This is a genomic window from Aliiroseovarius sediminis, from assembly GCF_022678485.1.
Classification (GTDB): Bacteria; Pseudomonadota; Alphaproteobacteria; order Rhodobacterales; family Rhodobacteraceae; genus Aliiroseovarius; species Aliiroseovarius sediminis.
The window spans coordinates 111,701-152,929 of the sequence record NZ_JALBYP010000039.1 but is presented as its reverse complement, the minus strand read 5'-3'; the positions used below and the strand labels follow the sequence as shown (position 1 = coordinate 152,929).

Annotated in this window: 43 protein-coding genes and 3 pseudogenes; 29 read left to right on the top strand and 17 right to left on the bottom strand. The window is 59.6% G+C overall.

The features are described from left to right. A partial coding sequence (locus MN186_RS16395; protein WP_242113914.1) for a tyrosine-type recombinase/integrase occupies positions 1–743 on the top strand: 743 nt, incomplete at its 5' end. Between the two features lie 5 nt (positions 744–748). On the opposite strand, the gene MN186_RS16390 is transcribed toward MN186_RS16395, so the two are convergent. Together MN186_RS16390 and MN186_RS16385 are read right to left on the bottom strand one after the other, a co-directional pair. After that, positions 749–1,084, bottom strand: a complete 336-nt coding sequence (locus tag MN186_RS16390) for a type II toxin-antitoxin system RelE/ParE family toxin (RefSeq protein ID WP_242115801.1) — start codon at positions 1,082–1,084, stop codon at positions 749–751. Then, on the bottom strand, positions 1,081–1,338 hold the full coding sequence (locus MN186_RS16385; protein WP_242115799.1) for a type II toxin-antitoxin system ParD family antitoxin: 258 nt from the start codon (positions 1,336–1,338) through the stop codon (positions 1,081–1,083). The genes MN186_RS16390 and MN186_RS16385 overlap by 4 nt, the downstream gene beginning before the upstream one ends. 353 nt (positions 1,339–1,691) lie before the next feature. On the opposite strand from MN186_RS16385, the gene repA reads away from it, so the two are divergent. The 4 genes from repA to cas3 all read left to right on the top strand — a co-directional run bounded on the left by repA (position 1,692) and on the right by cas3 (position 7,607). Further along, the gene (repA, locus tag MN186_RS16380) at positions 1,692–2,876 is read left to right on the top strand and encodes a plasmid partitioning protein RepA (RefSeq protein ID WP_242115798.1); all 1,185 of its coding nucleotides are present in this window, start codon (positions 1,692–1,694) and stop codon (positions 2,874–2,876) included. Then, positions 2,866–3,783 (top strand): plasmid partitioning protein RepB, encoded by a 918-nt coding sequence (gene repB / locus MN186_RS16375; protein ID WP_242115796.1) that lies wholly within the window; start codon positions 2,866–2,868, stop codon positions 3,781–3,783. Before repA ends, repB begins: the two co-directional genes overlap by 11 nt. A 165-nt stretch (positions 3,784–3,948) precedes the next feature. Continuing rightward, positions 3,949–5,139: a plasmid replication protein RepC gene (gene repC / locus MN186_RS16370; protein ID WP_242115794.1), complete on the top strand. Its 1,191-nt coding sequence runs from the start codon at positions 3,949–3,951 to the stop codon at positions 5,137–5,139. An 11-nt stretch (positions 5,140–5,150) separates the two neighbouring features. After that, positions 5,151–7,607, top strand: coding sequence for a CRISPR-associated helicase Cas3' (cas3, locus tag MN186_RS16365; protein WP_242115793.1), 2,457 nt, complete (start codon positions 5,151–5,153; stop codon positions 7,605–7,607). Positions 7,608–8,294: 687 nt separating this feature from the next. Here cas3 and MN186_RS16505 read toward each other — a convergent pair. Beyond that, on the bottom strand, positions 8,295–8,417 hold the full coding sequence (locus MN186_RS16505; protein ID WP_255744437.1) for a hypothetical protein: 123 nt from the start codon (positions 8,415–8,417) through the stop codon (positions 8,295–8,297). On the opposite strand from MN186_RS16505, the gene MN186_RS16360 reads away from it, so the two are divergent. The 16 genes from MN186_RS16360 (at position 8,416) to MN186_RS16285 (ending at position 22,966) form a co-directional block, all read left to right on the top strand. Further along, entirely contained in the window at positions 8,416–8,559 is a 144-nt protein-coding gene (locus MN186_RS16360; protein WP_242115791.1) for a hypothetical protein, read from the top strand. The two genes, MN186_RS16505 and MN186_RS16360, sit on opposite strands and share 2 nt — an antisense overlap. A 78-nt stretch (positions 8,560–8,637) precedes the next feature. Further along, positions 8,638–9,225, top strand: coding sequence for a hypothetical protein (locus MN186_RS16355; RefSeq protein WP_242115790.1), 588 nt, complete (start codon positions 8,638–8,640; stop codon positions 9,223–9,225). Between the two features lie 58 nt (positions 9,226–9,283). Next, positions 9,284–9,460 (top strand): hypothetical protein, encoded by a 177-nt coding sequence (locus tag MN186_RS16350; protein WP_242115789.1) that lies wholly within the window; start codon positions 9,284–9,286, stop codon positions 9,458–9,460. A 260-nt stretch (positions 9,461–9,720) separates the two neighbouring features. Next, complete coding sequence (locus MN186_RS16345; RefSeq protein ID WP_242115788.1) at positions 9,721–9,864, top strand: hypothetical protein; 144 nt, start codon at positions 9,721–9,723, stop codon at positions 9,862–9,864. A 448-nt stretch (positions 9,865–10,312) separates the two neighbouring features. Continuing rightward, positions 10,313–11,065: a GntR family transcriptional regulator gene (locus MN186_RS16340; protein ID WP_242115787.1), complete on the top strand. Its 753-nt coding sequence runs from the start codon at positions 10,313–10,315 to the stop codon at positions 11,063–11,065. Between the two features lie 40 nt (positions 11,066–11,105). Continuing rightward, positions 11,106–12,350, top strand: coding sequence for a metal-dependent hydrolase family protein (locus MN186_RS16335; protein WP_242115786.1), 1,245 nt, complete (start codon positions 11,106–11,108; stop codon positions 12,348–12,350). Next, entirely contained in the window at positions 12,347–12,889 is a 543-nt protein-coding gene (locus MN186_RS16330; protein ID WP_242115785.1) for a hypothetical protein, read from the top strand. Before MN186_RS16335 ends, MN186_RS16330 begins: the two co-directional genes overlap by 4 nt. Positions 12,890–12,931: 42 nt before the next feature. After that, the gene (locus MN186_RS16325) at positions 12,932–13,924 is read left to right on the top strand and encodes a sugar ABC transporter substrate-binding protein (protein WP_242115784.1); all 993 of its coding nucleotides are present in this window, start codon (positions 12,932–12,934) and stop codon (positions 13,922–13,924) included. Positions 13,925–13,985: 61 nt separating this feature from the next. Continuing rightward, positions 13,986–15,521, top strand: a complete 1,536-nt coding sequence (locus MN186_RS16320; RefSeq protein ID WP_242115783.1) for a sugar ABC transporter ATP-binding protein — start codon at positions 13,986–13,988, stop codon at positions 15,519–15,521. Beyond that, on the top strand, positions 15,518–16,495 hold the full coding sequence (locus tag MN186_RS16315) for an ABC transporter permease (RefSeq protein WP_242115782.1): 978 nt from the start codon (positions 15,518–15,520) through the stop codon (positions 16,493–16,495). Before MN186_RS16320 ends, MN186_RS16315 begins: the two co-directional genes overlap by 4 nt. A 76-nt stretch (positions 16,496–16,571) precedes the next feature. Then, positions 16,572–18,641, top strand: a complete 2,070-nt coding sequence (locus MN186_RS16310; RefSeq protein ID WP_242115781.1) for a hydantoinase/oxoprolinase family protein — start codon at positions 16,572–16,574, stop codon at positions 18,639–18,641. A 3-nt stretch (positions 18,642–18,644) separates the two neighbouring features. Next, positions 18,645–20,312, top strand: a complete 1,668-nt coding sequence (locus MN186_RS16305; RefSeq protein WP_242115780.1) for a hydantoinase B/oxoprolinase family protein — start codon at positions 18,645–18,647, stop codon at positions 20,310–20,312. Between the two features lie 138 nt (positions 20,313–20,450). Further along, positions 20,451–20,624 (top strand): ABC transporter substrate-binding protein, encoded by a 174-nt coding sequence (locus MN186_RS16300; protein ID WP_242115779.1) that lies wholly within the window; start codon positions 20,451–20,453, stop codon positions 20,622–20,624. A 390-nt stretch (positions 20,625–21,014) separates the two neighbouring features. Then, complete coding sequence (locus MN186_RS16295) at positions 21,015–21,350, top strand: TraR/DksA family transcriptional regulator (protein WP_242115778.1); 336 nt, start codon at positions 21,015–21,017, stop codon at positions 21,348–21,350. A 60-nt stretch (positions 21,351–21,410) separates the two neighbouring features. Next, a complete protein-coding gene (locus tag MN186_RS16290; protein ID WP_242115777.1) occupies positions 21,411–22,577 on the top strand; it encodes a polysaccharide deacetylase family protein in 1,167 nt (388 codons plus the stop codon). 128 nt (positions 22,578–22,705) lie between these two features. Then, complete coding sequence (locus MN186_RS16285) at positions 22,706–22,966, top strand: ABC transporter permease (RefSeq protein ID WP_242115776.1); 261 nt, start codon at positions 22,706–22,708, stop codon at positions 22,964–22,966. A gap of 102 nt (positions 22,967–23,068) precedes the next feature. On the opposite strand, the gene MN186_RS16280 is transcribed toward MN186_RS16285, so the two are convergent. From MN186_RS16280 to MN186_RS16260, 5 genes are all read right to left on the bottom strand, one after another. Then, the gene (locus MN186_RS16280) at positions 23,069–23,413 is read right to left on the bottom strand and encodes a hypothetical protein (RefSeq protein WP_242115775.1); all 345 of its coding nucleotides are present in this window, start codon (positions 23,411–23,413) and stop codon (positions 23,069–23,071) included. Between the two features lie 209 nt (positions 23,414–23,622). Next, a complete protein-coding gene (gene arcC / locus MN186_RS16275; RefSeq protein ID WP_242115774.1) occupies positions 23,623–24,561 on the bottom strand; it encodes a carbamate kinase in 939 nt (312 codons plus the stop codon). 4 nt (positions 24,562–24,565) lie between these two features. Beyond that, complete coding sequence (gene argF / locus MN186_RS16270) at positions 24,566–25,567, bottom strand: ornithine carbamoyltransferase (protein WP_242115772.1); 1,002 nt, start codon at positions 25,565–25,567, stop codon at positions 24,566–24,568. A gap of 13 nt (positions 25,568–25,580) precedes the next feature. Further along, on the bottom strand, positions 25,581–26,810 hold the full coding sequence (locus MN186_RS16265; protein WP_242115771.1) for an arginine deiminase: 1,230 nt from the start codon (positions 26,808–26,810) through the stop codon (positions 25,581–25,583). 15 nt (positions 26,811–26,825) lie between these two features. Then, positions 26,826–28,274, bottom strand: coding sequence for a YfcC family protein (locus tag MN186_RS16260; RefSeq protein ID WP_242115770.1), 1,449 nt, complete (start codon positions 28,272–28,274; stop codon positions 26,826–26,828). A gap of 183 nt (positions 28,275–28,457) precedes the next feature. Between MN186_RS16260 and MN186_RS16680 the strand changes: the two genes are divergently transcribed. The 3 genes and pseudogenes from MN186_RS16680 to MN186_RS16250 all read left to right on the top strand — a co-directional run bounded on the left by MN186_RS16680 (position 28,458) and on the right by MN186_RS16250 (position 30,291). Beyond that, positions 28,458–28,766 (top strand): CBS domain-containing protein, encoded by a 309-nt coding sequence (locus MN186_RS16680; RefSeq protein WP_353890315.1) that lies wholly within the window; start codon positions 28,458–28,460, stop codon positions 28,764–28,766. Positions 28,767–29,063: 297 nt separating this feature from the next. Then, positions 29,064–30,029, top strand: a pseudogene (locus MN186_RS16255) (arsenic resistance protein). A gap of 31 nt (positions 30,030–30,060) precedes the next feature. Further along, positions 30,061–30,291, top strand: coding sequence for a hypothetical protein (locus MN186_RS16250; protein WP_242115769.1), 231 nt, complete (start codon positions 30,061–30,063; stop codon positions 30,289–30,291). Positions 30,292–30,620: 329 nt separating this feature from the next. Here the strand turns inward: MN186_RS16250 and MN186_RS16245 are convergent, their stop codons facing one another. The 5 genes from MN186_RS16245 to MN186_RS16225 form a co-directional block, all read right to left on the bottom strand. Continuing rightward, entirely contained in the window at positions 30,621–33,314 is a 2,694-nt protein-coding gene (locus MN186_RS16245) for a cation-translocating P-type ATPase (protein WP_242115768.1), read from the bottom strand. Between the two features lie 83 nt (positions 33,315–33,397). Beyond that, entirely contained in the window at positions 33,398–34,726 is a 1,329-nt protein-coding gene (locus MN186_RS16240) for a poly-beta-hydroxybutyrate polymerase N-terminal domain-containing protein (protein WP_242115767.1), read from the bottom strand. A 48-nt stretch (positions 34,727–34,774) separates the two neighbouring features. Further along, a complete protein-coding gene (locus MN186_RS16235; RefSeq protein WP_242115766.1) occupies positions 34,775–35,356 on the bottom strand; it encodes a hypothetical protein in 582 nt (193 codons plus the stop codon). A 55-nt stretch (positions 35,357–35,411) separates the two neighbouring features. Continuing rightward, entirely contained in the window at positions 35,412–35,579 is a 168-nt protein-coding gene (locus MN186_RS16230; RefSeq protein ID WP_242115764.1) for a hypothetical protein, read from the bottom strand. 51 nt (positions 35,580–35,630) lie between these two features. Beyond that, a complete protein-coding gene (locus MN186_RS16225; protein WP_242115763.1) occupies positions 35,631–36,374 on the bottom strand; it encodes a 2-oxo acid dehydrogenase subunit E2 in 744 nt (247 codons plus the stop codon). Positions 36,375–36,556: 182 nt separating this feature from the next. On the opposite strand from MN186_RS16225, the gene MN186_RS16220 reads away from it, so the two are divergent. Together MN186_RS16220 and MN186_RS16215 are read left to right on the top strand one after the other, a co-directional pair. Further along, positions 36,557–36,775: a hypothetical protein gene (locus MN186_RS16220; protein WP_242115762.1), complete on the top strand. Its 219-nt coding sequence runs from the start codon at positions 36,557–36,559 to the stop codon at positions 36,773–36,775. After that, on the top strand, positions 36,768–37,085 hold the full coding sequence (locus tag MN186_RS16215; RefSeq protein WP_242115761.1) for a hypothetical protein: 318 nt from the start codon (positions 36,768–36,770) through the stop codon (positions 37,083–37,085). Before MN186_RS16220 ends, MN186_RS16215 begins: the two co-directional genes overlap by 8 nt. Before the next feature lie 151 nt (positions 37,086–37,236). Here MN186_RS16215 and MN186_RS16675 read toward each other — a convergent pair. Continuing rightward, a pseudogene (locus tag MN186_RS16675) lies at positions 37,237–37,380 on the bottom strand (CBS domain-containing protein); the annotation flags it as partial. Positions 37,381–37,664: 284 nt separating this feature from the next. Here MN186_RS16675 and MN186_RS16210 point away from each other — a divergent pair. After that, positions 37,665–38,411: a 2-oxo acid dehydrogenase subunit E2 gene (locus MN186_RS16210; protein WP_242115760.1), complete on the top strand. Its 747-nt coding sequence runs from the start codon at positions 37,665–37,667 to the stop codon at positions 38,409–38,411. Here the strand turns inward: MN186_RS16210 and MN186_RS16205 are convergent. Together MN186_RS16205 and MN186_RS16200 are read right to left on the bottom strand one after the other, a co-directional pair. Continuing rightward, positions 38,411–38,662: pseudogene (locus tag MN186_RS16205) on the bottom strand (AAA family ATPase); the annotation flags it as partial. The gene MN186_RS16210 and the pseudogene MN186_RS16205 sit on opposite strands and share 1 nt — an antisense overlap. Positions 38,663–38,858: 196 nt before the next feature. Next, positions 38,859–39,470 carry a carboxymuconolactone decarboxylase family protein gene (locus tag MN186_RS16200; protein ID WP_242115759.1) on the bottom strand — a complete coding sequence of 204 codons (612 nt, stop codon included), beginning with the start codon at positions 39,468–39,470 and terminating at the stop codon, positions 38,859–38,861. 331 nt (positions 39,471–39,801) lie between these two features. On the opposite strand from MN186_RS16200, the gene MN186_RS16195 reads away from it, so the two are divergent. Both MN186_RS16195 and MN186_RS16190 read left to right on the top strand, forming a co-directional pair. Continuing rightward, on the top strand, positions 39,802–40,029 hold the full coding sequence (locus MN186_RS16195) for a hypothetical protein (RefSeq protein WP_242115758.1): 228 nt from the start codon (positions 39,802–39,804) through the stop codon (positions 40,027–40,029). Between the two features lie 41 nt (positions 40,030–40,070). Continuing rightward, positions 40,071–40,268, top strand: a complete 198-nt coding sequence (locus tag MN186_RS16190; RefSeq protein WP_242115757.1) for a hypothetical protein — start codon at positions 40,071–40,073, stop codon at positions 40,266–40,268. 432 nt (positions 40,269–40,700) lie between these two features. Here MN186_RS16190 and MN186_RS16185 read toward each other — a convergent pair whose 3' ends face one another. Next, on the bottom strand, positions 40,701–41,051 hold the full coding sequence (locus tag MN186_RS16185; RefSeq protein ID WP_242115756.1) for a VOC family protein: 351 nt from the start codon (positions 41,049–41,051) through the stop codon (positions 40,701–40,703). Positions 41,052–41,229 lie beyond the last annotated feature (178 nt).

The following is a 41,229-nucleotide window of genomic DNA, read 5'->3' as shown; positions in this document are numbered from 1 at the left end:
TGTCCGGCCTTGTCTGGAACTGCGCGCAGCGCGGCCAGCCGCTGGACCGCACGGATCGTCACATCGCCAGCGTGCTGGCCGGCATAAGGCGCAAACACGCCCGCCCCCCGGTGCAGAAGGACGCCATCCTGCCCGACGATATTCTGGCGATGATCGCCACGCTGGGTTTCGACCTGCGCGGGCTGCGTGACCGGGCGATCTTGCTTTTGGGTTACGCGGGCGCGCTCAGGCGCAGTGAAATTGTAAGCCTGGATGTGCACAAGGACGACACGCCCGACGCGGGCGGCTGGGTCGAAATCTTTGATGACGGCGCCGTTCTGACCCTGAACGCCAAGACCGGCTGGCGCGAGGTCGAAGTGGGCCGCGGATCGTCGGACCGGACCTGCCCGGTTCATGCGCTGGAACATTGGCTGGACTTCGCCAAGATCGACTTCGGCCCCATCTTCACCCGCACCTCGCGCGACGGGAAACGCGCGCTGGATGCGCGGCTGAGTGACAAGCACGTGGCGCGGTTGATCAAGCGCTGCGTGCTGGACGCCGGGCTGCGCGCGGACCTGCCTGAAAAGGAACGTCTGGCGCTCTACTCCGGTCATTCTCTGCGCGCGGGCCTTGCCAGCAGTGCCGAGGTCGACGAACGCCACGTCCAGAAACACTTGGGGCACAGCTCGGCCGAAATGACCCGCCAATACCAACGCAGGCGCGACCGCTTCCGCGTTAACCTGACAAAAGCTGCGGGGTTGTAGACGGGTCAGACGTTATAGCCCTTCGGTGCCTTCAGGGCAGCAACATGGTGCGGAAGATCGCTGCGGGAATGCAGGATGTCGACGATGATGACCTCGTCCGGTTGATCAAGAAACACCAGAAAATGTTCCCCTGACCTGACGAACCGCAGATCTTCGGCCTCGTCGACAAGAATGGCACAACTCCGGCTGTGCGCTTGATCGTTCAGAATTGCATTGCAACGCTCAAGCAGCTCGGCTTCGTAGCGTTCAGCCTGCTCCTGTCCGAATGTGTCGATCGTCCACCGGGCGATTTTGACCAGACTGGCTTCGGCACGGCGCGTCAGCCGGAAGGATCGGCTCATGACGATGCGCGCGCTTTCGCAAATGCGCGACGCACTGCATCGCTGCCGCTTCCATCGGCCAGATCGCCCGCGCGAGCCTGCGCCAGACCTTCTTTCAGTCCGGACCGGATTGCTTCAAGCTGAGCTTCTTCCTGCTCAAGCAAGCGCAGCCCCGCGCGCATTGCTTCGCTTGCATTCTGATAGCGTCCCGCCGCGACCAGCGCCTGAACCAATTGGTCTTGGGTATCTGTCAGAACAACGTTGCGTGTTACCATGTGCTGATCCTCCTTGTTGGCAATATATGCCAATGGGCTTTGCCAATCAACGTTTGATATGCTGCCCGCGGTCGACCCCACACACAGCGAATGTCTAAACATGCCGGTTTAGAGCCTTGTTCCCGGTGGAAAGTAGTGTCTAATCGCCGCCAGCCCGCAAGATGTAGTAAAATAATGCTTGCCAGACTCAGGTGATTCCGTCCATCTAATTACGGTAAGAGCAGGTTGAGACGCAAAAAAGCGTAACATACGGCGCACTGCAAGATGAAATGGGCAACAATAGTCCATCTCAGGGCGCCACATCAGATATCCGACACGCCAATTGGCGTGTCAACGAGGCATAGGGCAGGCGAATGGCGCAAGACCGTATTGATCTTTTGGTGGGCGATCACGCCGCGCGGCTGTCCGAACGGCTTCAGGCGCATCGCGAACAGCTTTTCCCCCCCAATGCCCGCAAGGAGCTTCGCAAATTCACCTCGGGCGAGGTGGCCGATTTGTTGGGTGTGAAGGACGCCTATCTGCGCAAACTGCACCTTGAAGGGCGCGGGCCGGAACCGGAAATCCGTGCCGGTGGGCGGCGTTATTATTCGCCACAGGACGTTCAGGCCTTGCGGGAAATGCTTGAAAAAGGGGCCAAGGCGCCCGGCACCTATCTGCCCGGCCGTCGCGATGGCGATCACTTGCAGGTCGTGACGGTCATCAACTTCAAGGGCGGATCGGGCAAAACCACCACGTCCGCGCATCTGGCACAGAAACTGGCGCTGGATGGCTACCGCGTGCTGGCGATCGACCTTGATCCGCAAGCGTCGTTTTCCGCCCTGCACGGGTTTCAGCCGGAATTCGACCTGCTGGATGGCGGCACGCTTTATGATGCAATCCGTTATGAAGACCCGGTGCCGATCCAGAATGTGATCCAACCCACCTATTTCACCAATCTCGATATCATTCCGGGCAATCTGGACCTGATGGAGTTCGAGCACGACACACCCCGCGCCCTTGCCGAACGGTCGGGTCAGTTATTCTTTACCCGCGTTGGCGAAGTCTTGGCCGAGATCGAATCCGACTACGATATCGTCGTGATGGATTGCCCGCCACAACTTGGTTTTTTGACCATGTCCGCGCTTTCCGCCGCCACCGCTGTGCTTGTCACGGTGCATCCGCAAATGCTCGACGTGATGTCGATGTGTCAGTTTCTGCTGATGACGTCGAACCTTTTGGGCGTTGTCTCCGAGGCGGGGGGCAACATGCGCTATGACTGGATGCGCTATGTCATCACCCGGTACGAGCCGGGTGACGGGCCGCAGAACCAGATGGTCAGCTTCATGCGGTCGATGTTTGGCGAGCATGTTTTGAACCATCCCGTCCTGAAATCCACTGCAATATCCGATGCCGGGATCACCAAACAGACGCTTTATGAGGTGGAAAAGGGTCACTTTACGCGCGCGACCTATGAACGCGCGATGGAAAGTCTGAATGCGGTGAACGAAGAGATCGAAACCCTGATTCAACAAGCATGGGGACGCGAGAATGGCACGTAAGGATCTGTTGAAAGGCCTGATGGAGGCCGCACCCAAAGACGCACCGCGCGCGGCCATGCCGCCCCGATCGGCGAAAGGGGCCATCGGGGCCGTCAGCCAGTCCATTTCCGAGCTGCGCAATCGTGCCTTGATCGAGGTTCAGCCTGATCTGATCGACGACGCGGGCCTGAAAGACCGTTTGGACGCAGAAGATGATGGCCTTGACCAACTGGCCGCGTCAATCCGCGAATATGGCCAACAGGTGCCGGTGCTGCTACGCCATTCGCCCAATGTCGAGGGCCGGTACGAGATCGTCTATGGCCGTCGCAGGGTGGCCGCGATGAAAAAACTTGGCAAACCTGTCAAGGCGATGGTGCGCGATCTGAACACCCGCGATCTGATCGTGACGCAGGGCCAGGAAAACGCGGCGCGCAAGGATCTTTCCTTTATCGAAAAGGCCAATTTTGCCGCGCAGATGGTTGAACAAGGCTTTGAACGCAAGGTGATTTGCGACGCACTGCACATTGATAAGACCGTGATTTCGCGCATGCTTTCGGTGATCGAGGCACTGCCGGCCGGTCTCGTCGTCGCCATCGGGGCGGCGCCGTCGGTTGGGCGTGACCGCTGGCTGGCCTTGGCCGCGCGGATCAAGGGGGCCGACGCGGCGCAGGCCATCGGGCTTGCGCAGGGCGCGACGTCTGATGCGCGCTTTGATGCGGTTTTCAATGGCTTGGCACCCAAGAGTGCGGGCAAGAAACGGTCTGCCCGCCCTGCCCCGCTGAAAGGCGCATCGGGTAAGGTGTTGGGCGACGCCAAAGCAACGCCCAAAGGCGCACAGATCAATCTGACCGACCCGGCCTTTTCCGGCTGGCTGGTCGACAATATTGACGAGGTTCACCGGCTTTTCCTGAAAAAGCACGGCGGATAACAGGCAAGAAACCAAACAAAGGAGGCAGACCCCAGAAACGAATAGACCCCCCAAGATATAATCCTGAGAGGCCCTTCGAACTTGCACTTCTGAATCTGCCTTCTCTGTTGACAGATGTCAACAACGTCTTGCGGGCGATATGAATCGTTTTGTCTGAAAACAGCAATGCAACACATTTCAACGACGCCTTTCGGGCGGCGCACCCTTGATGCTGGCCTGATGGCCGCGCGCCAGTTGGCAGAAACGGCGGTTCCGGACCGCAGCATCGACAAATACAAAATCCTGACCGCCCTGACCCAGGCCCGCGCCGCGTTTCGCGTCACTGATCGCGATTTGGCCGTGCTGTCGGCCTTGGTCAGCTTTCATCAGGATCGGGAACTGGGGGGCGATGATCTGATCGTATTCCCGTCGAACGCCGCCCTGTCCGAGCGCGCGCACGGAATGGCAGAAAGCACCCTGCGCCGTCACTTGCGCGCCCTTGTGCAGGCTGGCCTGATCTTGCGCCACGACAGTCCCAATGGAAAGCGCTATGCCACACGGGGCAGCACTGGCGCACTGCGGGTGGCGTTTGGCTTCGACCTGAAGCCGTTAGTCATCCGCGCGGACGAGATTTTTGCCGCCGCACAAGCCGCCTGTGAGGCCGCCGAGACCCTGCGCCGCCTGCGCGAGCGTGTGGTGCTGCAACTTAGGGACGCGCGCAAACTGATCGAATACGCGCAAGAAACCTTGGGGATCAACACCGACGCGCTTGACGATCAGCAACGCTTGCTGAGCAGGGCTCTTCGTCGGAAGCTTGATCAGGATGAGATCAAAGCCATGGCGCGACAGGCGTCCGAATTGCTGACACATGCCAAGCTGCTCTTCCCTAATGATAAAACAGAAGAAATGAACGGCAATGTCGTTCAAAATGAGCGGCACATACAATACTCAACCAAATCTCTATATGAATCTGAACCTTCCAAGAAAATGGAAGAGCTAGAGCCGAGTGCCCCACCCCGCCCGACCGATGACCGCGATCTTGCAACGAAGCTTCCTTTGGGGTTGGTCCTGAAAACAGTGCCGGATCTTCGCGACTATGCCCCCGACGGCATAAAGGATTGGCACCAGTTCGTCGTGACCGCGGCCTTTGTGCGCGGCATGTTGGGGATCAGCGAACACGCCTGGTTGGAAGCCTGTCGGATTATGGGGGATGTGAATGCGGCGATTACGGTTGCCTGTATGCTGCAAAGGGCCGAACATATCGCCAAGCCCGGCGGCTATCTCAGATCGTTGTCAGCGCGGGCGGCGGACGGAGCGTTCACGCCGGGTCCGATGGTCATGGCGCTGTTGCGCGCGGAAAATGTGAAGGCAGCTTAGGCGGTATTGGAATGCGCGACGTGATTGGTGATTGGCCCGGAAAGCGGGACGGAACCGGGGCCGAACATCCGGCAGTGTATCATATGCTTGACGTGGCCGCCGTGGCCGAGGTTCTGCTGGATCGCGCTGCCTTCCCTGCCCCGCTGTGCCACGCGCTTTGCCTGCTGACCGCGCTGCACGATCTGGGCAAGATCGGTCAGCCATTTCGCACGATGCTGCGCGACCAAACCCCGCAAATCAAACGCCATTGGGAGATGAGCGAGGTGCTGTTGCTTCACCACGATGCGCTGTTGGCGGACTATCTGGGCAGTCGCCGGTCGCGCCGGGCCTATCTTTATGCGGCAACAGCGGGCCATCACGGGCGCCCGCCAACCCATGATCCCGCCGATATCCGGCTTGTGCGGGCCATCGGCGATGATGCCATTCGTGACAGTGCCAAGGTCATTCATGCGTTCGCAACGCTTTGGCCCGAGGCCTCGCTTGACAGTCTGAGCCGGGACGATGCGATTGCGCTCAGCTGGTGGCTTCCGGGCTGCGTGGCGGCGGCTGATTGGATCGGATCGAACGAGGATTGGTTTCCCTTTGCCGCGCCTGATCTGCCGATTGACGACTATCTGGCCCAAGCGCGCGAGCGGGCGTTGACAGCTGTCAACTTTGCGGGGTTGTTGTCCCCGACCCCGTCGAACGCGACGCTTTTCAACTTTTCCCTGCGCCCCATGCAAGCCGCCGTTCAGGACATTTCCTTGCCCGATGGACCAATACTCGCGGTGATCGAGGATGAAACCGGCGCGGGCAAGACCGAAGCCGCGCTTCTGCTGGCGCAGCGGATGATGCAGGCGGGCAAGGGTCAGGGTCTTTATTTCGCCTTGCCGACGATGGCGACCGCCAACGCGATGTTCCTGCGCGCGCGCGACGTCGTGGGGAAGATGTTTAACGACCCGCCCAGTCTGACCCTTGCCCATGGCCGCGCCGCTCTGTCTGACGCGTTTCGCGATCTCGTGGTGAAATCCACCTCGGCAACAGATGAGCCGGTTTCGACCGAATGGCTTGCCGACAATCGCCGCCGCGCGCTCTTGGCGACGGTTGGGGTTGGCACGATTGATCAGGCGCTCTTGTCCGTTCTGCCGACCAAACACGCCTGCCTTCGCCATTATGGCCTGTCATGGAAAATCCTGATCGTGGACGAGGTGCATGAGATGGGCGAACCTTATCTGTCCGAGGAACTCGCCCAGCTTTTGACGGCGCACCACCAAGCCGGAGGCTCCGCGATCCTGTTGACCGCCACTCTGCCGCTGGACCAACGCGCGACCCTGTTGGCGCGTTACGGCGCGCGGGATGATGGCGACCCGGCTTATCCGGCGCTGACCGTTGCGGGTGGCGCGGTGGTGCGCGGCTTTGATACGCAACCATCTCTGCGGGGCCCGATAAAGGTCGAACGCGTGCCAAGCGCCAAGGACGCGGTGACGCTGCTGACCGACCATGCGGCGCAGGGGGCGGCTTGTGTCTGGGTCCGCAATGCCGTGGATGATGCCATCACGGCTGTCAACGACTTGCGCGCAGCAGGGGTCAAGGCCGATCTTCTGCACGCGCGTTTTGCGATGACCGACCGTCTTGCGCACGAGGCTGCCGCGCTGGAGCGGTTCGGAAAGACGGGCCAAGACAGGGCAGGGCGGGTGTTGGTCGCGACGCAGGTTGTGGAAAGCTCGCTCGATCTGGATTTCGATGTGATGGTCAGCGATCTGGCGCCCGTCGCGGCTCTGATCCAGCGAGCAGGGCGGCTGTGGCGACACATGGCCGTGCGTCCGGCCAGCACGCGGCCCGTGCCATCGCCTGTCCTGTCGGTCGTGGGGCCTGACCCTGACGATGTGTGCGACGATCAATGGCTCGCGCGCGTGCTGGACCGGGGCGCTTGGGTCTATCCGCTGGACATCCAATGGCGCACGGCGCGGGCCTTGGCGCAGCGCGGCGAAATCGTTGCGCCGGGTGGCCTGCGTGATCTGATCGAAGAGGTGCATGGCGCAAGCGATCTTCCCTTGCCGGATGCCTTGGCCCGCGCCGAACAAGAACGCATCGGGCAGGGCTATGCGGCGCAGAACCAAGCCCGGCACAACCTTGCCAAACTGTCCGAAGGATACCGTCTTGGCGGGGCAGGGGCCGAAGATACCGAGTTTTCGACCCGCCTTGGCCTGCCCACCCGCACCTTGATGCTTGCGGTGTGGAGGGGCGGACGCCTGCGCCCCTATGCCGGGGGCGGAGTTGACGGCTGTCAACTTTCCGAGGTCCGCGCGTCCGAACGCCGCTTGTTGGGGTTGGACCTGCCCGACCAATCCGCGCCCGAGATTGCCGCGCTGACAACGGACTGGCCTGATTGGCGCCGCCGCGCGCTGACCGTGTGCCCGATGGAGGAATCTGGCCGGATTTGCGAGGGGTTGCGATATGATCCGGGGCTGGGTTTGCTGTTTGATTGATCTGTTAATGCTTTAATTACAACATGTTGCACATATTTGGCGCCAAAGGATCGTTTCACCATAAAGATGCCTCAATTACGATTATCAATGGTGGAAATGTGGGGATTTTGTTGGCAATAAGTAGTGTGAGGCGCCTTTGTTTTGACACTGAACCTGATTACCGATCCTTGGATTCCCGTCCGGCTTCACTCTGGCGGTCGCCGCACGATCGCACCAGTGCGGTTTGGTGGCGGTTGGGCGTTTCATGGGTTTGGTCCATTCTCGCAGAAAACGTGACCAACACACCGACGAACTGAAACAAAAACCGGATCCATCATAGAGCACTCGCGCTTAGTCAGCTATCTGTCAGCGCCAGAACAAGCGCTGAACTGACCGGCAACTTCCATTCAACAGAACACCAAACAGCACCATCGTAATATGCCAAGAAACGTTCAGAGCAGAAAACAGAGATAGGAGAAATGGGTTGGCGGATGGGGCAGGGGGCTCCCCCTTCATGTTCACAGGGCCTCATCATGAAGGCCCGGATGATCCCGGTCCTTTGGGCGCAGGGCGGGGTGCAGATTTCTCGTCCAGTCGGCGGTCCGGTTCCGATCTCGGCCGGGCGGCTGGCGTGGAGACCGGCTTTTGCTGCTCCCGTTCATCCTCCTCGCGCCCAGCCGCAAGACGTTCCGGGCCACCTCCTGCAACCTACTCGGCGTGTTTCTTTTCCTTTCTGGCCCTGTAGACTTCATATTCAGCCCGTTTGTCGTCATCCAGAATACTTTGGCGCGCCATGGCGAGCGCGTCATCGTAGTCGGGCAATGTCATCATGTCGGCCAAAGGAGTTGTGGCGATTGATCCGCGCAACCGTATCGAGGGCGATCTCGACCTGATCTATGGCGGCTGCGACCGGATCACCATCGCGGGGCAGGGCATGCAGATGAGCATTGTGCGCTCTGCGACATCGGGCTAGAGCGGGACGCCGAGCGGCGGCGGGGCGACGCGCATCTTCAAGTTCAACGCCCTGCCACCGCGCCTGATCGACAGCTGGATGGATGCTTTCGGCGGCGGCCAGAAGGTGAAGCGCGGCATGCAGCTGAGCCTCGTGAACGGCACCGAACATCAGTCCGTCGATTGCATCTTTGACTGCGAGCGGCATGATTTCATGCGTCAAAATACTGAAGCGCGTGGCTTCGTGTCTGCGCGGGGGCTGGCACCGCCGTCCCCGGATTTCGCGTCGCAGGACTATTTCCGAACCTCGAAGGATGGTGAGGACCTGTTCGAGGCACATGGTGGCAGTTCGTTCCGCATCGTCTTTCTGCTGGGCAGCGACAATGCGATCCTGCCCGCCACCCGCGCCGCCACGCGGTTCCGCGAGATTTGCAACGCTGAAGACGGCACGCTCGACCCGCCGCGACGGCTGCTGACGTTCAAGATCAACGAGGTGGAAAACCCGCACGGCTTCGACGTCTTCGCACAGATTGTCGACATCGAGACCGGCAAGATCCTCGCGCAGCGCGAAAGTGAAGTCACTGGAACAGATGACGCGGCACTGGCGCAGGGCATGCAGGACGCGGCGGCACAGCTTGCTGATGATGGCGCCAACTTCGGCCTGCTGAGCGACGGCAAGTCGGGCTGAGCAAAAGCCGGACCTGTCAACAGGTGCTGGGGTCAAGAAACTAAGAAAAGAGGCAAACATGGATTTTGAAAAACCGGGTCGCGGCGCGCGACTGAAGCAGCTGGGATTTCTCGTCAAACACACCTTCACCATCGTCGGGCGCAACCGTGCGCTGCTGGCGCCGCTGTTCGCCATGTGGGACTATGCGGCGGTGATGATCGCTGTAATCTTCGCGGGCCTGTTGCTGATCTTCTAGGGCGACAACAACAGCACCTGGTTCCTGTTGGCGGGAGCGCGCTGTTCATCTACAAGTTCTTCTTCTACAACCGGGCTGAACTTACGCTTAGCCGCCTGGCCCATGACACCAGTGGCATGCTGACATGCGCCGAGGCGCGCCGGGAAATCACCGGCCAGAAGTCGCAGGCCCGGACGGTGGCCTTGCCGCGCCTCACTTCCCGCCCCAAGTCTTCAGCTTTCGTTCCAAAAAAGAGTTGACCACGGCATTGACGGGTTCCCTTGAACCATGAACGTTCACCCGATCTGGGCATGGAGTTCCTTCACCTGCTCCTCATTGATCGCGGGCTTCTTTCGGCCGCCACATTCAAACACGCCGCAGCCGCCCTCAAGAAGCGCGCGTTTCCATTGATGGATCATCGCTGAATGAACCTCGAACCGGCTCGCCAGTTCTTTAGATCACGCAACCGGAACCTGGTGCCACGGTGCAATCGCAGCGTTATTTGACCGAGTCGCTCTGGCCTTGCATCCTACATCTCCTCTCAGGCCGTCAATTTTTTCGCCCATCGCCAAAGGCCTCTGAACCAATGGATCCGCGCTGCGGGCGCAACAAGAGACGCAATAGAACCTCCGAGCAATGGCTTGCTTTAGCAGCTTCCGCGCGACGTATACTGGCTTTAGGCAACTGTATGACAAGCCAAGATTTTCCTCGCCGATCCAACCCTCTCCCGCAACGCCAACTGAATACTCCAATTCGGCGCGCCCACACGCAACTATAGATTTTTTCTGCATTCAAATATTATGCAATCTTGTTATGCAAACTTTATTCCGGTTACCATGCTTGCGAATCAGCGACGCAAGGGAGGTGTGGCGGATGACGACAAAAGGCGAGACCACTGCAAGCGCGACCAACGGAACGCGCAAGCGCGGGGCCGTGACGGTCTATCAGGCGCTGCGCGAAGAGATCCTTACATTGAAGCGCGAGCCCGGCAGCGCGCTTGACGAAACCGCGATCGCGAAATCGTTCGATCTGTCCCGGACCCCGGTGCGCGAAGCGATCCTGATGCTGTCCGGGGAACGCCTCGTGAAGGTGCTGCCGAACCGCTCCTGCATCGTTGAGCCACTCACCATGCATCAGCTGCGCGAGATGCTCGACACCTGGTTGATCCTCGGCCGTGCCCTGTCACAGCACCTCAGCCTGGCCGAAATCGCTGTGGACACGCCGGTGATGCACGACCGGGCCGAAGCGTTCACTGACACCATTGGTCAGTCAGGCGAACTCAACACCGCGCTGGCTCTGCTGCAGCTGCAGCGCAGCTACGCAGACCTGGCAAAGAACTTCTTCCTTGCCCGCTATTACCTGCAATGTCTCGATGCCGGGCGGCGCACGATGCTGCTGCTCTATTTTCCCTACGCCTCTGCGGCTGACCTGCATCGACAGGCAGACCTCCACCGCGAACTTTTCGCGGCGATCGATGCGAAGGACACGGCGGCGTGCAACCGAATTGTCGGCGACCAGATCGCAGACATTCTCCGGATCATCCAAAACTCCCTCGTGCCGGTTGCGGCCGATGCGGTCGACTTGTCGACCGCCGCGCTCAACCTCGGCGACCCCATCACGACATGACCCAATCCTACGTTTTTCACCTTTCATCAGAGTAGCCCCGATGACCGCCACTGCCTTTATCAACGCACGCCTTCCCGATCTCGAAACCGAGATGCTGACGGAACCGACGACCGTTCTTGTCGAAGGAGACCGGATCACCTCTGTCGGGACAGCTGCGCCAGCCGATGCGACCACCTTCGATGTTGCGGGCAAGACACTGATGCCCGGTCTGATTGACGCGCATTTTCATGTCGTGGCCCACAGCCTGAACCTTTGGGAAAATGCCATCGCGCCAGACTCGCTCGCTGCGTTCAGGGCCGGTGCGATCATGCGCGAGAAACTGGATCAGGGGTTCACCACGGTCCGGGATCTTGGTGGCGCTGACCTGGGTTTGGTGCGCGCCGTGCAAGAGGGTCATATCGACGGCCCGGATCTGGTGATCTGCGGCAAGGGCCTGTCGATGACCGGCGGCCACACGGACCTGCGCGCGCGCAGTGATGTGCGCCCCGATGCCCTGGGCTGGCGCTTGGGCAACATGGGCGTTCTGGTCGATGGCGTGGACGATGTTCGCCGCGCTTGCCGAAAGATGCTCAAAGAGGGGGCGAAGTTCATCAAGGTGATGGCCAACGGCGGGGTGTCCTCGCCCAATGATCCGATCGATGCGCTGCAGTATTCGGATGCCGAAATCCGCGCGATGGTCGAAGAGGCCCGCAACGCCAACACATACGTCGCCGCCCATGTCTACCACGACGACGCCATCCGCCGCTGCGTCGATCTGGGCGTTCATTCCCTGGAGCATTGCAACCTGATCCAGCCCGAAACCGCACGGCGCGCCGCCGAAGCCGGCTGCATCGCGGTGCCGACGCTCGTCGCCTACGAGGGGCTGAAGCTGGAGGGTGCTGCGCTCGGTCTCGACGCCGATTCGGAGGCGAAGATCGACGTCGTCCGCGACGCGGGCATCGAAAGTCTGCGGATAATGCGCGACGCCGGTCTGCCGATGGCCTTTGGCACCGATCTTCTGGGTGAGCTGCGCAAGTATGGCGGCATGGAATTCGACCTTCTGGCGCGTGTGTTGACCCCGACCGAAATCATCGACAGCGCGACCTGCATTGCTGCCCGCCTGTGCCAGCAGGAGGGGGAGATCGGCGTCATCGCCGCAGGGGCCCGCGCCGATATGATCGTGATTGACGGCGATCCGTTCGACGATGTCACCATCCTTGGAAAACCCGAACACCACCTGACCTGCGTGGTCAAATCGGGGCGTATCGCCCGCCAATTTCCAAAGAACGCAAAGGCCGCCGCATGACCGCCCTGCCATATGACATGAGCCATATTCAAACCCTTCTCGCCGAACCGGACAGCGCGCAGGCGCTTTTGCGATATGTGGTCCGAGGCCTCAACCGTGACGTAGGCTCGATGCTCACCAGCGCGTCGATTTTCGATCTTGAGAACATGCGCAGCCGCCGGATCCATTCCGACAACCCCGAGGCCTATCCCGTCGGGAACTACAAGCAGGTTGACCGGAACCTGTTCTTCACGACCGTTCTGGAGAAGGCCCAGCCTTTCGTCACCAGCCGGATCGAGCAGATCGCAGAGGTGTTTTTCGATTGGCGCAAGATTCAAGCCCTTGGATTTGAAAGCAACATGAACCTGCCTGCCGTCGTTGATGGCAAGGTGATCGGCACAATCAACATGCTCGCTCCGGCCGGGCATTTCACCGCAGACAAGGTCGCCGCTGCGCTTGCGTGGCAACCAATCGTCACCCTGTGTTTCCTGCTCGCGGCGCGCGACGAAACTCTCACCGCTTCAGTCCCCGTGACCGAAGCCGTGATGGAACGTGCCTGACCCCGAACCAAACCCCCACCCACCAGCAAGGAGATCAAACCAATGAAAAATATCCTGAAACTCGTAGCCCTTACCACGGCCCTGTCGCCGATGGCGGCCTTTGCGCAGGACGATCAAATTTCGATCGCCTACCTCGCTGCAGGCAGCCAGAACGGCTTTAACCAGTCCATTTATGATGGCATCCAGCGTGCCGCGGCCGAGTATGACAACGTTTCTGTCGAGATGTTCGATGGTGAATTCTCGGCTCCGGTCCAGTTCACGCAAGTCGAAGACCTTGTCGCCGGTGGGCGTTTTGGTGGTATGATCGTGACGCCGAACGACACCGTCGGCATCGCAACCGCACTGGAAGAGGCGACAGCCGCAGGCATCAAGGTTGCCGCCACGCTGTTCCCCATCGGCCCAGACCTGTCGAACATGCAGCCACAGGTAGAGGGTCTGGTGACCACCGTGGCCTCGGACCCTGCAATCGGGGCGACCAAACAGGCGGAAGAGGTCGTTAAATTCTGCGCTGACCGCGACCCGTGCAAGGTTGTCATCCTGATCGGGCAGCTCGTCTTCCCTTTCGACAATGTTCGGTATGAAGCCTACCAGACCGTTCTGGGCGCCCACAACAACATCGAAATCGTTGCAACCGGTGAAGGCAACTACAGCCCCGATACCTCTCTAAACGCGATGCAGGACATCCTGCAGTCCAACCCGGATCTGGACGTGTTGTTGTCCAATGCGGACCAGCACCTCATGGGTGCTGAAATCGCCATCCTCGACGCCGGGCTGGATCTGGAAGAAATCTACGTGACCGGCGGCGGCCTGAACCAGATTGCGACGGATGCGATCCGCGCCGGCCAGTGGGACTCGACCATCGCGATGCTGCCCCGCTCCATCGGCGAAGCGGCACTGCATGCGCTTGTGGCGTCTGTGAACGGAGAGGGAGTCGAGCCCTGGATCGACCAGTCCAAGCTTGGGGACGTGCCCGAGATCGTGACCCATGAATGGCTGCTCGAAAATCCCGATTTCGAAGCCGAATGGCAGGGCTGATTCAACTGTATGGACCGGCCCCCTGTGGTGTGGGCCGGTCGACTCAATGGCAGGGGCCGACATGACTGACACCGAAATCGCAGTACGGATGAACGGCGTGGCCAAAAGCTTCGGCAAGACCCGCATCCTCAACGACATCTCGATCGATTTTCTGCAAGGATCGGTTCATGCCCTTGTGGGCGAGAACGGGGCCGGAAAATCAAGCGTCGGAAAGATCATCGGCGGGTACTATGCCGCGGACGAAGGCACGGTCGATATCAACGGCGAAACCGTAAGCCGTTTTTCACCCCGCGATGCGCTGCAACGTGGCGTCGCGATGATCCATCAGGAATTGCAACTGGTCCCCGACCTGACCGTCCTGCAGAACGTCTTTCTCGGCCTTGAAAGCCAGTATGGCGGCATTCTGGTCCAAGGCGACGTTGCCCGGTTCCGCGCGCTTGAGGAAACCTGCCAATTCGGGCTTGACCCGCATGCCAAGGTCGCGCGGTTGCGTATCGCCGAACGCCAGAAGGTCGAAATCATGCGCGCTGTCGCGCGTGAGGCACGGATCATCATCATGGATGAGCCGACATCATCCCTTACCGAGGACGAGGCGGAGCGCCTGCATGCGCTGATCGCGCGGCTCAAGGCCCGTGGCAAGACCATCATTTATGTCAGCCACTTCCTTGATCATATCATTGCCAACTGCGACCGCGTCACTGTCATGCGCGACGGCCAGGTGATCCGCAACGATTCGATGGCCGGAGAGACAAAGCAGTCTTTGGTCGACTCCATGCTCGGGCAGGCTTCCGAGATCTCGTGGCCGACGCTGCCAGACGCCCCCGCCGCCGCGGTGCCCCCGCTGGTTGAGCTGAAGGACGTTCACAGTGACACAGGTCTTGATGGTGTATCGCTCACGATCCGGCCCGGTGAGATCGTCGGGCTGATCGGGCTTGTCGGGTCCGGGCGCACCGAGATCGGGCGCGTCCTTTTCGGGGCCGACCGGATCACCTCGGGCGCGTATCTGCTCGACGGCCAGCTTCAGGGTCGCCTGACGATAAGCAAGGCCGTGCAACAGGGCCTTGCCCTTGTCCCCGAAGACCGGCGCAAACAGGGGCTCGTCCTGACTCAGACGACCCGTCCCAATGTCAGCCTTGCCTCGTTGGACAAGATTTCGCGCTACGGCGTGCTCGATCAACGCTCCGAACGGGCGCGCGTGAAACGGATGATCGATCATTTCGGGATTGTCCCTGGGCGCGTTGACGGGGATGTGGCGTTCTACTCCGGCGGCAACCAGCAAAAGGTTCTGCTGTCGAAATGGGCGGTCGACAAACCCCGCCTTCTCATTCTTGACGAACCGAGCCGAGGCGTCGACATCGGCGCACGGCAGCGCATTCACGAATTCATCGTCGAGATGGCGGAGGCGGGCACGGCCATCTTGCTGATTTCTTCCGAGATCGAAGAAGTTATCAACCTGTCACACCGCGGCTACCTCATGAGCGAAGGTCGCATTTTTTTCGAAGCCTCCTGCGCCGATCTAAACGTCGATGAGGCGCTGAACCGAATCTTTCACGAACAAGGCGCGGACCCGTCCAGCCCAGAGAGGATCATCGCATGACCGACACCTATTTGACAGACAAGCCAGAACCGAAGATCATCCGCGCGAGCGTCGGGCAATTTGCCCAGCAATACGGGGTGCTGATCATCATCGTCGCGCTGCTCATCGGGTTGAGCTTCGCCTCGGACAGCTTCTTCACTGCGCGAAACCTGCTCAACATCCTCAATCAATCCGCACCGCTGGCGATCATCGCCTGTGCCTTGACCCTTGTGATCATCGGCGGCGGCTTCGACCTCTCCACAGGCGCCATCTTCGGCGTCGCATCGGTGTCGGCGGGCTATTTCGCGATCAATGTCGATCCTTATCTGGCGATCCTCGCCGGGCCCGTGATCGGGCTGGTCCTTGGGGGGATTAACGGCCTTATCATCACCGGCTTTGGCGTACACTCGTTTCTGGTCACTCTGGCGACCAGCCTTGTGTATCGCGGGGTGGCCATCCTGATCACCGGGGGCGCCTTGATCCCGGTCCGGATTGCCGAGTTCTCCTGGCTGGGTCGCGAGCGGATCGGCATGGTCAACGTGGCCGTTATTGTCCTTGTTCTTTTCATGCTCCTGATGATGTTCCTGCTCAACCGCACGACGTTCGGGCGCAAGGTTTTTGCCGTCGGCGGCAACGAAGAGGCGGCCCTGCTGTCGGGCATTCGCACCAATCTGGTCAAGATCATGACGTTCTGCCTGTCGGGCGGGGCCGCCGGCCTTGCCGGTGTCATCGCCGTGTCACGCATTTCCATGGCGGAACCGCAGGCCGGTATGGGGCTCGAGCTTGAGGCCATCGCGGCAGTGATCCTGGGCGGCACATCGATCATGGGCGGCTCCGGTGCGGTCTGGCGCTCGGTCTCGGGGGTGCTGCTGATCGCGCTGATCGGCAACGGGTTTAACATCCTCAACGTCAACCCGTTCTTCAAGGATCTGACCACCGGCGTAATCATCGTCGTCGCCGTGGCCCTCGCGGCTTCTGCCTCGCGCAGCCGCTGATCTCGGACGGCCAAATACAATCCCGGATGCGGTGCGCGGCATCCGTTCCCATCACTCTGAACAAGAAGGTCACCAAATGGACAATACCATCACACGTGTTTCGACCGACGTCGGCGGAACCTTTACCGATCTGGTCTATTTTGAAACCGACACCTCGACCGGCGTGCAAACCGTGCGCACCGCGAAATCGGACACCACGCCGCCGAACTTCGAGCAGGGCGTTCTCAACGTGCTTGAGCGGGGCGCGGTCGATGTCGATGCGGTCGACATGTTCACCCATGGCACAACGGTCGTGATCAACGCCCTGACCGAGCGCAAGGGCGCCAAGGTCGGCCTGATCACCACCAAGGGCTTCCGCGATGTGCTTGAGATCGGACGCGGCAACCGGCCGGATTTCTTCAATCTGATGTACAAGAAGCCGACACCTTTCGTGCCGCGCTATCTGCGGCGTGAAATCGTCGGCCGCATGGATTATCAAGGCAACGAGGTCATGCCGCTGTCGTTCGACGGGCTGGATGAAACCCTTGATCTCTTCCGCGCCGAAGGCGTCGAGGCGGTCGCCATCTGTCTGTTGCACGCCTATACCAACACGGCCCATGAAGAAGCCCTCGCCCAAGAGGTGGCAAAGCGTTGGCCCGAGGTCGCGGTGGTGGCCTCGCACCAGATCACCCGAGAATGGCGCGAGTATGAGCGTACCAACACGACGATCCTTTCGGCCTTCGTCCAGCCCAAGGCGCAGCGCTATCTTGAGAAGCTCGAAACCGGGCTGACCGAAGGGGGCTACAAGGGACGGCTTTATATCATGCAGTCCAACTGCGGTGTCGACTCGCTCGAGGCGACAAAAGCTGTGCCGATCACCATGGTCGAAAGCGGCCCGGCCTCGGGCTTCTGGGGCGCGGCAGAGCTGGGTCGCATTATCGGTGAGCCGAATATCCTTGCGCTGGATATTGGCGGCACCACGGCAAAATGCTCCCTCATCGAAAAGCACCAGGTCAAGATCAAGACTGACTACTGGATCGAGCGCAACGGCAAGTCCGCCGGCTATCCGATCATGGTGCCGGTGGTGGACCTGGTCGAGATCGGCAACGGGGGCGGTTCGATCGCCTGGGTGGATGATTTTGGCAAGATGCACGTGGGTCCGCAGTCCGCAGGCGCTTCCCCCGGGCCCGCCTCTTACGGGCGTGGGGGCGAGAATGTGACAACGACGGACGCGAACCTTGCCCTTGGCCGGATCAACAAAGACTATTTCTGCGGTGGCACCGTCGAGGCGGACATGGCCGCTTTGGAAAAAGGCTTCGGGAAATTGTCCGATGAGCTTGGCGTCAGCCCCGCCGAAGCCGCACGCGGGATCGTGCGGATCGCCAATTCCAACATGGTCAACGCGCTCAAGCTCGTTTCCGTCAACCGCGGCTATGACCCGCGCGACTTCACGCTTGTTGTCTTCGGCGGCGGGGGGCCGATGCACGGTGTGGCCCTGGGCCAGGAACTGGGCGTTAAGAAGGTGGTCGTGCCCCGCGGCGCGCCTGTCTTCTCGGCCTGGGGCATGATGATGTCGGACCTGCGCCGCGATTATTTCGTGACCAAACTTCAGGACGCCGATGACCACGAGGCTCTGGACAGCCTGCTGCATCACACGATGGAGCTGGCGCGCGAGGAGCTGGGCCGCGAAGGTGTCGCGCGGGATGCCGTGCACCTGTCACCGCTGATCCGCTGCCGCTATCAGAACCAGGAATTCGGCGTCGAGGTCCCGATCCCGGCCGGACCCGTGACTGCGGATACGTTGCGGAAAATGGTTGCCGAGTTCCACGTCCGCTACAAGCGCGAATACACCTACACGCTTGATGCGGCTGTCGAGATCACCGGCATCCATCTGATCGCCTCGAGCGAGGTCGGCAAACTGGAAATCGTGCCCCTCCCCAAGAGCGGCGCCGCCCCGGCCGATGCGATCAAAGGCGAACGTGAGGTAGACTATGCCACCGAGGGCACACATGTCGCCACCATCTACAACGGCGAGAAACTTGAACCCGGCATGACCTTTGCAGGCCCGGCCATCATCGAAGATCCCGGCACAACGGTGGTGGTCCACCCTGGCAACACCGTGTCGATCGACGATTTTGGCAACATTCATATTGAAACGCGGAGCTGACCCATGACAAAGCAAGATACGTTCACCCACGACCCCGTCACCTTTGACATCATCCAGAACGGGGTTCAGGCCGTGGCCGATGAGATGTTCGTCGCGCAGGTGAAAACCTCGATGAGCGCGATCATTTACGAGGTGCTCGACCTCTCGACGTCGATCCTTGATGCCAAGGGCCAAATCGCAGCCTCGGGCGCTGGCATTCCCGCGTTCATCGGCGTACTCGACAAGGCTATTCACGGCATTCTGCAGAAGTTTCCACTGGACGAAATCCGCTCCGGTGACCTCTTTGCAACCAATGATCCTTATTACGGCGGCGTCAGCCACCTCAACGATATGGTTCTGGCCTCTCCGGTCTTCTCCGAGGGTCGACTGGTCGCCTGGGTCGCCAATATCGCGCACTGGAACGACGTGGGCGGCATGGTGCCGGGGTCCATGTCGTCGGAAGCCACCGAAATCTTCCAAGAAGGGGTGCGCATACCGGCGGTGAAGCTGTTCGACAGAGGCCAGGAAAACAAGGCGGTGCTCGATATTCTTTATGTCAACACGCGGCTGCCCGACTACCTGCGCGGCGATCTTTGGGCCGGCATCGCGGGCTTGCGGATCGGCGAGCGCCGCGTCCTCGAGATTATTGAGAAATACGGCACCGATACCTTCGAAACCGCGATTGCGGATTTCATGGACTTTGGCGAAACCCGCGCCCGTGCCGCGCTGAAAACGCTGCCCGAAGGCACCTACAGGTTCGAGGAGGAGCAGGACTCGGGTCAGGTCCACAAGGTCGAGATCACCATCACCAAGGATGATTTCATCGTCGATCTTACGGACAACCCCGCGCAGGCCGGCTCCTCCAATTCATCGCGCGAGGGCACCGAGATTGCTGTGCAGCTGGCGTTTAAGTCCTTCACCGATCCGGACGCGCCCGGCAACGGCGGCTTCTTCCGCCCGCTCACGGTCAAGACCACGCCGGGCACGATCTTCCACGTTCAGGAACCCGGGGCCTTGGGCTATTATTCCGAGGTCGAAATCCGGCTCTTCGACATGCTGCTGCGCGCCCTTGCGCATCACTTCCCCGGTGTCGTGCCAGCAGGCAACTTCGCCTCGATCTGCGGCACCGTGGTGGGCGGCCCCCACCCGGACACCGGGCGGCATTACACCATCGTCGAACCCCAGGTCGGCGGCTGGGGTGCCTGGCAGGGAAACGACGGGCCGTCCGGCCAGTTCTCGGGGTTCCATGGTGAAACCTTCAACTGTCCGGCAGAAGTGGCCGAGGCCCGCTATGGACTGACCGTGGATCAGGTCGCACTCAACCCCGAGCCGGGTGGTGAGGGCCAGTGGCGGGGCGGAAAAGGGATCGACGTGCACTACCGCGTTCGGGCCGAAAACAACTTCCTGTCTGTCGGCTACACCCGCTCGCGCATTCCGCCGTGGGGTGTCGACGGCGGGCTTGACGGCTCGTGCAACTACGTCGAGGTTCTGCGCACCGACGGCAGTTCCGAACGGCATTCCTTTGCCACCAATGTCGAAGTGAACACCGACGACGTGATCCGTGTCGTGACCGGCAATGGCGGCGGCTTCGGGGATCCGGCGAAACGCAGTGCCGAAGACCTAGCACGGGACATCCGTGACGAATACCTGACGCCGGAACGCGCGCGCGAAATTTACGGCCACGAAGGTTGAGCACCCGGGGCACGCCCATTCCCTTGGCGTGCCCTGATCCCCTCATTCAGGTCCTAAAATCCCGCTTGCCCGAGATACCGGTTTGAGCGAAGTCCTGTCCATACTTTGCCCTGCTGCCTCTCTCGTCTGAACCAACAAATGCGAAGGCAGGCGCCGAGCACGGCACTCTCGGTCACGATCCAGCGGGAGGCCGGGCAGCTGGTCTACAACAGTGGTAACGACGCGATCTCGCGACCTGCGGATCTCGAAGGCAAGACCTATGCCGGCTTTGGCAGCGCTTGGGAATATGCTTTGATGTCGACAATGATCTAGCACGACGGCGGCACTGCGGATTACGACACGGTGACGCCGGGCACCGGCGCCTACGAAGCGCTGGCCTCCGGTGCTGTCGACTTCATGCTGGAGGTCTCCACTTGGGAAGGTGTGGGCGGGATGTGACACGAAACCTTCCAGCCGACGACCGAGGAAGCCGCCCGCTGGGCGGCTTCTTCCGTTCCAGAGCACTTGTCTGTGCGTTCGATCAAGGAGCCTTGGCATGTCTGTCGTCCTCAACGGCCCTCAAAAGCGAAGATGGGACTTTTCCTTTTGGGCTTTGACCCGTGATAATGTGCAAAGGTTCGCCACGAAATATTCAATGAATGCAATGCAAAATAAAATCAAATGCTTCAATTCAGACCCTCACTTCAATTTCCGGAGAAGAAAATGACAGAAACAGCCCAACGCAAACAACAAATAGAGGCGCGCCTGAAAGAGCTTGGCGTGCGCTTGCAAAGGATCGAAGATGTGCTGGACGATACAGACCTTTCAGATCTGGAGGATCAGACCATCGAGTGGGAGGATGATGAGGTTCAGGCAGGCATCGGTCGCGCCAACCTGCGCGAAGCTCAGGCTCTGACCGCGGCGCTCAACCGCATCGCGAAGGGGACATACGGAACATGTATCAGCTGCGGCGAACAGATTGCCGACGAACGTCTTGATGCCATCCCCTATGCCAATCAGTGCCGATACTGCGCCGGTGCGAGCTCGGCCGAAGTGTAGCCGCCACGCAGATCCGTCTTGCGCCCAGCGGTCCCGCCGACAATTCTCGATGGAGGAAAAATGATCAACAAGGCAACAGTCATCATTGCAATGACATCGTGCGGACTTCTCGGCGGCGCTGCGTTCGCCCAGCCCGCAGACGAAAATGCGCAATCAACCCCGACCAACGGCATGGTTTTCCTTATCAATGTCGATGAAGACGAAGAAATGGACGGCCTGCTGCGTTGGGAGCAGGAATTGGGGTCGCGTGGCCTTACTGCAATGATCGATGTGTCTGGCCCGGTTCTTGACGCCTACCCGCAGCTTTTCAAACGTCTGGCACAGGACGGGCACGAGGTCATCGGCGGCAATGCCGAGGTTTGCTGGGATGTGCCCTATGAGGAACAATATCAGGCGATGCTGGCGGTCAAAACGAATTTGGAATCACTGACCGGCAAACCCATGCAGGTCTTTGGCTGCAAGTATTTCTCTTATGACGAAAACACGGTCAAAGCCGCTGAAGTTCTGGGCATTCCGTATGTCCTAGGGCGCGGCACCGAAGACATAAGGGCGATGATCTACACACCCAATGAATATGATGTTGGGATCATCAAGGTGTCGAACGTTGAGTTTTCCGGAATGGGCAGAGGGTCGCTTTGCGATATCAGCCTGTATTGGAGGGGGGCCACCGAAGCCGATTTTGCGAAAATGGTCGATGCGAGCCTGTCGCAAAACCCCGACAGCATGATACTGGTTTCTCATCCGCATATCGGCGGCACCAAGGTCGGATACTGGAACGTTTATGCCGATGCATTGGCGTCTTCGGCAGTCGAATGGCGCTCGTTCAACGATTGGCTAGACCAGGTTGCCGCCGTCGCGCGGCCCTATTCCGATATCCCCGAAAACCGCGAGGTTCAGTATCTGGATCCGACGCCCGTCGTGCCACTGGATCAGCTTGAAAATTTGCCAGAGATTGGGGAAAAAATCGTCATGTTTCACAATGGGCTGGGGCCGATGTGCAAGGAGGCCGAGGCCTTTCTGGCCGATCTTGATTATCCGATTGAAGAACATCTGACAGGCGAGAGCAATTTTCACGCGCTTCTGGACTGCTACCGTATTCAGTTCCCTGAAAGTGAGGGCATATCAAATTCATACGAATACTTCCCGATCATCTTCCTGAACGACAGGGCATTTTCAGGTTTTGATCAGTCGGTAAGGACGGCCATCGAAGATGAGATTGACCAATAGTGCGGCGGCGGGTTCAGTGACCGCTGTGATTAACGACACATCGCCCTCAGCCCAATAATGAGCCGACGACACAACCGAAAACCTGTTTTCGTCGAAATGCATGGCCGCTTGGTGCACCTTCGGCATTCTTGAGCCTGCCATTGCGCAGCGTATCCGCCATCAATGACAAGTTCGGAACCCGTGACGAACTTGGCGTCTTTCGAGGCGAGATAGGCGACGTCTTGGCAGGCTTCGTGCTGATCCGCGAGCGGGAACATGGCGCGATTGAGCATCTGATGGTGATGCCGGTCACGGCTACCGAGATTGCGCTTGCCAAGATTTTTGCCAATGGCCTTGTGCTTTTCATGGCCTTCGTGTTTTCACTCTTTATCGTGGTCGCGGGCGGCTGAGCCATGCCGCGCGAACACCTATCACCGAAGTTCAAGACTACCTTGGCGTTTGTGCTGCCGTCTTTTGCTTACGAGTTTGGCGTGAATAATATCAGACCTTGGCTACCTCGTTCGCAGCAAGATAAACGACCACACCACGCCCAGTTCCGTCAGGATCGAAAAAATGAACCAAGAGGTGTGAAATACCGCTTTGATCGCATTGAACACCTGCAACAACACGACAAAGATCGCGATGTCAAAGACCGTGCTGAGCAGACCGAAAACAATCGTGAAAGACGTGATGTTGGGAGTTTCCCATCCGGGCGGATGGGTCAAGGTATCAGGATCGACATTATCGGTCGCGCCCGCCATACGGATCAGTTTGCCGAAATTCGCACTGATCGTGATATAGATGTATGTGCGCGTATTGGCGAATGCCCCGCGCTCATAGATAACGCCGTCGCGCAATACCCCGATACTTTTCTCCTAAAGCACTATATCGAACCCGACACCGGCGGGCGGTATCCTGTCGGTGTAGACGGCCACACCGCCCACCGGCATGCCGTCCCTTGTGGGTGTCGGCCATACGCAGCATGGTCTTGGCCTCGACCAGGCAGTTCTTGGCCTGCTCGATTGCGCCTTCTTGGGCGTCGCCGATCACCACGATCCGCTTTACGTCACTTCTTCTTGTCGTCACGGTCCGGCTGGGCGGCATCGCGGATCAGGGTGCCCGCCGTTCCGTCAAGCAGCGCCAGCGCGTCCTGTAATCGCCCGATGCCCGCCAGCCCGCCTTGCCCGGCAAATTCGGCTGCTGCGGCCATCTTGGGGCCCATGGAACCTGCAGGCAGGTTCAGCGCGCGGGCCTCCTCTGGGCTCAGGCAGGGAATACGCGCCTGTGCGTCGGTGCCGAAATCGCGATAGACTGCATCCACGTCGGTCAACAGCAGCAGCGCATCGGCGCCCAGTTCACGCGCGAGTAGAGCGCTGGCGGCGTCCTTGTCGATCACCGCCTCGATACCGATCAGGCTGCCGTCGTCGCGGCGAATCACGGGGATGCCGCCGCCGCCGGTGCAGATCACGATGACGCCCTGATCCAACAGCAGGCGCAGAACGCGGATGTCAGGGATCGCCTGCGGCCGGGGCGAGGGCACAACGCGGCGCCACTTGTCGCCGTCGCGCGCGATGGTCCAGTCGGCGGCCTTGGCACGGCTCTCGGCCTCGTCCCGGTCATAGACCGGCCCGATGAACTTGGTCGGGGTGCGGAACGCGGGGTCAGCGGCATCCACCACCACCTGCGTCAGCAGCGTGGCGACGGGCCGACCATGATCGAGCGCATTTTCCAGCTCCTGCTCGATCATGTAGCCGATCATGCCGCCGGTCTCGGCGCCCAACACGTCAAGCGGATAGACCTCGTCGGGTCTGTAGGCCGCGCTTTGAAGCGCCAGTAGCCCGACTTGCGGACCATTGCCGTGGGTGATGACCAGATCATGCCCCGCGCGCACGACCTCGGCCAGTGCGGCGGCGGCGGTGCGGGCGTTCGCCCGCTGGTTTTCCGCTGTCAATGGCTGGCCACGCTCAAGCAGCGCATTGCCGCCAAGGGCTGCAACGACAAGCATGCCCCTAGCCCCCCAACGTGGCGACGAGAACCGCCTTGATCGTGTGCATCCGGTTCTCGGCCTGATCAAAAACGATAGAGGCGGGGCTTTCGAACACTTCTTCGGTGACTTCCATCGCGGTCAGACCGAACTCTTTTTCGATGTCCTTGCCGACGTCTGTGTCGGTGTTGTGAAAGGCCGGCAGGCAGTGCATGAATTTCGCGCGCGGATTGCCTGTTTTCTTCATCACTTCCGCGTTCACCTGATAAGGCTTGAGCAGGTCGATCCGCTCGGCCCATTTGTCCTTGCTCTCGCCCATGGACACCCAGACGTCAGTGTAGACGTAATCGACGCCCTTCACGGCCTCGTCGACATCCTCGGTGATCGTGACACGCGCACCTGTCTCCTTGGCCACCTTGCGTGCCTCGTCCTGAATGCCCTTGGTCGGCCAGAGGGATTTCGGCGCACACAGGCGCACGTCCATGCCCATCTTGGCCCCGCCGATCAGCAGGCTGTCGCCCATGTTGTTGCCCGCATCACCCATGAAGCAATAGGCGACCTGGCGCAGGGGTTTCTCGGCATGTTCCTGCATGGTCAGGAAATCCGCGAGGATCTGCGTCGGGTGGAACTCATCCGTCAGCCCATTATAGACCGGGACACCGGCCCAGTCGGCCAGTGTCTGCACCACCTCTTGCCCGAAGCCGCGGTATTCGATCGCGTCATAGACCCGGCCCAACACGCGGGCGGTATCCTTGACGGTTTCCTTGTGACCCATGTGGTTGCCCGACGGCCCCAGATAGGTGACGGTGGCGCCCTGATCGTGGGCGGCGACCTCGAAACCCACGCGGGTGCGGGTGCTGTCCTTCTCGAAGATCAGCGCGATCTCGCGACCCTTGAGCAGTGGCACCTCGGTTCCGGCGTATTTCGCGGCCTTCAGGTCGGCCGAGAGTTTCAGCAGAAAACCGATTTCAGCCGGGGTGAAATCGCGCAAGGTCAGGAAGTGACGGTTCTTCAGGTTGAAAGCCAATGGTCTGTCCTCCTTATACAGCGTCGCGGATGGTGGGGCAGGACATGCAGCGGCTGCCGCCACGCCCGCGGCCCAGCTCGGCGCCCGGCATCTCGATCACCTCGATGCCTTCGGCGCGCAGGGCGGCGTTGGTGTCGTCGTTACGGTCATAGCCCATGACCAGACCGGGCCGCAGGGCCAGCACGTTGTTGCCGTCGTTCCACTGTTCGCGCGACTGCTCGAACGGGTCGCTGCCGCCTGTGGGCACCACATTCAGCTTCTTGAAGCCCATGACGTCGGCGACGACATCGAACATCGGGCGCTTGTCGTGGCGCATGTCCAGCGGCTTGGCTCCCTCGCCGGGGTGCAGATCGTAGCAGGTCATCTCGTCCGCCACCTCCTTGAAGCTGGTGACGACATCGCCACCGCAGAAGGTGAACACCGTGTCCAGATGCATCGCCGCGCGCGATTTGGGCATCTGGCAGGCAACGACGCGCGTCGCGCGGCCGTTATCGAACAGTGCCTGTGTCAAAAGGCCAACGGCTTGCGGCGACGTCCGCTCACCCATGCCGACCAGCACGACGCCATTGCCCACGGGCATCATGTCGCCCCCTTCCAGCGTGGCGAGGCCGAAATCCTCAAGCGGATCGCCCCAGATCACCTCGACCTTGCCCGCGAACTTTGGATGGAACTTATAGATCGCGGCGGTCAGCAGTGTTTCAGGCCGGCGGGCCTGCCAGTACATCGGATTCAGCGTCACCCCGCCATAGATCCAAGCCGAGTTGTCGCGGGTGAACAAAAAGTTCGGCAGCGGCGGCAGGATGAACCCGTGATGGCCCAGATAGGCACCGAACATGCCGGTCACCTCGAACGGTACATCGGCGACGGTCAGCCCGCCGATCAGCCATTTCGACAGCTCCTGCCCCGGCATGTCGTCCATCCAGTCGCGCAGCTCGCGGTGCATGCCGACGCCGACATGAATGGCCGCGATGCGGTGATCCAGCACCCATTTGCGGGCATCGGGAAGGTCCAGCACCTCGGCCAGCATGGCGCCCGTCTCCAGCACCTCGACGCCTTCGCCCTCCATGGACCTTGCGAAGTCATCGTGATCCTTCTGCGCCCGCTTGACCCAGAACACATCGTCAAACAGCAGGTCCTCGCAATTGTCCGGCGTCAGGCGGCGATGCGCCAAGCCGGGGCGGCAGATGATGACCTGCCGCAGCGTGCCGGTTTCTGAGTGGACACCGAGCTTGTGGTCAGACATAGGATTTCCTTTCGTTTACAGAAATGCGCCGATGCTGAGCGCCGCCGAGATGAACACCAGCAGGATCAGCATCAGCGGCCAGATGAAGACGATCCAGCGGTCGTAAGACACGCGCCCGATCGCCAGCCCGCCGATGACCACGGCGAAGGTCGGGTTGATCAGGTTCACAAGGCCGTTGGCCGACTGGTAGGCCGTCACCACCAGATCGCGGCCGACACCGGCGAAATCGGCCAGTGGGGCCAGAATGGGCATCGACAGCACGGCGAGGCCCGACGAGGACGGCACGAAGAAGCTCATGCCCAGTTCGATCCAGAACATGAGGTTGATAAAGGCCAGCTCGCCCAGTCCGCCCAACGATTGCTCGGCACTGTGCAGGATCGTATCGGCAATCAGCCCCTGCTCCATGATTACGACGATGCCGCGCGCCAGACCGACGACCAGCGCCACACCCAGCAGGTCACGTGCACCGTCGACGAAACTGCCCGTCAGCCTTTTCTCGCCCAGCCGTCCAACAAGGCCGATCAGTATCGCCGCCCCCAGAAACAGTGCGCCCATCCGGGCCATCCACCAGTCTTGACTGGACACGCCCCAGATCATCACGGCAAAGGTCAGGGCAAAGATCACAAGGATGACCTTCTGGGTCGCTGTCAGTGTCTCATCACCACCCTTATCGCCGCCATTTGCCAGGAAAAGCCGCCGATGCGCCGAGGCCTGTTTGGCCACGACCGACCGTTCGGGGTTCTGTTTGACCTTCTGCGCATAGCGCATGACATAGGCCGCGCAGATTGCCAGACCGCCCAACAGGATCACCAGACGCAGCACAATACCATTTGTGAACGGTATGTCGGACGCGTCCGAGGCGATGACCGTCGCAAACGGGTTAATCGTTGAGCCCAGCACACCGATACCGGCACCGATCAGGATGATCGCCACCCCGGTCACCGCGTCGTAGCCCGCAGCGATCATCACCGGGATCAGGATCGCGTAGAAGGCCAGCGTTTCCTCGGCCATGCCATAGGTGGTCCCCCCGACCGCAAAGAGCGACATCATGATCGGGATCATCCAGATCTCGCGCCCTTTCATGGCCGTCATTGCCGCCCTTATTCCGGTGTCGATAGAGCCGGTGGCGTTCACGACGCCAAGAAATCCGCCCAGTAACAGCACGAAGAGCGCCACGTCGATGGCGTTGGCCGCATAGCTGTCAGGATCGTAGAACCCGGCGATCGGCGCCAGCATGACATCGACGAAGCCCTGGGGGTTTGGCTCTACCTCGGTATAGGTTCCGGCAACGGCGATTTCGCGACCGACCTCTTCGCTCATCACCCGTTCGTACTGTCCGGCGGGGATGATCCATGTCAGGGCGGCGACGAAAATGATCAACAGGAACAGGATCGTATAGGCCGTCGGAAATCGCGATGACAGGTCTTGCTCTGGATCGGCTGCAGCATTTTCTTCTTCGGTCATGGGTCGCCTCCGTCGAATGCCCTAAGGATTGCTGCCCGCCTTTCTACCCGAACCGAAATGCACCGCATTAACGGCTGTTAACGGGCATGAATGCCGTCGTTTCGATCTGCAATGTGGAATGCATGGCCAAGACCAATGGACGCGAAAAGCCGTAGTTGATCGACGTTGATTTTGCACAGGACCATGCCATTTAGGCTGTTATCATCATGTCAAACAGCCTTGGGTCCAGCACATGAACGTAAGCAAGGTCGTGCAAAGAAAAGTCACCAGCATCAATTGGAATACCCCGCAATCCGCGAGAACAGACGGCCAATCGGCGTAGTACCTGACAGGGATATTGTGGTGCGTCTGATGGCAAGAACCGGAGCTGCGGCGGCCAACATCGAAGATCATCAGATCCGCCGGTTGATTGTTTGCGACGGAAACGAACGACTAGTCGGGGTGGTGTCTTTGGGTGATATAGCACGCGACTACAGCAAAAGGGGTTCGTGAAGGGTCGGCAAGTAGACGCTGTTGGTTCTGGCCCATCGGGATATGAAGCTTTTGCTGATCTTCGCAATGAGCAACACATTCGGGTCAAAGTCCGGCCTCAAGAGCATCTGCGCTCTGGCGCAGGTCACGATGGCTTAACACGCGTTAATGCGGCAGACAGGCAGAAGACGCAGCCTGCCAGTTGTGAAGAATTTGCTTTTCCACAACGCAGGTGACGGCGTGATCAGGATGACAAGAGGTTTCGAATGCCGCACAGTCGTCTGTGCGATTATTATTCGCAAAAAAAGGACACCTTGAATGCGCTTTCTCGCTGCAATGACGCGAAATCTTACACTGGCCATTCCGACAGCGATGCTTATCGGTCTGCTCTATGGTCTGACCTTCCCAGTTGGCTGGCTCAAATCCCTTATCGTGCCTCTGACACTGCTCATGGTCTACCCCATGATGGTCAACCTCAACCTGCGCCAGATGCGCGAGGGTGATGATACCAAGGCTCAATTGCTCGCACAAACCATCAACTTTGCCATCATCCCGTTTGTGGCCTTTGTTTTGGGTCGATTTTGGTTTCCCGACCAGCCGTTCTTTGCCTTGGGGTTGTTGCTTGCGGCATTGCTGCCGACCAGTGGCATGACGATAGCCTGGACCGGGTTCGCGTCGGGCAACGTCACCGCCGCCATCAAGATGACGGTCGTGGGGCTGATCTTGGGATCTCTTGCCACACCCTTTTATGTGCAGTGACTTATGGGGGCGACGATTCCGGTTAATATCGCTGCTGTCTTTCTTCAGATCGCCTTGGTGGTTTTTCTGCCCATGCTCGCGGGTCAGTTGACCCAATATTTTTTGGTGCGTCGCTATGGACGGAATCGCTTTCGTCAGGATTGGGCACCGCGTTTTCCACCTCTTTCGACCTTGGGTGTTCTGGGAATCGTCTTTGTGGCAATCGCCCTGAAATCCTCGGATCTGATGGCGCGACCAGAGATTTTGCTTTCCATTATCGCGCCGCTGCTGGTGCTCTACGCATTCAACTATGCCCTCAGTACCATTATCGGCAAGCTGATGTTGCCCCGTGGCAACGCCATCGCTTTAGTCTATGGCACGGTGATGCGAAACCTGTCGATTGCCCTGGCGCTTGCGATGAATGCCTTTGGCGAGGCTAGCGCAGACGCGGCATTGCTGATCGCACTCGCCTATATCATCCAAGTGCAGTCCGCGGCGTGGTACGTCAAGCTTGGCGACCGTATTTTCGGCGCGCGACCCGCCTGAGTGCAGGACGGGGCCGCAACATTCTTGCGTCTTGGCGTGGGTCAACTGCCAACGCAAACTCGAATGCAATTCGGATGCCCAAGATGACGCGCCGGGCAACCGCCCCGACACCGATGATTTCGGGGCAACTGCATCCGTGATGGAGCCGTTGGGGTCGACCGTCCCGAAGCTGACGGCGGACCATGCCGCGTTCGGCAAGCTGAAGGGACCATTCAAGACTGGATCGGACGTTATCAAGGCCTGCCTGAACTGTCATACCTAGGCGGGCAAGCAAGTTACGCAATCGATTCACTGGACATGGGATACGATCAATTCCGCGACCGGCCAGATTGTGCAAGTTCAATCCCAACCATGATGTGGTCCGCTGTTCGGCGAAGACGCGGCGCACGCCCCGCAACAGCACGAAACCGCTCTTCGGATTGGACAGAGCCATTCGACTCGTCTTCCAGACCAGCGCAATTCGATTGGCACACGCAACTGTTTGATCAAGGTTCTTTGACAGCCCCCTCGGGACTGTTTCTGCCCCGCGTCTTCTGAGAAGATCTTTGCACGTTCTCGTTACGACCTGTCTGCTGATGTGGGCAATGGCGGTCAGTCACCCGACCGCAGGGCGACAAAGATTTGACCAAGTCCAAGCGGCACGAAGCTTGCGCCCGTTGCCAGAAGGAAGCCGGGCAATCCGGGATCGGGAAGACTCAGGATATCCGAGAGGCCCGGTAACCAAAGTGCCGCCGCGATCAGGCCGAGACATAGCGCAAGAGCACCCCACACCCAAGGATTGCGGGTGACCTCATTGACGAAAATGCCAGCCGCTGATGCGCGCATGTTAAACACGTTCCACAGTTGCGCCAGCGCGAGCGTGAGAAAAGTCACGGTTATCGCCTGCGCAGTGGTCAGCAACAGCCAATACAGCGCCAGCCAAAACGCGCCAAGGGTTGCAATCGTGATCGCCCCACCCAGAACGCCGATCATGATCCAGTGCCGACGAGAGACGATCTCTTCGGTGGGATCGCGAGGTGGCTGGCGCATGATGATGTCGTCGCCTTTTCCCAACCCCAATGCGAAGGCGGGAAAGACATCGGTGACGAGGTTCAAAAACAGGATCTGCAGTGGCAGCAGAGGCATCGGCAGTCCGGCGATCACAGCCAAACCAACGATCAGCACCTCGCTGACATTACAGGACATCAGATAGATCACGAATTTGCGGATATTGCCAAAGATGATCCGCCCCTGCCGCATGGCCGCGATGATGGTGCCAAATGCATCGTCCTTAAGGACCATATGCGCCGCCTCGCGGGCAACTTCGGTGCCGCGCTGGCCCATCGCAATCCCGATATCGGCTTTCTTCAGGGCAGGCGCGTCGTTCACCCCGTCACCGGTCATCGCGACGACGTGGCCATTATCCTGGTAAAGCGCGGCAATCTGCAACTTGGTGGCTGGCGCGACGCGGGCAAAGACGTCGGCGGCTATCACACGGTCGCGCAGCGCGCCATCCACCTGTTCGGGGTCAAGATCGGTCAGGTCGCTGCCCTCGATCACTGTCAGATCGTCGTCGCCCGGATCGGTCGGGCCCAACCCTGCCGCGCGGGCGATGGCGGCGGCGGTGCTGGCGTGGTCTCCGGTCATCATCACCACGCGCACACCCGCCGCGCGGGCTGCTGCGATGGCGTCCTTGACGTCTCCGCGCAGCGGATCACGCAGACAGACCAGCCCTGCCAAGGTCAAACCCTCGTAAGGGTCGGCATCGGCACTGTGCGTTCGCTTCTCGGCCAGCGCCAGCAGGCGCAACCCGTCACTCGCGGCCTCGTCGCTGCGCTTAAGCCATTGCGCGCGCGCGGACGCATCCATCGGGTGACGACCGTCAGGCCCCAAAACATGACTGCAGACGCCCAGTACCGCCTCGGGTGCCCCCTTGGCGGCATAGAGAAAACGGTCACCATCACGATGGACCGTCGCCATCATTTTGGTGTCCTGATCGAAGGCGTATTCCTCAACCGTCGCGTGATCCTGCAAAAGGGTTTCGCGCGGCTGCCCGCCCCGCATCGCAATACGCAGCAGGGCCACTTCCATTGGATCGCCCGATGCCGGCGCATCTTCCTGCGCCAAAGCGGCACTGTTGCAAAGCGCACCGATCCGCAGCACTGCGTCAAGCTGCGTTTGCAGCCCCGGATTGGGCGGGCCGTCGCTGCCGACAAGGCGCAGGGTGTCGGCCTGCCTGTCGATGGATACATCGGCATCCGACAACACATAACGAACCGCGGCCATGTCGTTTTCCGTCAGGGTGCCGGTTTTGTCGGTCAGGATCACCGTGGTTGCACCAAGTGTTTCGACCGAGGACAAGTTTGAAATGACCGCGTTGCGTGCCGCCATCCGCCACATCCCCCGCGCAAGGCTGAGCGTTGCGACCACCGGCAACCCTTCGGGCACGGCAGCCACGGCCAACGCCACACCAGTCTGGAACATCATCGCCACCTCGTGACCGCGCAGGATGCCTGCACCGATGGTCAGCGCCGCAAGTGCCAGCGTCAGCCAGACCAGCCGGTGGCCCAACCGGTCGAGCCGTTTTTCCAGCGGGGATGCCGCCGAGTCGGCCGTTTGCACGAGATGGCTGATATGGCCCAGTTCCGTATTCATGCCGGTGGTGGTCACAATACCGACCCCCGCACCCTGGGTGATTGCCGTGCCTTTGAAGGCCATGCAGGACCGGTCACCGATCGCCGCGTCCTGGCCGACCGGTCCGGTCTGCTTGACCACGGGAACGGACTCTCCGGTCAGGACGGATTCGTCGCTCTGCAGGTTGGACGCATCCGCGAGTCGCAGATCGGCCGTGACCATGTCGCCCGCCTCCAGCAGGACGATATCGCCGGGCACCAGCTTATGCGCGTCGATCTGCACTGCCTTGCCGGCGCGCCGGACGCGTGTTGTGACCGACGAGATGCCTTGCAGCGCCTCCATCGAGCGCGCGGCGCGCAGTTCGGTGAAAAATCCGATCGCGGCATTGATCGCCAGAACCACGACAATCGCAATACCTTCAGCGATATCCTGGAACAGAAAAGACACCCCTGCAGCCAGTGCCAGAAGCCAGACGATCACCCCTTGAAACTGATGGACGAGAATAGAGAATACGCTCTTTTTTTCCTGGGCCCGCAACTGATTAGGCCCATACCGGTCCCGCCGCCCGGCAACCATGCTGTCATCCAGCCCGTGTTCCGGGTTCACATCGAGCCTGTCCGCCACCGTTTGAACCTCTGCGGCGAAATCGGGGGTCTGGTCAGGATCTGTCATTGTCTTTATCCGCTTTCCAGTGCCGACTTTGCTTGACGCCACAGACCGCGCGGCACTGATCGCGATCAACGGGGCGCGTTTTATCATGGACCACGCGCGATTGTACCGCGTTCATCCTCAACAGCTGTGGTGGCCGTTCTAAGCCCGGACGCCAGCAGATCGTGGGCCCTTCGCGCCAGAACCCGCTCTTCATCCGTGGCAAGCATCAGGACGGGCAGGGCGCTTTCGGGTGTCGTGAGATATGGCCCGCCATCGGCGTTCGCGGCCACAACAAGACTGGGCTCATCCACCGGGCATACCACGGCCACACGGACCGGTTCGGATTGACGTGCAAGATGTTCAAGACGGTCTGGCCGGTCGGAGCGCCACGATCCGTCCGTCAGCTGCGTCTGCGCCCGCCAGTCTTCCGGCGGCACGTACTTGGCCTCGTGCGGTGTCGTCGACATCTGGAAGCTGCGCCCGACTTGGCCGGGTTCACTGACGATGCCGACGTTGTGACCGCCAGAGGTCAAAACGAAGGTGGTGTCGTTGTCTGACAGAATGTGCAGCTTGTAGACCGATTGCCACGGTGCCATCTGCGCGGCCAGATAGCACACCAGCGAATTGTGCGGCGACAGGTCGAGGATGTAGTATTTCATGATCCAGGCCGGCACGATCAGGATCGGCTCAGAGGTGACGGCATCGGTCTGCGGCGCATACTGGATCAGTTCCAGCAGACGAGATCGATAGACAACCTTGCCTGGCGTCACCGCCACGTCGCGGCCCCGAACGTAGGCATCGGCTCCGACCGGGGGTTTTCCGGAAACTACGCGTTCCCAATCCTCGGCAGGGTTTTCCGCCCCTCGGATCAGGTTCGCCCCGCCTTCGCTGATGGGGCCGGACATAATCTCAGGGTTGGTGGCATTGTACCACCACTGTTGGGTCAGAAGGCAGTTCTGGTAAATCAGGTTATAGGGCCAGTTCTGCCGTTGCGGGGCGCTGAACCTTTTATCGTGCTCCAGCGGCATGATACAGGGTTCAACTTGACCGTTTTGGGCCTGCTGGGCCGTGGTAATCGCAAAGCGCGCGGCCTTGCGTGCGGCCTTTTCGACCAGTTGCACCTGTTTTCCGGGCGAGCTGACCAAGTGCACCCACCAATTGAAGAATTGTGACGACAGCCCGTAAGGTGTAATTCCCATCGTAAAGCGGGCCAGATGTGCCTTGAATGCGCTATCCATGCTTTCGGTGCTGTAGCCATCCGGCATGACCCACTTGCAGCGCAGGCTTAATTCCGGAGGAAGCGGCTCGATCGCAGGATCTATGTCCGGGACGGGTCCATCCTGCGACGCCCCGTCAGTTTTCCCCTTGGGATCGGATCGGATCGGGACAACCGTCTTTGCCTGCTCGTTCTTATTCGTCGTCGGTTTTGCCATCGGTCTTTTCCAGTCGATCTTTAAAAGAATATGGCGCATCCCGAGCGGTCAACGGCTCCAGTCATGGACGTGAACGTCTTTGCCAGAATGTGATTTTAGTATGTCGACAGCCCGCGCTTGTTTTTCCGTGGTGTCGACCCGCACCCACAGAAGAATGCCGCCACGCTCGACCTGTTGGGCGTAGTAATCCCGGTGATGCTTGTCGGCGCGCCGCGCCAGCAGCGCCCCGATCACGGCGGCCGGTAGCCCGACGATGGCCACCGCCGCAGCCGTGGCGGCGACCGCTCCCCCTGCCGCTGCCGCAGCCACCATCGCAATGTAGGACGGGATGAAAAAGACACCGCCGACGATCATGCCTTCCATTTCCCCCATCGCCTCTTCCGAGACGAAGGCCGCGCGCGGCACATCGGGGTCATCCTCCAGATCCTCGGTGCGCCAGTAGGCATCCCCAAGCTTTTTCTTCAGCGTCTTTTCATGCCCAAGAAGGCTGATGTCATACCGGCTGAAACCGGCCATTCGCAAATCATAGAAAGCCTGTTGCAATGTCTCGAAGCTATCGAATACGCCTACTGCCTCGGGCACCTCGATGACCGTGGTTTTTTCAGGCTTGGTGGTGTCGACCGGCGTCATATCATGTCTCCTTGTTTAGGGGGCTGGAATGCTGTTCGCTGCCACGAAGGCAACACTATCTTTCGGGACGACCGCTCAGGATGTCAGGCAGCGTGCTGAAATAGGGAAAGACGATTGCGGCCGTGCCCGCCACGATCATCACGATGCCGATAGCAATCAACATGTTGCGGCTTTGCCACATGGCCGAAGCGAGCGGGGATGTGGTGTCGGAATTCATCGTCATTGTCTTCTCCCGTTGTAGATCGTGGCGTTGAGTGATGTCAGGATCAGATCATCAGTCTGGTGCACCGTCATTATCGCCGGGCAATGCGAGAAGACGATTTCGCAAAGCCTCCGGAAAGCACCCCGCAGCGGCGCCATCGATCACGCCATGATCGTATGACAACGAGACGGGAAGCAAGGGGTGCGGGGTAACCTTGTCACCTTCCACCACGGGGCGCATTTGCGCCTGCGCCAGGCTGAGTATGGCCACCTCGGGGGTATTTATGATTGGCGCGAAACCAGTGCCGCCCAACTTGCCCAGACTGGTGACGGTAAAGCTTGCGCCTTCGACATCGTCATTCTTCAACGGTCCACTGCGGGCGTGTTTCGCAAGATCCATGTCCTGCACATTGTGCAAAACCGGCACGAGCAGCCCGGCGTCGGTATCCACGGCGATACCGATATTGCGATATGCCTTGCGATGAAGTGTCTTGCCATCAGCCGAGACCGAAGCGTTGAAGTCGGGAAACCTGCCCAAGGTCTCCGATACGTCCAACACGATGAACGCGAGCAGTGACAGGCGCGGTGCGTCGTCATCCAGCATATCATTCCTGTTCTCGCGGCGCGATTCCAAGTTGGTTATGTCAATTTCATCGAAATGGGTAACATGCGGCACCTTCCGCCAACTGGCAGTCAGTCGGCGGGCCATCGCCTGATGCAAGCCATCTACCGCACGCTCTTTGACCTCGCCAAACAGGACGTCCTCGTAGGTTTCCACCATCGGTTCCCTTGGGTCGTCCAAAGCTGTCTCTGACATGGCATTACGTCTCGGACCTCAGCTCATTTGTTTCGGCTCGAACCCGGATACGACGGCATCGATCTTTTCATCGGGTACATCCGCGTCTGCGATCACGCGAAAACCGTCCTTTAACAGGAAGCAATGCGAATCGTTCTGGCCAAATGCAGGATCGAGATGAGCCAGCAAAAAGGAACAGCGCCATGCCAGAACCGACTATGCAGAACATTCATCATGTTCTCGGGCCGCTCACACTCGAGCAGCTTCATGCGATTCAGAACTCGGGGGCAAGCTTGGAGGACATCCGCCAAGCCAAGGCCATCGCCGATGGAACCGACGATATCGTCGGAACCGGGGAACGATCACTGCCGGGTGCGGTTCAACAGATTTTAACCATCCTGTCGGGTTCGTCCCATGACTGACCGACCCAGATTGGCAAAGGCGATGATTGATCCGGAGGCGATCTATGCCGCCCCGGAAGATGTCGTTGCTGATAGCAGCCTGAGTGATGCGGAAAAGATCGAAATCCTGCGCCGTTGGAACTATGAGGCCTGCGAAACATCGGTGGCCGTGGATGAGGGAATGACTGGTCCGGAAGATGGGTTGTTGCAACGCATTTTGTTGGCGCTCGGCGGTCTGGGGGTCGATATCGACAGAGAGATAACACCATCGACACGGCAGGGCGCCCTAAGCCGCCAAGCCATCCGGCGCGACAAGAAGCTCGCACCATGATGCTGAGATAGTGTGTTTGCGACCGATCGGCGGAATGTCCTGGCCGGCAGGCTCGCGATCCAGGGCCGGATCTTGCTTGGTCGCGCAAAAAGAGAGGATGCTGCGCGTGCAGTGGACATGGCATCGACTGCATTGACAAGGCCAGATAGCTGGCCATGTCCGACAGCGTAATCACACCCAGCATACGGTCCCTTTCGACTACGGTCACGAAACTGATCCGCTGCGCCTGCACGGTATCATTGATGAAATCCGCAAGGGTCTGTTCGGGGGCCATGTTTGTGACAGATGTGCGCATCAGATCTTCGACCGTCCGGCCCGCCATCGCGAAGCTGATTATTCTCAACAATCGCGGCCAAGCCGAATCGGCTAGAAGACGGACTTTAGGTCAATCGCCCGCAGCACCCCTGAGCTTATTCAACAATGGATCATCGTTTTGGCACAGCGCCTTTAAGTGCGCTTGACGGCGGTTAATGCAGGCCCAGGCGCCGCGTGGCAGGTCTTTGGTTGGATGAGAGCGGGTGCGTCGAGAACGATAGCGACGCCCGGCCGAAAACAAGTGCCAGCGAAGGAGATCAGGCGATGACATTGGACCTGCAAGAAGATGAAAGCGGCAGACTGATCTACAGGATAGAAGGGCCGCAAAAGGCCATTGCGGACATGTTCAGCGCCAATTGGCCCAAGACGCCCGTTGTCCATGTCGGCATTGCGGTCAATCTGCAAAAGGCACAGTCATTCCGCAAGCAACTCAGCACCGATAGCGGCACCAGGATCAGCCTTATGACGCTGATCCGGAAGGCTGCAGCAGAGGCTTGCAAAACCCATCCGATCATTGCCGGGCTTTGGGAGGGAGAAGACACGGTCATCCTGCCCAAACCCAAGGCAATCGCGGTTGGCGGACCCGTGCAAGTCGGCGATGTGGCCGTGCCGCACTTGATCGAGGGCGCAAGTTCGAAATCGCTGGTCGAGATTGCGAAGGAAGCGCAGGCCGTCGTCGAAAGCATCCGCAATGGCGAGTTGTCGCAGGAAACGGTCGAGCAGAGCTTTCAGAAGATGCTGTCTGTTCCCAATCTGGGCATATCGAATATCGGCATGGTCGCGCCGGTGGACTTCTTTATCGCCATGCCGGTTCTGCCCTCGGTCGCGTCGCTTTGCGTGGCGGCGATGCAGGACACCCCTATCGCGCAAAACGGCGAGGTGGTCATCGCGCCGGTCGCGCGGTTCTATCTGTCCTTCGATCACCGCGTGTTGCAGGCCGGTCCGGCAGCGGAGTTTCTGGGCGTGCTGAAAGAAAAGCTGGAAGCGCCTGAGACCCTTGCACAAACTTAGGGCCGGTCCACCAATACCTGCCGGTCAAAGCGGCCCGCCCGCAGCAGCGCGGGGCCGAGAATTTCGGGCCGGTTTGTGGCCGCGAGGAGCACCGCGCCCTCGTTTGGGCCTAACCTGCCGAGTTCCGACAGAAGCTGGTTCAGCGTCTGTTTCCGCTTGTCATTTCCGCCATGCATCCGGCCCGCCCTACGCGCCCGGCCAAGGGTGTCCAACTCGTCGATGAAAATGATGGGGGGCGCAGCCTCGCCGGCAAGATCCAGATCAAAAGCGTGGTGAACCGGGTGTTTCAACCGCACCCGGCAGTGATCGTTCCCTAATCAAGATATGTCTCGAACTAATTATAGGGGATCGCCTCGATGGTCTGGCTTTGAACCCAAAGGTTGCGGATGAACACCACGCCCATCACCGCAAGCAGGATGTATCAAAGGTGGATCTGGGTTCCGCGCTTCATTGTGTTTCTTCGGTTGGATCAGGCTTCGTGCCGTCTGAACGCCGCCGCTGCAATATCCATTTGGCCGGCAGCATCAGCCAGAACGTCGCAAGCCAGAACAACAGTTCAAAAAGCGCACTGCTGTTTTCTGCCTTCTGTCCCTTCAGTCGCGTGGGGAAGGCATCAAATGTGTTTCCCAGAAGGTTGCCAAAAGAGATCACTCGGATCAGCAACATGATATCGCTGGCAGTCCGGTCCCCATAGAAGACATCAAGCCGCTCGGTCATCTTCGGATCGGGGTTGCGATTGGTTTCGGCGTAGTGCTGCGCGTACAAGAGCGCCGGTAGCTCATGCTCGGTGGCGGATGCCTCGAATTGCAGATCGAACATGTCGCCGATTTCCGTGTCGCTCATTCCGCTCGTGACGGCTTGCTGGGCGTGAAACCACGTGCAGTATGTGCATCCATTGACTGCTGTCACCACCATCATGATCTTTCCTGTGAAGACGCGCCCGATGTCAGGGTTGCGCACCGCGCCGACAAGCGCAGGAGCTTTCGATATCAGGAACCCCAAGTCACGGAAGAGAAGGCTGGGGGAGAATATTCTTTTATCATATGTGGCGCTGTGCATGTTGGCGACCCCCTTTTGGTCTTAATGACATGTCGGGTTCTGCAGGCTCTGGCAGAATGCTCTGAATTTGCTGGAGTGTTTCGTCGAACGTCAGTGCATCGAACGGTGTGGGGACGCCGTCCATCAAGACGACGTGGCCCAGATGTTGATCATCATGACAGCGTCGTACGTGTCCGCTTGTCCCTTGTTTGGAGGTTGCAAAACACGCGATCACCTTTGTCTGGGGCTGCCCCTTCATTCGAAGATCCTGTTATATAGCGCACTTATTTGATCTGACGCGAGATGCGTGTTGAAGATCGCCAGATGATCATAAGACACTTCTGTGGTTGCGATGTTGATGATTGTTAATGCGGTTCAGTACTGCGGAGTGCTGGGATGGCGTGATGGGCACGATGGCGGGCTTTGGTTTGCGAATGCCTCGAACAGAGACACCAAGAGGAAAATAGAGACGGCCACGGCTGAAAAAGAGACAAAATCGAATGGCAATCCCGCAATTGCCAAGTATGAGGACGAAATTCGCGCTGAAATGGCCGAGATCAGAACGATATCGCCGCTCTGACCAAGTCTTTGGGCGAATACGGGAAAGCACGTGCAGACGGCATGCAAGCAAACGCAACGGATTTCACGGAAGAAGTGCTGGACGAGTCGCGCCGGGCTGTCAAGAAACTGGGGAAGCAGGTTTTCCGGCTTGAAAAAGATATGGAATCCAATGTCCGTGAGAATCCGGTCCACTGGTTTCTTGGCGCACTCGGGGTCGGATTGGTGTTCACGATGTTGATGCGGCGCAACCACGATTGAGCCGCATCATACCGGATCGAACTGACAGCATCGCCGACTCTCTCTCCGCCGGTGTTCATGGGCGGCTGCACGATGCAGCGGGCATGGCGGCCCTTCTGGGGATTGCCGCCTTGCTTTTCCTTACGGTATGAACCGCTCCGGGTTTTCCGGAGGCTCCAAATTGAGGAAGGGTTGGAGCCATGGAAAAAGACAACAGAGCGAACAGCTATTCACCTGAGACATGCGCGAGAGCCGTGCGGATGGTTACGGAAAAGGACATGCGGTCTTAGTTGTAGCGGCGCTTCAACACCCACTACCTTAGCACATTTAATGCCGCTGGCGGCATCCACCCCATTGTTTACCATGAAATCAGTAGGCAACTACTTTGATAAAAATTGCAACCAGAACCGCTCATTTTTCAACAGCAGTTGGCTCTGAGCGAGGCGCCTGTTCTTAGTTCAACGACATTTCGCGAAATTCGATCTGGTTGCCAGCAGGATCGGCGATCATGAACGACCTTTGTTCGGGATTACAGGAACCAAGCACAACATGTCCGGTCGCAGTTAACTCGCTCAGAGCCGCTTCGAAGTGCGTGACATGGAACACTAACCCAGTCGTGCCTACTTGCAAGCCGCCATCTCTGGCGTGCACTCTCAAGCTTGGCGTCTGCGGTGTCGGCCCATGCAGTATTGCCAAGGAGGCAGAGCGCGTCTTGATGGAGAAACCAAGTTCGGTTTGATAAAAATGCACCATGTCCACGAGAAGATTTCGGGGCGTGAAAAGGTCGATAAAAGTGTTTTCCAAGCTTTTCTCCAAAAAACCGCCCGGTCCAAAGTGCGCTGGCTGAGCGCCCCGGTTTTCGAGTGATAAGGCCGAATTTCCGTTAGCTGCTGGAGTAGAATGGGCTGACTGCTACAATTATGCGGGTGTCAACGCGCACCTAGCGCACCTCATTGCACAATAGCCAACCAACGCCACAAGA

Coding starts and splice junctions, on each gene's coding strand:
- MN186_RS16390 (WP_242115801.1), bottom strand. CDS start 1,084: ATGAGCCGATCCTTCCGGCTGACGCGCCGTGCCGAAGCCAGTCTGGTC.
- MN186_RS16385 (WP_242115799.1), bottom strand. CDS start 1,338: ATGGTAACACGCAACGTTGTTCTGACAGATACCCAAGACCAATTGGTT.
- repA (WP_242115798.1), top strand. CDS start 1,692: ATGGCGCAAGACCGTATTGATCTTTTGGTGGGCGATCACGCCGCGCGG.
- repB (WP_242115796.1), top strand. CDS start 2,866: ATGGCACGTAAGGATCTGTTGAAAGGCCTGATGGAGGCCGCACCCAAA.
- repC (WP_242115794.1), top strand. CDS start 3,949: ATGCAACACATTTCAACGACGCCTTTCGGGCGGCGCACCCTTGATGCT.
- cas3 (WP_242115793.1), top strand. CDS start 5,151: ATGCGCGACGTGATTGGTGATTGGCCCGGAAAGCGGGACGGAACCGGG.
- MN186_RS16360 (WP_242115791.1), top strand. CDS start 8,416: ATGTCGGCCAAAGGAGTTGTGGCGATTGATCCGCGCAACCGTATCGAG.
- MN186_RS16505 (WP_255744437.1), bottom strand. CDS start 8,417: ATGATGACATTGCCCGACTACGATGACGCGCTCGCCATGGCGCGCCAA.
- MN186_RS16355 (WP_242115790.1), top strand. CDS start 8,638: ATGGATGCTTTCGGCGGCGGCCAGAAGGTGAAGCGCGGCATGCAGCTG.
- MN186_RS16350 (WP_242115789.1), top strand. CDS start 9,284: ATGGATTTTGAAAAACCGGGTCGCGGCGCGCGACTGAAGCAGCTGGGA.
- MN186_RS16340 (WP_242115787.1), top strand. CDS start 10,313: ATGACGACAAAAGGCGAGACCACTGCAAGCGCGACCAACGGAACGCGC.
- MN186_RS16335 (WP_242115786.1), top strand. CDS start 11,106: ATGACCGCCACTGCCTTTATCAACGCACGCCTTCCCGATCTCGAAACC.
- MN186_RS16330 (WP_242115785.1), top strand. CDS start 12,347: ATGACCGCCCTGCCATATGACATGAGCCATATTCAAACCCTTCTCGCC.
- MN186_RS16325 (WP_242115784.1), top strand. CDS start 12,932: ATGAAAAATATCCTGAAACTCGTAGCCCTTACCACGGCCCTGTCGCCG.
- MN186_RS16320 (WP_242115783.1), top strand. CDS start 13,986: ATGACTGACACCGAAATCGCAGTACGGATGAACGGCGTGGCCAAAAGC.
- MN186_RS16315 (WP_242115782.1), top strand. CDS start 15,518: ATGACCGACACCTATTTGACAGACAAGCCAGAACCGAAGATCATCCGC.
- MN186_RS16310 (WP_242115781.1), top strand. CDS start 16,572: ATGGACAATACCATCACACGTGTTTCGACCGACGTCGGCGGAACCTTT.
- MN186_RS16305 (WP_242115780.1), top strand. CDS start 18,645: ATGACAAAGCAAGATACGTTCACCCACGACCCCGTCACCTTTGACATC.
- MN186_RS16300 (WP_242115779.1), top strand. CDS start 20,451: ATGCGAAGGCAGGCGCCGAGCACGGCACTCTCGGTCACGATCCAGCGG.
- MN186_RS16295 (WP_242115778.1), top strand. CDS start 21,015: ATGACAGAAACAGCCCAACGCAAACAACAAATAGAGGCGCGCCTGAAA.
- MN186_RS16290 (WP_242115777.1), top strand. CDS start 21,411: ATGATCAACAAGGCAACAGTCATCATTGCAATGACATCGTGCGGACTT.
- arcC (WP_242115774.1), bottom strand. CDS start 24,561: ATGCTTGTCGTTGCAGCCCTTGGCGGCAATGCGCTGCTTGAGCGTGGC.
- MN186_RS16265 (WP_242115771.1), bottom strand. CDS start 26,810: ATGTCTGACCACAAGCTCGGTGTCCACTCAGAAACCGGCACGCTGCGG.
- MN186_RS16260 (WP_242115770.1), bottom strand. CDS start 28,274: ATGACCGAAGAAGAAAATGCTGCAGCCGATCCAGAGCAAGACCTGTCA.
- MN186_RS16680 (WP_353890315.1), top strand. CDS start 28,458: ATGCCATTTAGGCTGTTATCATCATGTCAAACAGCCTTGGGTCCAGCA.
- MN186_RS16245 (WP_242115768.1), bottom strand. CDS start 33,314: ATGACAGATCCTGACCAGACCCCCGATTTCGCCGCAGAGGTTCAAACG.
- MN186_RS16240 (WP_242115767.1), bottom strand. CDS start 34,726: ATGGCAAAACCGACGACGAATAAGAACGAGCAGGCAAAGACGGTTGTC.
- MN186_RS16235 (WP_242115766.1), bottom strand. CDS start 35,356: ATGACGCCGGTCGACACCACCAAGCCTGAAAAAACCACGGTCATCGAG.
- MN186_RS16230 (WP_242115764.1), bottom strand. CDS start 35,579: ATGACGATGAATTCCGACACCACATCCCCGCTCGCTTCGGCCATGTGG.
- MN186_RS16225 (WP_242115763.1), bottom strand. CDS start 36,374: ATGTCAGAGACAGCTTTGGACGACCCAAGGGAACCGATGGTGGAAACC.
- MN186_RS16220 (WP_242115762.1), top strand. CDS start 36,557: ATGCCAGAACCGACTATGCAGAACATTCATCATGTTCTCGGGCCGCTC.
- MN186_RS16215 (WP_242115761.1), top strand. CDS start 36,768: ATGACTGACCGACCCAGATTGGCAAAGGCGATGATTGATCCGGAGGCG.
- MN186_RS16210 (WP_242115760.1), top strand. CDS start 37,665: ATGACATTGGACCTGCAAGAAGATGAAAGCGGCAGACTGATCTACAGG.
- MN186_RS16200 (WP_242115759.1), bottom strand. CDS start 39,470: ATGCACAGCGCCACATATGATAAAAGAATATTCTCCCCCAGCCTTCTC.
- MN186_RS16195 (WP_242115758.1), top strand. CDS start 39,802: ATGTTGATGATTGTTAATGCGGTTCAGTACTGCGGAGTGCTGGGATGG.
- MN186_RS16190 (WP_242115757.1), top strand. CDS start 40,071: ATGCAAGCAAACGCAACGGATTTCACGGAAGAAGTGCTGGACGAGTCG.